This is a genomic window from Nocardia grenadensis NBRC 108939, from assembly GCF_001613445.1.
GTDB lineage: Bacteria > Actinomycetota > Actinomycetes > Mycobacteriales > Mycobacteriaceae > Nocardia > Nocardia grenadensis.
In genome coordinates this window covers 1-56,429 of the sequence record NZ_BDCJ01000024.1, presented here as the reverse complement: position 1 = coordinate 56,429, position 56,429 = coordinate 1, and the positions used below count along the sequence as shown (strand labels likewise).

Below are 56,429 nucleotides of genomic sequence, written 5' to 3'. Positions count from 1 at the left end.
TGCGCCAGCGGGTGGTCATCGCCATGGCGATCGCCAACGATCCGGCGCTCATCATCTGCGACGAACCGACCACCGCACTCGATGTGACAGTGCAGAAGCAGATCTTGAACCTGCTGCGCAAAGCCCGCGATATCACCGGCGCGGGCGTCGTCATGATCACCCACGATATGGGTATCGCGGCCACCCTCGCCGATCGTGTGGCCGTGATGTACGCGGGCCGGATCGTGGAAACCGCGACCACCGCGCAGGTTTTCCGGAGCCCCCGGATGCCCTACACCGTAGGTCTGCTCGGCTCGATCCCGCGTATGGACGGACCGCCGCGCGCACCGCTGATCCCCATCGTCGGCGCGCCTCCGGCCATGCACGCACTGCCGCACGGGTGTTCGTTCGCGCCACGCTGCCCGGTCGCGATCGAGAGATGCCGCGCCGCGGAACCACCGCTGGCCGAGGCCGCTCCGGGCCATCGCGCGGCGTGCATCCGGACGGACGAGGTCGATTCGCCGGCGCTGTTCGACGCCTACCGCCGCGAGATCGGGGAACCGGCGGTGCCCCCCGCGACCGATCCGCAGCCGGTGCTGAAGGTGACGGATCTGGTCAAAACCTTCCCCATCACCTCCGGGGTGATCCTGCGTCGCCGCAAGGGCGAGGTTCGCGCCGTGGACGGGATCGGTTTCGAGGTCCGCGCCGGACGCACTCTGGCCCTGGTCGGTGAATCCGGGTCGGGTAAATCCACCACGCTCACCCAGATCCTGGACATGGTGAAACCGCAGGCCGGAACCATCGAGATCATGGGCCGCGATACCGCCACCCTCAACTCCGCGCAGCGTCGTGAACTGCGACGCAAACTGCAGATCGTCTTCCAGGACCCCACGGCCTCGCTGGATCCGCGACTACCGGTTTCCGATATCGTCTCCCAGCCGATGCGCATCGCGAAGCGGCCGAAATCCGAGATCGCCCAGCGCGTACCGGACCTCCTGCGGCAGGTGGGCCTGCGGCCCGAACATGCCGACCGCTATCCGGGCGATTTCTCCGGCGGCCAGAAGCAGCGCATCTGTATCGCCCGGGCGCTGGCCCTGGACCCCGAATTGCTGGTGCTCGACGAGCCGGTGTCGTCCCTGGATGTCTCGATCCAGGCGGGTGTACTCAATCTGCTGCGCGACCTGCAGGCCGAACGGGGTCTCTCCTATCTTTTCGTCTCCCACGACCTCTCGGTGGTGCGCAATCTGGCCCACGATATCGCGGTGATGTACCGGGGCAAGATCGTCGAAGCGGGACCGGCGGAACAGATCTTCGGCGATCCGGGACACGAATACACACGATCACTGATCGAGGCCGTGCCCGTACCCGTGGTAGAGGGTTGACGGACGTGTTCTCCGGACCCACCGGCAGGAAGGAAGAACGGCCATGAGGATTCGATCAATGCGGAGGCTGGCGGTACCGCTGTGCACCGTAGCCCTGCTCGCGGCCGGTTGTGGGGCCAGCGATTCGGGAGCACCCGAGGGCGCGGTCGCCGAACTGGGCACAGTCAACGACATCAACCCGCATGATGTGAGCGAACTGCGCGACGGCGGGAATCTGCGCTTGGCCGCCACGTCCTATCCGGAGCAGTGGAACCCGATGCAGATCGATTCCGACGGTGAGTCGGCGAGCATCATGCGCCCGATGATGCCGCGTGCGTTCGCCACCGACGCGGCCGGGAACATCTCGGTCAACACCGATTTCTTCACCAGCGTCGAACTCACGAACTCCGAACCGCAACAGGTGACGTACACCATCAACCCCAAGGCGGTGTGGTCGGACGGCTCCCCCATCACCTGGGAGGACATCGCTTCCCAGGCGCATGCCATGAGCGGCCGGGATCCGAAGTTCCTCATCGGGAACACCAATGGATTCGACCGGATAGAGAAGGTCGAACGCGGCACCGATGACCGCCAGGCGATCCTCACTTTCGAAAACCATTACGCGGATTGGGCCGGTCAGTTCTCCGGTAACTCCATGCTGCTGCCGAAGGAGGCCACGGCGACGCCGGAGGCGTTCAACGAGGCCTGGCGCAACGCACCCGGCAAGACCTCGGGCCCGTTCGTCATCCAGTCCACCGATCGCGGTCAGGGCCGGATCGTGCTCGGCCGCAATCCGAAATGGTGGGGCGCGACCCCGAAACTCGACACCATCACTTTCAGTGTGCTGTCGAGCGAAGCCATGGTGCCGGCACTGGCCAACAACGAGATCGACGCCATCGGCCTGGCCACCCGCGACGATATGCAGACCGCCCGCAATACCCCCGGGGTGGCGATCCGGCGCGCTCCTGGTAACAGCTGGTCGCATCTGACCTTCAACGGCGCCCCGGGGTCGCTGCTGGAGGATCCGAAACTGCGGGTCGCCATCATCAAGGCGATCGATCGCGCCGGTATCGCCAAGGCAATGCAGAACGGCCTGGTCAACGACCCGAAGCCGCTGAACAACCACATCTTCATCCAGGGCCAGAAAGGCTACCAGGACAACAGCCTGCCCTTCGACCCCGAGGCCGCGAAGCAGGAACTCGACGCCCTGGGCTGGACGCTGAACGGGGAGGTCCGGGAGAAGGACGGCCGCAAACTGATGATCCGCGATGTCATGTACAACGACAAGACCTGGGTGCAGGTCGCGCAGATCATCCAGCAGAACCTTCGACAGGTGGGGATCGAACTCGCCATCGAGACCAAACCCGGCAGTGGCTTCTTCACCGACAACATCCAGCCCGGCAATTTCGATGTGGGCCAGTGGGTGTGGTCCGGCGATGCCTTCCCGCTGAGCAGCATCCCGCAGATCTGGGGCTACTACCCCGATAATCTGCAGGGCAACTACGGCCGCATCGGTTCGCCCGAACTGAACGACCTCATCGAGAAGACACTGACCGAGCTGGACCCGCAGAAGGCCATCGAACTGGCCAATCAGGTCGACCAGGCGGTCTGGGCCGAGGGTCATTCGATCCCGCTGGTGCAGTCGGCCGGCAACGTCGGTGTCCGCGACAACCTCGCCAACTACGGCGCCGCGGGACTGGCTTCCCTGGACTACACGAAAATCGGTTTCCTGAAGTGAGCTCCCGGATAGGCCATCCGCTGGCCTATCCGCTGTGCGTGACCATCGGCGCCCTCGCGGTACTCACCGCGTGGGCGCCGTTCGCCGATCCGGACCAGCTCAGCGGGCTGGCGGTGGTCGGCGTGGGGGTTGTGGGGTACAGCGGGTACCGGTTCGCGGTGGCGCTGGGGGTGGTCGGCTACCGAGCCGAGGGCGCCACGACAGTGGCGGTGCGGCGGGTGAGACAGGAATATCAGCTGGTCAGCCGTTCCTGGCTGGAGTTGCGTGGCGGCGGTGACGAGCGTTGGCTGCCCGTGTACTTCACGCCGGAGCTGATCGGTTTCACCGGTGGTACGGCCTTGCTGAGCGGACGGCAGATCGTGCTGCGGCCAGAGTTCGGCAGTACCGGGCCGCCCGGTGGACCGCGGCGCGAGTTCCGGGTGCTCCCGGCCGGCCGGGCCCGGGAGACCGAACCGCCCGGCCGCCTGGTCGACAATCCGACGCGGGTGGACCCGGAATCGCAGACCCGGGCGGCCACCACCGCCAAGACCACCCGCCGCTTGCTGCTGGACGCCCAGTCGGCGGTCGCCGCCCCATTCGTCGCCCTGTTGTGGCTGTATGTGATGGGTGGCGGGACCGGGGCGTTCATTGCCGCCCTGTGTGTGGCGGCCGCGACCGGGACCTGGCTCGGCGCCATCCGCGGGTCGGACCCGAGCTGACCCCTGCGCAATCGCCGAAACTCCGACTAGTTGACTATATTTCTCATTTGGTCATATGGTCATAGTCATGTCCCCCGGAGGCCGCGCCCACACCGAGGAGGCCCGCCGGCGGCGGGCGGATCAGCTGTTGGATATTGCGTCGGAGCTATTGCTCCGCGCCGGTTACCGCCGAGTGACCGTGGACGACATCGCTGGTCGGGCCGGCGTGGGGAAAGGCACCGTCTATCTGCACTGGAAATCCAGAGACGAGCTGTTGCTCGCGGTGCTGCAACGCGAGGTCGTACATTCGATCGACCAACTCGTGAGCGTGCTGCGCGACGATGCGACGACTATCGTGCTCCATCGAATGACCGAGGTCCACTTCCTCGAAGTGATGCGCCGGCCGCTGCTGCGGGCGCTGTACACGACCGACCCCGAAGTTCTCGGGAGACTGGCCGCCGAACTGCATACCGGCCAGGGCCTCGACCATCACCGCGCATTCGACGACTACCTGAGACTGCTGGCCGATCATGGGTTGCTGCGTAACGACCTGTCGATCGAGGAGATCTCCTACGGCTACCACGCAGTCCTGCACGGCTATCTGAGCGAAGACTCCTACGACCGGGGCGCACCGGAACTTTCGCAGGAACGCAAGGCGCGGTTGCTGGCCACCACCGTGCAACACGCCTTCGAACCCCCGCAATCGGCCTTCGAGGCTGTCAGAGACATTCACGAGCGAGCAATCTCCCTGTTCGCAGAGACCGCCGACCGTGCTCGCGCGCTGCTCTACCCGACCACGAACTGAAGGAACTGGAATGCGTATCGGAACCCTGATCTCCCCTGGACCGAACGCCACGGTGAACGATCTGGTGAATCACGCTCGCCAGGCAGCCGAGTCGGGGCGGCACAGCGTCTGGCTCGGCCAGGACTCCGGCTGGGATGCGCTCACCGCGGCTGCGGTCATCGGCACAGAGGTCCCCGCGATCGAGGTGGGAACGGCGGTGATCCCCACCTATCCACACCACCCGCTGGTACTGGCCGGCCAGGCTCTGACAGCCCAATCCGCCACCGGATCCCGCTTGACACTCGGCATCGGTGTCAGCCATCCACACATCATCGAGGGGAGATTCGGTTATTCGTTCCATCGTCCCGCGCGGCACCTGCGGGAGTACCTGCGAGTGCTGATGCCCTTGCTGCGCGGCGAGAGTGTGTCTACCACCGGGGATCACCTGACGGCTGTGGGACGGATCGATGTCCCGCGGCTACCGCCCCCCTCGGTTCTCGTCGGCGCCCTGGGACCCGCGATGCTGCGGGCCGCCGGCGAGTTGGCGGATGGCACGGTGACCACATGGATCGGGCCGACGGCGTTGGACAACCATATCGTTCCGATCCTCACCCGCGCTGCGGCAGCTGCGGGAAGGCCGGCACCGCGAGTGGTGGTATGTCTGTTCGTCGGTGTGACAGATGACGCGGACAGCCTCCGAGCTGCACTCGCCGACCGCTTCGGCGCAGCGGGCCGGATCGCCAGCTACCGCACCGCGCTGGACCGAGAAGGCGTCAGCGGACCCGAACATACCGCGATAGTCGGTGACGAGAAAGCCGTCGAACGCGGGATTCGCAGCTTGTTCGACGCCGGAGCGACAGAACTGGTGGCAATGCCCATCGGCACCGAAACCGAACAGACACGGACAGCAGACATGCTGAGCGCCCTCGCAAGCGCTGCGGGCAGGCCGCCCGGTCGACCTTGAAAGGCTCGATACCGGACACTCGATCCGACTGCCCGATGCCTTTCGTGAGCGGCCGATCGCCCGAGCCGAGCGCGACAGCAGCGCAGAGCGATGTCATCCGGCGTGCTGTCGCCGAATACCCGGACCGGCACCCCAGCTCGATCCGTCACATTCCCTATGTGAGGTCGAGGGACCCATAACGCAAAAATGCCAGGCCTGGCAGCAGCTGTGCCCGAGGCGTCGCAGCCCCACGCGGCCGGTGAACGTCGCCGAGCGTCTCGGGCGAACTCAGTGCGGGATGGAATCGATGATCGCCCGGGCGCCCTGGCGCAGCAGATCGGAGCCGACGAAGAATCCGAGGGCCTGCGGATCCTCCGGGACACCCCAGTGCTGTGAATCCAGCCACCGGGTGCCCTCGAGATCGAACACCTTGCCGCGCAACGAGAGCCGGCCGGTGGGTTCGATCACGCAGACCCCGGCGATCGGGGAATTGCAGTGCCCCTGCAGGGCGTGCAACATGGCGCGTTCGGCGTCGGCGACGCGGCGGGTCTCGGCATGGTCGAGACGACCGGTGAGTTCGCGGACCTCGTCGTCGTCGGCGCGGCAGGCGAGCGTCAGCACGCCCGCGCCGATCGGCGGGCACATGACCTCGAGCGGCAGGATTTCGGTGATCCGATCCTCGCGGCCGATGCGATGCATCCCGGCGACGGCGGCGATCAGCACATCGCAGTAGCCGTCCTCTAGCCGCTCCAGCCGGGTGTTCATATTCCCGCGCAGCGGTTTCATCACCAGCCCCGGATAGTGCAGGCGCAACTGCGCGGACCGGCGCACCGAACTGGTCCCGACAACCGTCCCCGGCGGCTGCTCGGACAGGGGTCGGCCGTCCTTGGTGATGATCGCGTCGCGCACGTCGTCGCGCTCCGGGAAACCGGCGAACGCGATACCTTCCGGAATCGGGATATCGCCGGGAATATCCTTCAGGCAGTGCACGGCGAGATCGGCCTGGTCCTCCAGCAGCGCGTCGTCGATCTCCTTGACGAAAGCCCCCTTACCGCCGAGCTTCGCCAGATCACCCATCCAGCGGTCACCGGCGGAGGTCACTTTCACCAGTTCGGTTTCGACACCGAACTCGGACAGACCGGCCGCGACCTGCTCGGCTTGGGCTACTGCCATAGGACTGGCCCGGGTCGCGACCCGGATAATGCGCGAGGCCATGGCGTGACTCTACCGTCGCCGGAATCCGCCCCGAGGGGCGGTGGTACGCGCTTCGGACGGGAGTGACCCTGGTTACGGCCGGATGAAGGTCAGTAGTGGTAGCGAGCCTGGGCAATAAGGATGTTGTCTCCGGAGACGGCATAGACGAGACGGTGCTCGTCGTTGATCCGGCGAGACCAGTACCCGGACTTATCGCCCTTCAACGGCTCAGGTTTGCCCAGCCCGGTGAACGGGTCACGATCGATATCGTCGATCAAACGCATGACCCGCAACGCCATTTTTCGATCGGTGGAGATCCAGTGGCCGAGGTCTTCGAATGCGACCTTCGCGAAGGTGACTTTCATTCGAGCTCTTCGGCGAGCTTCGCCAAGTCCACTTCAACAGAATCACCGGCCTCCAGTTGGGCGATACCCTGGGCCAAGCGCGCGGCATTGACGGGCGAACGCATCAGGTAGAGGGTCTCGCGAAGGGAGTTGTACTCGTCCTCGGAGATCAGGACGGCGTTGCCTTTGCGGCTGGTGATATGCACGGCGACGGCGTCGTCGTTCACCTGCTCGATGAGCGGGTACAGGTTGGCCCGCGCTTCGCTGGCGGACATGCTGGTCATCGGCCGGTTCCCTTCCCGGTGTCGCCACTGAATGGTACCGGTTTATGGTACAGGTCGTCGAACAATCCAGGTAGGCACAACCTTGCCGGCCGCAGAACCGCAGGCAAGTATCCCACCTACGACGTGACATACCGCAGCCCAGGAATCTGTCGAGAGGTAGAGGACGATGGTGAGCGATTATCGACGACTGGGTCTACGAACGAAAGCCGGGCCCGACGAACCCGCAGCCAAGCCATCTCCAGCGCCGCGTCGAGCAGACCCCGGCCCGTGCCGCACCGTCGGCTCGACGCCGACCGCACCGCGCTACCCGGCCGGTTCGGACACCTTCCGGGAGCGCAGCTCATGTCCCTTGGAGGTCTTGCAGCGGCCCGACTCCAGATCCCACTGCCAGCCGTGCAGGTTGCAGGTCAGCGTGTTGCCTTCCACCACACCGAATTTCGACAGGTCCGCCTTCAGATGCGGGCAACGGCGCTGGATCTCCCAGCCGGCCACCTCCACCGAGGCCGAATCGTCGTGCGCTTCGGAGAACCAGCCGTCCGCGTAGGCGATCCGTTCGTCGGTGAGGCATTTGAAGAAGGTGTACAGGTATTCGTTGTAGCCACCGATCCGCCACGCCTGGAAACGGGTGGACAGGAAAATGGTGTTCACCCAGTCGGGTTCGTTATCGCGCAGCACGGTGCGCACCAGTTCGGGGGCGATCCGGAAGCCGTAACGGTATTTGCCCTCGCCTTCCAGCGGCGCGCGGACGGCCCGCTTCGGGAAGTCCAGAACCACGGTCTCCTCGCCGATCACGAGGCCGACCGGGTAGCCGATACCGTCGCAGATCAGATCGCTCTGCGCCATGATCGGCTCGAACAGCGCCTGCAGCGGTTCCAGGAGGGATTCGCCTTCGGCGGGCGCCCAGGTCTTCTTCTCCGCCACCAGCACCGGCGCCAGCCGCTGCGCCATCTTTTCGATGTAGGCGGCCTTGTCGTGCCAGATGGTCTCGGGATCGTAGGGATGATCCAGTTCCAGTTCGGCGCCGTGCACCTCGACCACCGAACCCGGCACCATCAGCACCCCGCGATCGTGGCCGTGCTCACGCATCTGCTCGAGGAAGACCATCTGGTCGGGGAAGATATTGCCCTCGTCGCCGTGGTCGTCGTTGAGATAGCGCAGTTCGTCGTCGAGGAAGACCGGCGGTCCGGCGGACGGAACCACCCAGGTGGCGCCGACCTGTTCGATATAGCTGCGGGCCCGGTCCATTCCGCGCCGGCGCTTCTGTTTACCGAAATTCGATTTCGTCCGGGCCGGGATGTCGTAGACCATCGGGTACCAGATGGCGCCCGAGTACTGCAGCAGGTGAATATCGATCGTGCCGAAGGCTTCGTGCAGCACATCCATATCGACCGGCCGTGCATCGTTCATATTGAAACAGGTGGTTTCGCCGTCGGAGACGATCAGCCCGGAGTCACCGATCGGACCGTCCGCGGGTGCGCGCAGCGCGACGATCATGATGTCCAGTTCGGCGGCCGGATCACCACCGCCGATCCCCATCGACCCGTTGATCTTGTGTTTGACCGAATCCTCGGTTTCGAAGAATTTGTGGAAACCCAGTTTCTCCAGCTCACGGCGCAGATCCGGGACCGGGTAGTCGGGCAGCAGAACGGTCGCGTCCTTGTTCACGTACTCGGCCAGATGCGCGGCGTCGAAATGGTCGCGGTGCAGATGCGACACATAGAGGAAATCGCAGTTACCCAGTTCCTCCCAGTCGAGCTGGGTGTTGTCCGGAAAAGGGAACCAGGATCCGAAGTACGCGGGGTTCACCCAGGGGTCGCATAGGATCGAGCCGGCCGCTGTCCGGATATGGAATCCCGCATGTCCGACGCTGGTGATCTGCACGAGCTCGCTCCTCCTGACCGTTTACGGCCCTCCAGGGTAGTGCTTCACGACGAGATGTCGCCGATGCAGTAGCCGTCATCACCCTGTTCGAGTAGAAATGTCCGGTTCTGCGTGATTCCGGACGCATTCGTCACCGGCACCGCGACGGCCATATATCCGGTCGTGAGCGGCTGGGAACTGATCTGCTGATCGGTGAATCCGGTGATCGTGCCGAGCGTACCGGGATTCTCGGCGAGCGGCGCGGCCACGGGCGCGCCGCTGCCCTCGGGATCCCAGGTGGCCGGGCTCGCCGCGCACACCAGCGGGTACTGCTCCTCCAGGTCGGCGGGGTCCAGCGGCTGCCCGGTCGAGCGGGACAGATAGCGGCGCACGGTGTGCCGGGCATCGGCGGCGTCGTAGACCGGTTCCGCACCCGCCACGGACACCCGGCCGCAGGCATATCCGGCGGCCACCCGGTGCTCGTCCACAGTGACCGTGGTGACTCCATCGGTCCAGGTGAGCGTGCCGTCCGCCGCGGTACCCGGTTGAGCGAGCGCGCTGAGCACGGCATCGCGGTCGGTATACATGGTTTGCACGGTGAGCGGCGGAATGGTCCAGCAGGTGCTCTGTAGCGTCGCGATATCCGCCGAGCGCAGGTCGGCGGCGAACCGTTGCAGCGCGGGGGCGGCATCGGGTACGCCGGGGACCGCACCGACCGCGGGCGCGTCGGCGGGGACCGGCGGCAGCGTGGGAACCGGCGGCGCTCCCGCGGATGTGTCCTGCTGCTCGGTGCTCGGCGCGTCGCCCGCGGATGCCTGCGCCGGCGGACTGCCGGCGTCGTCGCCCGGGATTCCGGATACCGAGTCGCATCCGGTGCCCAGCAGCACCCCGGACACCGCGAGCCCCACGGCGAGGCCACGGACGCGGGCGCGGCGCGCGGTCTCGCGGCCGATTCGGCGCAACGGTACGGGACGGGCGCGTTCCACTTCGACGATCACCTTTCCTGCGGTACATACCGGTTCGGTCGAGACAGCGTGGTTTCGACCGCGCCACGCCGAACCCGGGATCCGGCGGACGGGGCGCGCGCGGCGGGCCGGACGCTGCCGGTCATCATGGCAGCGACTACGCTAGCGGACTTGTGGAACCCGTCTACCGGACGATCATCGGGCTGGCCCGGACCGTCTTCTTCCTCGAGGGCCTGAAGTTCACCGTCACCGGCGATGAGAACATTCCCGCCGCAGGGGGCGCTGTACTCGCGGTCAATCACACCGGGTATATGGATTTCACCTATGCGGGTCTGCCCGCGCGCACCCCCAAACGCTATATCCGCTTCATGGCCAAGAGCGAGGTCTTCGACAACAAGATCGCCGGGCCGATCATGCGAGCTCTCAAACATATTCCGGTGGACCGGGCCGCGGGGGCCGACTCGTACCAGGCCGCCGTGGAATATCTGCGGCGCGGCGAACTGGTCGGCGTATACCCCGAAGCCACCATCAGCCGCAGTTTCGAGATCAAGGACCTGAAATCCGGTGCCGCCCGGATGGCGATCGAAGCCGGCGTGCCGATCATCCCGATCACCATCTGGGGCGCCCAGCGGGTCTGGACGAAAGGTCATCCGAAACGGCTGGGCCGCACCAACACACCCATCTCCATCGCCGTCGGCACACCGATCCAGCCCTATGAACCGGCATCCGACCTGACCGCCGAGCTGAAGACCGCCATGCAGGAACTACTGCGCGGCCTGCAGGAGAACTACTCCCACGAACCCGGCGCGTACTGGGTTCCGGCCCGGCTCGGGGGCAGTGCGCCTACCCTGGAAGAAGCCGATGCGATGGACGCCGCCGAGGTCGCGGAACGGATTGCCCGGAGACGGGCCGAACTCACCGACCAGGACGACACCGGCGCGTAACGTATATCCACCACGGGCGGGTAGGTGCCGAGCAGCGGGTAACCCGCAGGTAGTGAGCAGGAGTTGCGATGGCGCGGGAGCCGGTTTTCGATGTGCTGGCCGGGCTGGCGCACACCGTCCTCTTCGCGCAGGGGGTACGGCTCGATATCCGCGGCCAGGAGAATGTGCCGCGCACCGGAGGGGCGGTGCTGGCGGTGAACCACACCTCCTACCTGGACTTCATGGAGGTCGGGGTCGTGGGACGCCGGTCGCGCCGCAATGTGCGATTCATGATGAAAGCCGAGCTCGACCACGGGATCGTCGGATTTCTCATGAAGCATTGCAAAGCGATCGGTGTCGACCGGACCGCCGGCGCGAAATCGTTCGGCCGGGCGGTCGAGGCGCTGCGCGACGGTGAGCTGGTCGTGGTCTATCCGGAGGCCACCATCAGCCGCAGCTTCGAGTTGAAGGAATTCAAATCCGGCGCGGCGCGCATGGCGCTGGAGTCCGGGGCCCCGATCGTTCCACTCACCATCTGGGGAGCCCACCGGATCTGGACCAAAGGTTTCCCGAAACAGTTGGGCCGCCACAATTTCCCGGTCCACATCCGCATCGGCGAACCGCTGGTCGCCGCGGGTTCGGTAGACGAGGCGACCACCGCGCTACGCGGCCGGATGAACGAACTCCTGACGGCGGCGCAGGAGGGCTACCCGATGCCGGCCGGGCAGCCGTGGGTCCCGGCCCGGTTGGGGGGCAGCGCTCCGACGCTGGAGCAGGCCGCGGTCCTGGAAGCCGAGGAGTACGCCCGGCGGCGGATCCGGCGGCCGTAGGTTCCGGCGCCCGTAGGTTACGGGGCGCTCCCGGAACGGGGTCGGGGACCACCGGGCCGTTCGGGCACCCCACCCGGATCCGACCCGGGTCAAGACTGTCCCGGCACGTCTTGGTCCGCATTCGGACTCGGGACATCGATTGCCGACGATCGGGTCGCATACCGGCTCGCAGGCATCGTGCATCGCTTTCGGCTTCGACTTTTCGGTGGTGACCTTTCACGAGCTGGCCTTCACCTGCTCTGTTGACAAAATACCCTAGGGGGGTACCGTAACCTTTAGAGAGCGGGAGGGCGGAGAACCGCCGGAGCCTCCACGGAAACGGAGCATCGAATGAATACGCCGACAAAGTTCGCCGGGTTCGCGCTCGGACTCGTCGCGTTGTTCGGGGTCGCATTGGGCGTCGGCGCCCTGGCCGGCACCGGGGACAGCGAGCCGGAAACCCACGACGCCGCGGCCCGTGAGCCCGGCGTGGAACTCACCCCCGGCGGGCTGACCAGCAGCGACGGGGGCTACACCCTGGTCCTGGACGAGCCGATCACCACTGCCACCCGGGCGGCGACCCTGCGGTTCCGGATCGAGGACAGCTCCGGCCGGCCGGTGACGCGATACACCCCGAACCACGAGAAGGATCTGCATCTGATCCTGGTGCGTCGTGATACCGCCGGCTACCAGCATCTGCACCCGGCGCTCGGGCCGGACGGCACCTGGAGCACCCCGGTCGATCTCACCCGCGCCGGCGATCACCGGGTCTTCGCCGATTTCGTCACCGCCGACGGGCAACCCTTCACGCTGGGGGCCGACCTGCGAGTTGCCGGGCAGTACACGCCACGCCCGCTGCCGGCGCCGGACACCACCGTCACCGTGGACGGCTACACCGTCGCTCTGAACGGCACCGTCGCCCCCGGGCGCGCCACCGATGTGACCTTCACCGTGACCCGCGACAGCGAGCCGGTGACGGATCTGCAGCCCTATCTGGGGGCGTACGGTCATCTCGTGGCGCTGCGGACCGCCGACCTCGGCTATCTCCACGTTCATCCCGCCGGTCACCCGGGCGACGGGAGCACCCCGGCCGGACCGGGCGTAACCTTCGCGGTGACGGCGCCCGGCACGGGCGACTACCGACTGTTCTTCGAGTTCCGCCACGGCGCGGGCGTGCACCGCACCGAGTTCACCGTGCCCGTCGCGGAAACCGCCGGCGCCCCGGCCGGGAACACCCCGGCCGACGCGCAGACCGCCCCCGAACCCACCGGACACGGCCATGGGCACTGACCCCCGGCCAACGGAGCCAACGATGAACACACAGACTGCACCGGACACCGCGCGAATCGATAACCGGACCGCGCAGGTCGAGTTGGCGATCGGTGGTATGACCTGCGCATCCTGCGCCAATCGCATCGAGAAGAAACTGAACAGGCTCGACGGAGTGACCGCGACGGTCAACTACGCCACCGAGAAGGCCCGGGTCCACTACCCGGACACCGTGGTACCCGCCGACCTGGTGGCGGTGGTGGAACAGGCCGGCTATACCGCGAGCCTGCCGCAGTCGCCCGCCGCGGAAACCGGCACCACCGAACCGGCCGACCCCGTCGACCGGCTACGCACCCGACTACTGATCTCGCTGGTGCTGACCGTCCCGGTGATCGCCATGGCGATGATCCCGGCATTGCAGTTCACCAACTGGCAGTGGCTGTCGCTGACCCTGGCGGCTCCGGTGGTGGTGTGGGGCGCCCTGCCCTTCCACCGGGCGGCCTGGACCAACCTGCGGCACGCCACCGCGACCATGGACACCCTGGTCTCGCTCGGCACCCTGGCCGCTTTCGGCTGGTCGATCTTCGCCCTGTTCTGGGGCACCGCCGGAACACCGGGGATGACGCATCCCTTCGAGTTCACGATCGCCCGGATGGACGGCACCGGCAGCATCTACCTGGAGGCCGCGGCCGGGGTCACCACCTTCATCTTGGCGGGCCGGTACTTCGAGGCGCGGTCCAAGCGACAGGCCGGCGCGGCGCTGCGGGCGCTGCTCGAACTCGGCGCCAAAGAAGTCTCGGTACTGCGCCGGACCGGGCAGGACGCCTGGACCGAACAGCGGATACCGGTCGAACAACTGTCGGTCGGCGAGCGTTTCGTGGTGCGGCCCGGCGAGAAGATCGCGACCGACGGCGTGATCACCGACGGCGCCTCGGCGGTCGATGTCTCCATATTGACCGGCGAATCGGTGCCGCTGGAGGTCGGGCCCGAGGACACGGTCACCGGCGCCACCGTGAACGTGGGCGGCCGGATCACCGTGCGCGCCACCCGGGTCGGCTCGGACACCCAGCTCGCGCAGATGGCGAAACTAGTCGAGGACGCGCAGACCGGGAAGGCGCAGGCCCAGCGGCTGGCCGACCGAATCTCCGGGGTCTTCGTACCGATCGTCATCGCGCTCGCGGTCGCGACGCTCGGATTCTGGCTCGGCACCGGCGGTTCGGTGGCCGCGGCGTTCACGGCGGCGGTGGCGGTCCTGATCATCGCCTGCCCGTGTGCGCTGGGCCTGGCCACGCCGACCGCGCTCATGGTCGGCACCGGACGCGGCGCCCAGCTCGGGATCCTCATCAAGGGACCCGAAGTGCTGGAGTCCACCCGCCAGGTGGATACGGTGGTCCTGGACAAGACCGGCACCGTGACCACCGGCCGGATGTCCCTGGTCGACGTGGTGGCCGCCGCCGGCGAAGACACCGACGAGGTATTGCGGCTGGCCGGGTCGCTGGAGGACTCCTCCGAACATCCGATCGCCCGGGCCATCGCCGACGGTGCCCGGGAACGGACAACCGGCCTGTCACCGGTCGAAAGCTTCCGCAACAGCGCCGGACTGGGTGTGGCGGGCGTGGTGGACGGCCACGCGGTGGTCGTCGGCCGGCCGGGACTGCTCGCCGACTACGCACTGCACCTGGACGAATCACTGCGGCAGGCGATGCGGGACGCCGAGAGCCAGGGCTGTACCGCGGTGGCGGTCGGCTGGGACGGCCGGGCCCGCGGGGTGCTCGTGGTCGCCGATACGGTGAAACCGACCTCTGCCGAGGCGGTTTCCCGCCTGCGGGCGCTCGGCCTGACCCCGATCATGCTCACCGGCGACAATGCCACCGCGGCGGAATCCATCGCCCGGCAGGTCGGTATCGACGAGGTGATCGCGGAGGTGCTGCCACCGGACAAGGTCGTGGTGATCGAACGCCTCCAAGGGGAGGGCAAACGCGTCGCCATGGTCGGTGACGGCGTGAACGATGCCGCCGCCCTGGCCCGGGCCGATCTGGGCCTGGCCATCGGCACCGGCACCGATATCGCCATCGAGGCCGCCGACCTCACCCTCGTCCGGGGCGACCTCACCGCCGCTCCCGACGCCATCCGGCTCGCCCGCCGCACCCTCGGCACGATCAAGGGCAATCTGTTCTGGGCCTTCGGTTACAACGTCGCGATGATTCCGCTGGCCATGGCCGGTCTGCTCAATCCGATGCTGGCCGGCGCCGCCATGGCGTTCTCCTCGGTATTCGTGGTCGGTAACAGTCTGCGGTTGCGGAATTTCCGCCCCACCCACTGACCGAGCACGACCGCGCCGGGCCCCGGATGTCCCACTTCCGGGGCCCGGCGCATGATCAGCGCACGGGTTCGCGATCCCCCGGTACCGGTGCTTTCGCCGCGACAACCACCGCGGTCAGGGTCAGGACACAACCGAGCAGTTTCACCAGGGACAGCTCGGCGCCCGTGGGCAGCGCCCAGTCGAGAACGAGCGATGCCGTCAACTGGCCGGCCACCGTGCTCAGCCCCATCAGCAGTACCCCGACCCACCGCACCACCAGCACCCCGGCGGCGATGAACAGCACCCCGATCACACCGCCCAGGTACAGCCACGGTTCGCGGGGGAACTCGGCCGGTGCACCGGCCCGGGCCACCACCAGCGCTTCCACGATCAGCAGACCCAGCAGCCCGACAGCGAAATTGATCACCGTGGCGGCGAACGGGCTCCCCGTCGCCCCGATCCGGCCGTTCCACGCCTGCTGCCAGGCCAGCCCGATGCCGGCCGCCGCGGGTAGCAGCAGGAGCAGTGGTCCGGGCACACCTTCGAGCCACGACGAGGTGCGCAGCGAGACCGGCGCCGAGCCCCCGGAGCCGGCCAGTAGTACCGCGCCCACCGCCAGCACCGCGCCGCCGAGCCGCGCCGCGGTGACCGGGGTGCGGCCGCCCGGGCCCACCCCGAGCCGATCCACGATCAGACTGCTCAGCAGCTGACCGGATACTGCCGCGACCGTGAACGCCGTGACCCCGAGCGCGGCGACGGTCAGCGACTGACTCGCCACGAACAACCCGCCGAACAACCCGCCCAGCAACTGCCAGGGCCGCAGTTCGCCCGCGGCGAGCGAGCGGCGGACCGCCCGCAGCCCCGCCCGGAGCCGGGGACCGAACAGCACTGCCACCGCCAGCACCAGGAACCCGCTACCGAAGCTCACCACCGCCGCCGCGACCCCATCCTGCAGCCGCGCCCCCAGCTCACCGTTGATCCGTCCCTGAACCGCGACCCCGGCTCCGATCAACAGCCCGGAACCCAGACCCCACCGCCGCGAAACCATGACCGCACCCTACGACGCCAACGGCCGCCGCGCCCGGGCCGTCCACCCGCGGCTCAGGCCTCCGCCGCGGTCGCCGATTCCGGCCGGGGCGGCAGCCAGAACGGCGTCAATCCGCCCAGCGCCAGGATGGCGATGCCCAGCAGCGCGATCGTCGAGGAGACCGAAAGCCACAGTGTGGCCGCCGCGACGAACCCGAAAACCGCCAGCGACAGCAGTTCCTCCAGCAGTCCGGACACCGACATCACCGTGGCCCGCGCGGGACCGCTGATGGCGTCCTGGAGCCGGGCTTCGGCGACGATCGCCGCGTTGTACACCACCCCGTAGGCGGCGGCGATCGACGCGAAACCGAGCCCGGTGCAGAGATAGACCGCGCCCGGCCAGCGCACCGCGAGCCCGGCCACCACCGCGCCCGCACCGAACAGCGCACCGGCCGCCCCCAGCGCCCACGCCAGGGTGCGCGCGGGAAGCGCTTCGGTCCGCCCGGCCAGCAGCGAACCGAGCAGCGAACCGAGCACGGTCACGCCGACCAGTACGGGAACGAATGAAGTGGCCACGCCCGCTTCGCCGGCGACCAGCCCGAAGTACTCGTCGAACGCGGTGATCCCGTAGAGCAGTGCCCCGAGCACCACCCCGTGCCGGACCACCCGGATCCGGCCCGCCTCGGCGACACCGGTCCGCAGCATCAGCACATACCGCCCCAGCGTTCCCGGTCCGGGCACGGCCGGAGCCCCCGGACCCGAGATCACCGGCCGCGGACTCGGAGTGATCACCGCCGGGGTCGCGCCCTCCGCACTCACCTCCGCCAGCTCGCCCACGTCGGCGGCCGAGACGAATTTCGGGGCCGCGGGCAGGCTCGTGGCCAGCGCGGTGTGCAGTACAGCGCAGCCCACACTGACCCAGCCCACGAGCGCGTACCCGCCCCACAGGTACAGCGGGGTCGCGGCGAGGATCGCGAGCACCGCGCTCGATTCGCTCCCCATCCGGGTGTAACCGATCACCCGGGCATAGGCACGGGCCGCACCGTGGGCGGCGAGCTCGTCGTAGAGCAGCGCCTCGAAGGTTCCGGAGCGCAGCGAACCGGCCACGCCCCACAGCACGAACCCGAGCGCGAAGCCGATAAAGGACGGCGCCACCGTCCACACCACGAAACCGGCCGTCATCAGCAAGCCGTTCAGGATCAGCAGCCCACGCCGGGACACCGTATCCGCCCACGCGCCGGAGGGGACCTCGAACAGAAAGGCCGTCACCGACCAGCAGGCCAGCAGGAGCGAGATCTGTCCCGGACCGAAGTCGTGGTCGGCGAAGAGGAGCGCGTACAGCGCGTAGTAGGGGACCAGGTCCCCGGTCGCAGCGAACAGGGTCGCTCGCAGGGCGAGCGCGCGTCGTCCGGCCCTACGGCCGGAACCCGTGGTTCCGGCTCAACAGTGGTAGAAGACCAGTCGCATAGCGATCAGCATCCGCGAGGCGTGTGCGCGGGTCAAGCGGTTTTCTCGGGTTCGCACCGCGGACGTCGGGAACGCGAGCGGCTACCGGCCGGACTTCACAGCGGGACCCAGCCGTTCTCGTCGGCCGTGGCATCGCCCAGCGCGCGAGCGCTCAGCGCACCGAGGCGGCCGCTGTTCATATCGCCGATCAATTCGGCCACCGGATGCGAATCGCTGTAGTGGTAACCCTGCGCCAGCGCGAAACCCAGTTCGGTCAGTACGGCCGCCTGGTGCTCGGTCTCCACGCCTTCGGCGATGACCTGCAGATCCAGGGATTTGCTCAGGGCCGCGATCACACCGAGCAGCGGCGGGGCCGGCGAATCGGAGCGGATGGCGGCCACGAACGACTGGTCCACCTTGATGATGTCGCTGGGCAGGGTCGCCAACCGGCTCAGCGAGGAGTACCCGGTACCGAAATCGTCGATGGCGATCCGCACGCCGCGGTCGCGCAGCGTATGCAGATTCGCGATGGCGGTATCGGATTCGGCGGCCAGTTCGGTCTCGGTCACCTCCAGCACCAACTGCTCCGCCGGCCAGCCGGTGGTCTCGAGGATCGCGGCCACCTTGTCCGCGTATCCCGACTCCGCCAATTCCAGACCGCTCACGTTCACATTCAGGGTCAGCTCCAGCGCGGCGAACGTCTCCTGTAACTGGGCGGCATCGGCGCAGGCCCGGCGCAGAACCAGTTCGTCCAGGTCGGCGATGAGGTCGTATTCCTCGGCGACCCGGATCAGTCCTTCGGTGGTGACATCGGGCTGGGCGCTGGACGACCAGCGCAGCAGCGCTTCCACCCCCACCGCTTTCTCACCGCCGTCGCTGAGGCTGACAATCGGCTGGTAGTGCACGTCCAGGCTGCCGTTGTCGATGGCTTCGCGCAGCTCCACAGCCAGCGGAGTGCGATGCCCCGACTCCAGTACCGTGCGGTTGCGGCCCGCCTGCTTGGCCCGGTACAGCCCCACATCGGCCCGGCTGACCAGCAACGACGCCGATTCCCCCGGCTGCCAGGAGGTGACACCCGCCGAACATCCGGTGCTCACCGCGGCACGCAGCTCCTCGGTGAGCAGGATGGCAGCCTGCTCGGTGGTGCCCGGCAGCAGCGCCGCGAACACGTCACCGCCGTAGCGGGCCAGGCGCTGCTCGGGCCCGAGCAGCGCGGCCCAGGTATCGGCTACCTTCTGCAGCACGGCGTCACCGGCACGGTGCCCCAGATGATCGTTGACCTTCTGGAAACGGTCCAGGTCCACCAGGACCAGCGCGAGCGCCTGGCCGGAACGGTCGGCCTGTTCCAGCGCGGTATTGAGCGCGCGATCGAAACCCCGGCGGTTCAGCAACCCGGTGAGGGTGTCGATATCGGCCTCCGACGCCATCCGGGTCAGGATGCCCACCACGACCCCGACGCCGAAGGTGATACCCGCCGGGATGAGCCCGGACCACCACGGCAGACCGGCGCGGGTCGGCAGCACCCACAGGCACAGGGCCATACACAGCGCGATATGGGCCGCGGCCTGTGTCCAGGCGAAGAACAGCGCGGCGTCGCAGGCCACGAACACGTAGAACGAGGCGAGTGTGATCGCGGCGACGGTATTGGGGAACGAGTGCACGGCGATGGTCACCAGAACCGTCGCCAGCACGACGTACACGTGGTGCAGCCAGTGCGGCATCCGCCGGCCCCACCCGAGCAGGCTGATCCCCAGCAACAGAGCGACCGCCGCGGCCGAACCGACCAGCATCCGGTTGCCCTCGTCGCCCGGGTACAGCACCTGGGTGGGCGCGATCACGGTCACCAGCAGACCGAGGACCCCGCCCATGACATAGAAGGCCCCGGTGGTCCGGGACATGACCATGGCCGTTGCCACACCAGACGCGGCCCGTACCCGCGTTCGGGTATCGCCGCGAGACCCGCTTCCTCGCACGATGAACAGCCTAAACAACTGATCAGCTCACCGGCGACCCAACCGGGTATATGAAGTACCCGATTTCTCGCCGCGCAACCACATCAGTTCGGTGGAGCGAGCAGGTCGGTCCCGACAAAAGGCACCAGAGCTGCGGGAACCCGCACCGAACCGTCGGCCTGCTGATGGTTCTCCAGCAGCGCGACCAGCCACCGGGTGGTGGCGAGCGTGCCGTTGAGCGTCGCGGCGGTCTGCGGCTTACCGTTCTCGTCGCGATAACGGACCGACAGCCGGCGTGCCTGGAAGGTCGTGCAGTTCGACGTCGAGGTCAGCTCGCGATAGGTACCCTGGCTGGGCACCCAGGCCTCGCAGTCGAATTTCCGCGCGGCCGAACTGCCCAGGTCACCGGCGGCGACATCGATGATCCGATAGGGCACGTCGAGGGCGGCGAGCATATCCCGCTCCCAGGACAGCAACCGCCGGTGTTCGGCGTCGGCGTCCTCGGGACGGCAGTAGACGAACATCTCGACCTTGTCGAACTGGTGCACCCGGATGATGCCGCGGGTGTCCTTGCCGTAGCTACCGGCCTCCCGCCGGAAACACGACGACCAGCCCGCGTAGCGCTTCGGCCCGGCGGCGAGGTCCAGGATCTCGTCGGCGTGATAGCCGGCCAGCGGCACCTCGGAGGTACCGACCAGGTACAGATCGTCTTCTTCCAGGTGGTACACCTCGGCCGAGTGCTGCCCCAGGAAACCGGTGCCCGCCATGATCTCGGGCCGGACCAGTACCGGCGGGATCATCATGGTGAAACCGTTGGCCACCGCCCGCTGGGCCGCCAGTTGCAGCAGACCCAGCTGCAGGAGCGCGCCGTATCCGGTGAGGAAATAGAACCGCGACCCCGAGACCTTCGCGCCGCGCTCCATATCCATCAGCCCCAGCGCCTCACCCAGTTCCAGGTGATCACGCGGAGTGAAATCGAATTCGGGTACTTCGCCGACGGTCTCGAGCAGGACGTAATCGTCCTCGCCGCCCGCGGGCGCCCCCTCCTGGACGACATTCGATATCGCCCGGTGCGCCTCCTGCAGTTCGGCCTCGGCGGCATGCTGGGCGGTCTCGGCCTCCTTGACCCGCACCGACATCTCCTGGGCCTGTGCGAGCAACGCCGGGCGCTCCTCCTTGCTCGCCTTGCCGACCTGCTTGCCCATGGCCTTGTGCTCGGCACGCAATTTATCGGCGGTCGCGATCGCGGACCGGCGCGCGTGGTCGGCGGTGAGCAGCGCGTCGACGAGGGCCGGGTTCTCGCCCCGGGCTCGCTGCGAGGCGCGGACCAGCTCGGGATCATCGCGCAGGAGGCGGAGGTCGATCATGGCTGACCAGCGTAATGGTCGCGGAATTCTCGCCTCAACCGAGTATCGCCCCGACCCGCCGCAGACCCTCTTCGGACAACACTCGCGCGATCCCGATCGGCCGGGTTCGTGGCACGTTCGGGTGCGGCGCTGCCATGATGGACCGCGATGTCCTCCGAAACTGAGCCCACCAGCCGGCGCGGCCCTCGCGGCGCCCAATCGTTGCGCTCGCGTGCCGCCCGCCCGGGCCGCGGTCGCAGGACCGATGCGGCGCGTCCGCGGTCCGATGGGCCGGCAGCATCGGAGTCCCCGGACCGGAGCGCGGCGGCCGGGCAGCGCCGGAACCGCTCCGGTGCCGGTGCGCCGGGCGGTTCCCGCCGGACCGGGGGAAACCCGCGCCGGATACCGGCGCCCAGGTTGCGCTGGGGCCTGCTCGCGGTCGCCATGGGCGCGGTGGTCGCGGCACTGGGCACCATGCTCGTCAGTGGGTTCGACAACGATTCCAATCTGCAGGCCCGCAGCCCGGGTGGTTCGGTGGCCAAGGCCGACAAGGTATTCGCCTCCGTCGGCACCGGCGACTGTCTCACCTGGACCAAACCCGACCATTCCGATCTGGTCGAACTCGGCTGCGCCGATGATCATCTCTTCGAGGTCACCGACACCATCGACCTGAGCGTCTATCCCGGCTCCGAGTTCGGGCCCGCGGCGCCGTGGCCGGATTCCCTGCGGCTTACCGAGCTCCGCGAGGAACACTGCGTGCCCGCCGCCCAGCGGTACCTGAACGGACGGCTCGATCCGCGCGGCCGCTACGCCGTCGGACTCATGTATCCGAGCAACGACGGCTGGATCAACTCCGGCGACCGGATCCTGCGTTGCGGGCTGCAGGTCCCGGGCCTCAGCGGTAATCCGATCGCCACCACGGGCCGGGTATCCGACGGTGACCAGTCGAAGGTCTACGAAACCGGCGTCTGCCTCGGTATCAACCAGAACCTCCCGACCGATCCGATCGATTGCGGTCAGGAACACGCCGTCGAGATCGCGGCCACCGTGGATCTGTCCCAGCGCTTCCCGGGCGGGCCGCCGGCCAAGGAGGACCAGGACCGGTACCTGGAAGAGGAATGCGGCCGGCTCACCAACGACTATCTCGGCGGCCCCCATGTGCTGCGGGACAAGACCCTCACGGTGTTCTTCGACTTCATCGACGTACGCAGCTGGCTGGCGGGTAGCCGAAAACTCGACTGCATGATCGGAAAGGGTGCCGACCAGGAGGGTTTCGCGCCGATCGTGGGTCCGGCGCGGGGCCGGTTGCTCATCAACGGCCAGGAACCCGTACCGCCGCCCAACTCCGGCCGTTCGACGCCCAAGCCGCTGCCCGGCGCCGCACCGCTGCCCCCGCAGCCGGAACCGCGTCCCGCGCCCCGATAGCCGGAGCGTGATGATGCCGGTCCGTATGTCCGAGGCACGATTCGAGGAGCTGGTCGGCGATGCGCTCGACCAGATCCCGGCCGAGCTGACCCGCGCCATCGACAATGTGGTGATCCTGATCGAACCGCGCAATCCCGACGACCCGCATCTGCTGGGTCTCTATCACGGGATCGCGCTGACCGAACGCGACAGCCACTACGGCGGCTCGCTGCCCGATACCGTCACCATCTACCGAGACGCGCTGCTGGACGTGTGCTCCGACGAGTCCGAGGTGATCGAGGAAGTACGGATCACCGTGATCCACGAAATCGCACACTATTTCGGGATTGACGAAGACCGTCTCCATCAGCTGGGATGGGGTTAAGCTCAGTCCGGTCCACGCAACGAGCCGGCAGGGGATGCACGGGCGGGGGCTGGGCCGACGGAGAAAATTTCGGAATCGATGGAACCGCCGGCGGGGGTATCGCGTCCGATCTACTCGTAGGGGGAATTCTCGTGGTTCCGCCCAAGAGCCGCCACCAGAAGGAGTCGAGGACATGATTGGCAACGTCGACGTCACACCGGAGCTCATCCTCGCCGCCGCGGTCGAGCTGGATCTGCTCGCCGACAGGCTGGCCGGGGTGGCCGCGGCCACCGTACCGGCCACCTATGTCGTGCCGTCCGGCGCGGACGAGGCCTCGATCCACGGTGCGATGCATATGAACAAGGCCGCCGCCACCCATCAGACCTCGCTCGCCCAGGCCGTCCTCGAACTGCACCATACGGCCGCGATCCTGCGCACCCAGCTGGCCCAGTACCTGGTCCAGGACGCGGCCTCGGCGGGTGTGCTGGCGCTGACCGGGGCACCGTTCGGGTCGATCGCTGCCTAGTGGTGCTGCCGGGCGGCGCCCGTCCGCGTTCATACGCCGAAGCGGATGCGGCGGTACGGCCGGCCCACACCGAGACCAGGACCGAGAAGCAGAGCACGGTGACCACGCATATGCGGCGAGACCGCCGATTCACCATCGATAGTTCACAAGGGGAGAAACAAGCATGACCGCAGGTATCACCGGGGTGTTCTGGCTGCCCAGACTCGCCGAGGGGAATTCGATCGCGCTGAACGCGGGCTCGCACGCCATTCCGATGAGCGCGGCCGCCGGAGCCTGGGGTGGGCTCACCGGTGCGTGGGTCGACGCGACCGCCACCGTCGTCCGGGTCATGGCCGAGCTCGGCGTCGGTATGCAGAGCGTCAACGGTATCGGTGCCCTGGCCCGGCTCGTCGGCTTCACCGGATGGGCCGAGCAGCAGGGCGCCATGGCCGCCACCCTCGGCACCAAGGCCGCCTCGCAGGCCACCGCCTACACCGTCGCCTCGATCGCCATGCCGAGCCTGCCCGAGATCGCCGCGGTCAATGCCGCTCGCGTAGCGGCGCATTCCACCGGCGGCGTCCTGAACGGCACCTCCGAGGTGGCCGAGGCCGCCAAGGCCGCGCTGGATCTGCGGGCCGCGCTCACCATGGAGACCTACGAGGCGGCCATCTCCGCCACGGTGCTCACCCCCGGTGAGTTCTTCAATCCACCGCCGATCGCCAACGGCGCCGGTCAGGTCGATTCCTCCTCCGCCGAGGAGGCCATGAAGGAGGCCAACGGCGACCCGGTGAAGATGCTGGCCGCCGCCGGCACCGCGCTGGCGCAGAATCCCGGATTGGCCAGCGCGGCAACGCAGGCGGCGCATGTCGCCGGCTCGGTGGCGAGCACCGGTGTCACCACGGTCGGCAATCTGGGGGCCAACGCGCTCGTCGCGGCCACCACCTCCGCCCCGGCCCCGGCTGCCGTGGCGCCGTTGGCGCCCTCGATGGTCACCGGAGCCGTAGCGGCCACCGCGGCGGCGGCCACCCGGGCCGGCGGTATGCCCGGCGGTTCGGCACTCGGCCTCAACAACGGCGGCCTGAAGGTGCCCGAGGGGTGGGGCGCCCCGGCGACGAATGCCACGGCCCCGGCCACGGAGACCGTCGCGCTCACGCGCGGGGAGGCGGCACCGGTGCGTCCGGCCGGCCCCGGCTCGTCCACCAGTCCCCTGCTGGGCAATTCGCGCGGCGCCGCCGGCGAGGACGAGCAGGAACACGACGGCGCCGAGTACCTGCGCGGTGATCACTTCACCGACGGTCGCTACATCGCCGACGGTGTGATCGGCGCCGAACCGCCACGAGCGGACAAGTGACAGTGCTCGGAGCAGGGCGCGGACCGTCGACACTGGCGGCGGTCACGCTGTCCCTCGACGAAATGCAGTACCTCCTGGAGGCACTGGAGATCGACGAGGTACCCGTCGTGCTCGACGCACGGGGTCGCTATGACAACCAGGTCGACCACGACGCCGCGATGGACGCCGCGGCCCGGTCGCTCACCGACCGGGATCTGTTGGACGGTGAACGAATTCATCCGGAACTCGCGGAACGCCTGCGCGGCCTGTACCGGCCGCACTGGGTGGTCGCGCTGCGCCTCATCGTCGCGGGGCAGGTGAGCCGGATGTGTCTGGCGAAGGGTGACGACCTGGTGACCGTCGCCCTCCGCGGCCCGCAGACCTATGTGATCGACGAGGCGACCGAGGATCTGCCCGCCCCCGTCATCATGGCGCTCGGCCCGGCCGAACCGCTGGAACTCACCGGGATGAACGCTCCCACCGAACGACTGGTACCCATCTTCGACGATGCGGGAGATCCGACGGCCACCGCGGCCCGGCTGGCGGAGGTCGGCAACCCCCCTCGGGACGCACAGGTGATCGCCTCGGCGATGGCACATTGCGACTCGCACGCGGAGATCGTCGGGGTGGTGTACGGCGATGCGAGCCGCGATATCGCGGAGAACCATATCGCCGTGTTCGATACCCGGGCGGGCCGGTTCATCGCGACGGCCAGCCTGGCCGACGACGGCACCAAATGGACTTCGTTCAGCAGTGGTACCGATGCCCGGCTCCGGATCGCACTCCAGGATCTGATCAACTCGCTACCCGAACGCGCCGAGTTCCCCCGTAACCCGCACCTCGCCTGAGCCGGACTCAGCCCATCGGGTCATCGGCGCCGGCCTCCGCCTTCGCCCCGAACGGCGGCGTGAAGCGACCCCAGCGTGCGCATTCCCAGCCGCCGTCCGGGCGCGGGACGAGTTCGATCGTCTCGGTGTTGTCCAAGTGGTTGTTGGTGGTGAACGGTGGCGCGACCCCGGCGAGGAACCTGCCGACCAAGCGCATGGCGGCGCCGTGGGTGACGACCAGAACGTCGCCGCTGTCGCTACCGTCGAGGAACTCGGTCCGCAGCCCGGTCACCGCCGGAACGAACCGATCCAGCACCTCCTGCGCGGTTTCGCCGCCCGCGATGCGCTCGTCCAACCGGCCCTCGTGCCACAACCGGTACACGGCCTGGAACCGGTCGTGGGCCTCCCTGGTGCTCTGTCCGTCCAGAGCGCCCAGCTGCACCTCGTGTACGCCGTCGCGCTCTACCGCGGTCACCCCGGTAGCGGCCTCGATATAGCCGGCTGTCTGGCGGGCGCGCAGCGCCCGCGAGTGGAACAGCGCGCGCGGCGGGACTGTCAGGGCCGCACCGAATGCCTTGGCCTGCGCCACGCCACGCTCGGTCAGCGGGAGCCCGGGGAGCTTGGTGTCCAGCATTTTGGCGACATTGCCTTCGGTTTCCCCGTGTCGCACCAATATCAGTTTCGCAGTCATATCGCCTCCTCCGGAGCGGATATATCTGGTCCGCGGTGAAGGCGGGAGGATCGCATCACAGGTCGGCCACCCCTTTGCGTAGCTGTGTCAACCAGATGGCGGCGTCCTCGTCCGACGGCGGCGGAGTTCCGGTCGCCGAGGTGGCCGGCCAGGATCCGAGGAACCGGATCCGCGCGGTGCGGTGCAGCGCTTTGAGCGCTTCGGCCACCGCCGCGTCTTCGATATGACCGACACAATCCAGGTAGAATCGGTAGGTTCCCATACCGGTGCGGGTGGGCCGGGATTCGATCCGGGTGAGGTCTACGCCGCGGGTCGCGAATTCGGCGAAAGCCCGCATCAGCGAGCCGGGCATATTCGGCAGTTCCTCGAGCACGATGGAGGTCCGGTCGGTGCCGGTGGGGGCGGGCGCCACCCGCGGCGCGGTGACCAGCACGAACCGGGTGATTGCCTGTTCGTGGTCGGCGACGCCCGAGGCCAGCGCGATCAGCCCGAGTCGGTCCCCGGCGAGCATGGTGGAGACCCCGGCGTCGGCCAGCCCGGCCCGCACGTCTTCGGCGGCGCCGGCATTGGAGCTCGACGTGTGCAGCGCCACCTCCCCCAGGCTGTCCTGGACCCACTGCCTGACCTGCGCGAGCGCGACCGGATATGCCGCCAGCGTGCGCACCGCGCCGATCTCGGTGCCCGGACGCGCGACGATCGTGAAGGTCACCTCCAATTCGACCTCGGCGATGATCTGCAGGCGGGGCCCGATCGCCAGCGAATCGAGGGTCGCCGAGATGGAGCCCTCGACCGAACTCTCGATCGGTACCACCGCAGCGGTCACCTCGCCTGCCCGGACCAGGTCCAGGGCGGCGGACTGACTGGGCGCGGCGACCCGCTCGACCGGCCCGTCGAAGGACCCCGAGCTCTCGAATTCGGCGAGGGCCATCTCGGTAAAAGTTCCGGACGGACCGAAATACGCGATACGCGGCACGTCTACGAGACTACTGGTGTGGGCGCCGGGCCCGCCGACCACGGGATCCGGACGATCACAGAACCGAGCCGATGACGTGGGCGCGCCCGGATCAGCTCACTATCGACGGCCCCGCGGAGCCGGGGTTCGAGCGCGGGCGAGATACCGGACGCCGCAGCCGGGGCCACTCCGGTCAGCGCAGTGCCGCCCGCAACGCCTGCTCCAGGTCGGCGGGTTCCTCGCTCTCGATCCCGAGCAGCACCTCGCGGACCGCCTCGACCGCGCCACCGGAGAGGCCGGCCAGGAAGGCGGTGTTCGGGCTGCGCAGGGCTGTGCGGATATCGTCGCCGCACAGTGCGGCGGCGGTGGCGGCGACGATGGCGAGCGCACGGGTGGCGGTATCGGCGCGAGCCGCGAAACCGTCCGGGCTGTGCGCGACCTCGGCCAGCAGATCGGCGACAGCTTCGTCGGAGATGGCCGACTCGACCAGCCGAACCCCGGCGAATGTTCCGGTCGGGACCACCAGACCGTCGACTAGTCCGCGTTCGGTCGTGCGCTTCGGGACGGTCAGTTCGACGAGTACCGGCTGCGATTCACCAGCTACCACCCCCAGATCGTATGCCCGGGGGTCCCGCGGCCGCGTAGCGCGTACCCGTCGAACGGCGCCAGCGGATCGCGCTCTCCGATGCCGGCAGCCATCGGGCCCTTGCGCTGCACCCTTCTTTAACTTAGCTTAGGTTTACCTAAATCAGAGCTTGTGAAGTCGGGCACGCCCGCAATGGAGGTACCGATGGCGCCGACCGCCGCCGCATCCGCCCCGTCCACCGCCGAACGTGTCCGCAGCGCCTGCGCACATGCCGAACAGGCAGTGCTCGCCCTCCCCGGTGCCGATCCCACCCCGGTATCGGTGCATTTCCTGCGCCGGTGCGGTGACGTGGTGATCGCGGTACCCAACGACAGCGCGGCCGTTTTCGTGGCGAACACCGCCATCGCCGGCGCACCCGCCGTCCTCGAACTCACCGACCACGCACCACTGCCTCTGCGCGAACCGGTCCGGGCCCTGGTCTGGTTGCGCGGTTGGATCCGTGGTGTACCGGCCCGCGCCCAACGGACGCTGGTCAGCGCCGTCGCCGAGGAACACCCGCACCCCGGCCTACTGGATATCGGCCATACCACCACCCTGCTGCGCCTGGTCCTGAACTCGGCCGTGGTGGCGGACTCCGCCGGAGCCGAATCCGTCTGCGTGGACGAACTGCGGCTGGCCGCACCCGACCCCTTCTGTGGGCTGGAATCGGCCTGGCTCCAGCATCTCGACGCCGACCACGCCGATGTGGTCGCCCAGCTGGCCCGGCACCTACCGGCGAAGCTCCGCCACGGCCGCATCCATCCCCTGGCCATCGACCGCTACGGCCTCACCCTGCGCATCGAAGGTATCGACGGCGACCACGACTTCCGCCTCCCCTTCGCGACTCCGGCCGAAGACGTCGAAGCCCTGGGGCGCGCCGTCCGCATCCTGGCCGGCTGCCCCTTCCTCAACGGCCTACGCCGCGGCTGAATCCCTCGGCACCGCCTACGGCGTCGGGGCCGGGCACCGCGAGACGTAGATTCTGGATATGCGCGAGAGCAACTCGGTCGACGACCGGACCCGGGAGCAGCGGGGGATCCGGCTCGAGATCCTGGTCGTCCTCGCTGTGACCTTCGGGCTCAGCGGCATGAACGCGGCGCTGTCACTGCTGGAGAGCGCGCTCGCACCGGGCGGCGTCGGCGGGCAGACGGTCGCCCTGAACTCGTCGCGGGCCACCCAGTCCGTCATCGATCTGCTCTTCCAGCTGCTCGGCGTGCTGCGCTTGGCGGCGTGGGCGGGCCTGGCGCTCTACCTGCTGTGGCGTAGCGGTATCGGCCCCCGGGCGGTCGGACTCGCACGGGCCCGTTTCCGGCCCGACGGGTGGTACGGCCTGGCACTGGCCGCCGTCATCGGACTGCCGGGTCTGGGGTTGTATCTGATCGCGCAGTCGCTCGGCGTGAATGTGACGATCGTGCCCGACGCGTTGAGCGACCACTGGTGGCGCATTCCCGCCCTCGTGCTCTCGGCATACGCGAATTCGGCGGCCGAGGAGATCGTCGTGGTGGCCTTTCTGCTGACCAGGCTGCGCGCACTGGGCTGGTCGGACAATTCTGCGCTGGCCGCGTCCGCATTGCTGCGTGGGAGCTATCACCTGTACCAGGGGCTGGGTGGTGGGCTCGGCAATGTGGTGATGGGGGTGATCTTCGGCCGGTTCTGGCAGCGCACCGGCCGGTTGTGGCCGCTGATCATCGCGCACGCCCTCATCGACATCGTGGCCTATGTGGGCTACGGGTTGCTGCAGGGCCGGGTGTCCTGGCTGCCTTAGCGGGGTAAGCCGTCTATACCGGCGCAGCGCGCTCACCTGCGGGTCGAACCGACGCCACCGCCGCTGACAGAACAGGCCCCGATCGATAAGTACAGTTTGATGATGATGAACGGCGACGACCCACGTATGCGCCGGGTGCCGCCGCACAGCGGGGGACCCGGACGAGCCGGCGCGCGCCGGCCACCACCGCCGCCGGGTGGGCGTCCGCCGGTCGAACCGCCGCAGGTCATGCGCCGTAATCCCGGGCCGGCGCAGCCCGGCCGCCCCACCGAACGCTACGAACCACCACGGGCCTGGTCACAGACGCCGCAGGGTCGTAACGCTCCCCCGGCCCGGCCCCCCGCACCGGGCCGCGGCGGCAAACCGCAGCCACCCACTCACGCGCCGCCGCAACGCCCGGTGCCGTACCGCGAAGGTGGCCACGCCCCCACCCAACGGCCGGTCCCGTACCGTGACGGTCGCCGCCGCCCGCCCCCGACCGGAAATCCACCGGGCCGCCGCCCGGCGGCGCCGCCGTCCCGGCGTCCGCGCCGTAAACGCCATATCGGCCGCTGGTTCCTGGCGATCCTGCTGGCGCTACTGGCCCTGTTCGTCTACGCGGTCGTGAAACTCGACGGTTCGCTCACCCGTATCGACGCGCTCAGCGATTACGAGGACCGGCTCGGTAACACCGCCGGCACCAACTGGCTGCTGGTCGGCTCGGACAGCCGGGCCGGACTCTCCGAGGAGCAGACCAGCGGTCTGGCCACCGGCGGCGAGGTCGGCGATCCGCGCACCGACACGATCATCCTGGTGCACGTCCCCCCGTCGGGCCGCACCACACTGGTGAGCCTGCCCCGCGACTCCTACGTCGATATTCCGGGGTACGGCCAGGACAAATTGAACGCCTCGTTCGCATTCGGCGGCGCGCCGCTGCTGACGCAAACGGTGGAGATCGCGACCGGACTGCACATCGACCACTACGCGGAGATCGGTTTCGCCGGTTTCGCCGGCGTCGTGGACGCGCTGGGCGGTATCGATATCTGTGTACCGCAGCCCATCAACGACCCCCTGGCCGGTATCGACCTCCCGGCCGGCTGTCAGGAACTGAACGGGCCGGAGGCTCTCGGTTTCGTCCGCAGCCGCGCCACCGCCCTGGCCGATATCGACCGGATGAACAACCAGCGCCTGTTCCTGTCGGCTCTGCTGGAGAAGGCGACCAGCCCCGCCACCCTGGTCAACCCCTTCGCTCTGTGGCCGATGGCCAGCGATACCGCCGGTTCCCTGACCGTGGACAAGAACGACCACATCTGGGATCTGGCCCGCCTTGCCTGGGCGCTGCGCGGCGACACCCTCGCCACCACGGTCCCGGTCGGCGGCTTCGCCGACACCGACAGCGGAAATGTGCTCCTCTGGGCCGATCCCGACGCAAGCCGCTTCTTCCAAGCCCTCGCGGACGGCGACCCGATCCCCGCGGACCTGACAGGCGAATAGGCACCTGCGCACCGAGAATCGTCTCGACGGCGCGAACGGTCGTTCGCCCTCGCCCGTATCCACCCGGGTGCGCGGCCGCCCGCACGAGTGGGGCAGGGCCGTCCTCGCCGCCCGTCTCACCGGTGTCGCGGGCGGGGCTCCGCCGTTCGTTGTGTTCAGACTCGGAGACGAAAACGTAAGGCAGGGCGAATTCCGGCGATGCTCTGTGGTGCGTACCGGTCCACATACCGACTACGACGTCCCACACCGACGGGACCCCATGTGTCGATTTTCGCGAGACACCTCAAAGGGTTGAGGCGCAGGCGGCGCCAAAAATGCCGTAACGTCGATCATATGCACGACAGCGATCTGGCTCAGCCGTTCATCGCCCAGTTGCGCGCGCAGGTCCGGCACGGACTCACCGCTTCCCAGCAGTATCTGTCGGCCGCGGTGTACTTCGAGATCCAACGGTTACCGCAATTGGCCGGTCATAGTTATGTGCGTTCGGGACAGCACCGGGAACATGCGCTGCGAATTGTGCAGTATCTGATCGATCGAGATCTGGAGATCACCATCGGGGGCTTGGGGGAGGTACGGCAGACTTTCGAATCGCCGCGCGCGGCAATAGCTTTCCTGCTGGCCAGGGAGGAGACAGCGACAGATCAGGTGACCGAGCTGGCGCATTTGGCGCGGGAATGGTCCGACTATCCGGGGGAGCAATTCATGAGTTGGTTGCTCGAATGCCGGCAACAGGAGGTGGCCGGTATGTCTACACTATTGGCTGTGACGGATCGCGCGGCCGGAAACCTCCTGAACGTGGAGGAGTTCGTGGCCCGGGAGTTGCGTTCGACAGTTCCCGTGGCGAATCAATCCGTGCCGAAAATTGCTGGAGCGGGCCACAATCGATAAGGCAACACTACCCTTGTTTCCATAAGGCAACACTATCCTCAATAAGGTTGCACTTGGATGACAGTCCTACTTTTCGGCGTTAATGTCGAGGTATGTCGAATCATCCGGAGAGTCCCCGCAGCAAATTCCACGCCCTACTACACGACCAAATTCGGCAGGAGTTCAATGCCGAGCACCAGTACATCGCCATCGCGGTGTGGTACGACAATGCCGATCTTCCGCAGCTCGCCAAGCATTTCTACGCGCAGGCCGTGGAGGAACGCAATCACGCGATGATGATCGTCCAGTACTTCTTGGATCGGGACATCAGCGTCGATCTCACGGGCATCGATGCGGCGAAATCGCATTTCGAGAATGCCCGGGAGCCGATCGCCATGGCGCTCGATCAGGAGAAGACCGTCACGGATCAGATCGTCCAGCTGGCCAGTTCGGCCCGCGAGGAGGGCGACTACCTGGGCGAGCAGTTCATGCAGTGGTTCCTCAAGGAGCAGGTGGAGGAAGTGGCGAAGATGACCACCCTGCTCACCGTCGCCGACCGGGCGGGTTCGAACCTGTTCGATCTGGAGGAGTTCATCGCGCGTGAGATGAGCGGTGACCCGTCGAAGGTTTCGGGTGCGCCGTCGGCCGCCGGTGGCAGCGTCTGATCGGTAACGGTCCGTGTGTGCCCGCCGATGAGCTCCGTGAGTCGGAACCGGGGCGGGCTGATGCGGGCCCGGGTGATGATTGGAGCATCGGCCGTCCCGGCCCACTGCGCCGAGGTCGGGCGGCCGATGCTCCGTTACGTCAGCCGGCGCCGGGTCGTTGTGTCGGCTGACGTTGCGTCGCCGGGGGGTTCCAGAAACGGCGACCTCTGAAACTTAGCCGAGATCGCCGCCGGAAAGAAGAGTTTTTCTAAAAATACTCCGGTTTATTCAGCGGAGGGTGACCTGCCGCGACCGCAGCCCATCCCGCGAGCGCCGTTGCTCCGAGGTCAGGGGGGTGTCCACCGCCAGTGCGTCGGCCAGCCGGGCCCCGAACTCCACTGCCGGGGAACGCCATTCGCTCACATGCCGATCCGGGTCGAGATCGAACACCGGCACCAGTAGGCCATGGGTGCGGAAGGAGCCCGCGAACCGCGAACCTTCCCCGAGATGTAATCCGCCGGCGGCGTGCAAACGCGCGAGCGCCAGCATCAGGTCGTCTTCGGATTCCGGTCGGACCCAGCGCAGGTGGGCTTTGTCCCCGGCGTCGACCCACCAGGGGGCCCCGATCGCTTCCGCTCCGAGATCCAGCCGATCCGAAGGCATGATGGCCTGTTTCGCCTGTTCGATGGTCGCGGCGATCTGCGGATCGGGCTGCACACCCTCAGGCACCCACCAGTCGAAGTCCTGGTGCACAGTCAGTTCGAGCGCGGCGTCGGCCACCAGCACATCGGCCAGCGTGGGGCCGCCGGGCGCGGCGTGTGCGACGGCCAGCGAATCGCCCGGGTCCGCCGACTGGGTCCACAGGATGGAGGCGGCGATATCGGCGCCCGGATCCGAACTCGGCGTCTGCACCTGCACGCCGACGTAACCGGTCGGCGAATCCCCGGCCCGCACCAGCGCGGAGACCGCGCCCGGGAGCACAGTGGCCAGCACCACGGCACGTTCGGCGGCGACACCGTCGGCCAGCTTCAGCTCGGCAGTCGCCGACGGCACGAACTCCCGCAGCGCGACCAGATCGCATTCGGCGGCCAGGCCCTCGAACGGCCGGACCACGGCCTGTTCGTTCTCCTGCAACGCCGCCCGGCGTTCGGCCAGACGCTGGGCCCGGTTGCCGCCGGGTTTCGGACTATTGCGTTTGCTCTTACCCACGGCTGGTCAAACTACACGGCACCACACCGGATCAGCCGCAGGCCACACCCTTCAACTGTTGGCCAGCACGGCTTTCGCGCGGCCGGGATGATTGGTCGCCACCCAGCTCACGCCGAGGTCAGCGCACAACTGCATATCGTCGGGTTCATCGACCGTCCAGCAGTAGGTGGCCCGGCCCGCCGCGGCCGCCTTGTCGACCAGATCCGGGTGTTCGCGCAGAGTTTTCACCGACGGGCCCACCGCGGTCGCCCCGACGGTCGTCGCCGCACTGCCACCCAGATAGCGCGACGATTCCCCCAGCAACACGGTGGGCAGCAGCGGCGCCGCGCGGCGGATCCGCCAGACCGCGGTGGCGGCGAACGACATCACCACCGCACGGGAATGGGCCGCCGAGGCCGGGGTGGCGATCCCGAAGCGCTGCAGTTCCGCCAGCACCTTGTTCTCCACCAGGGAGCCGTACCGAACCGGGTGTTTGGTCTCGATGAACAGTTTCGTCGGCCGGCTGCGCCAATCCAGTACCAACTCGATCAGTTCGCCGAGGGTGAGAACCCCGGTCGTGGCGCCGTCACCGAAGTCGAGATCCTTCAGTTCGGCCAGCGTCAGTTCGCTGACCAGGCCGCTGCCGGTGGAGGTACGGTCCACCGTTCGATCGTGCACGCACACCAGATGTCCGTCGCGGGTGAGCCGGACGTCGCATTCCACCCCGTCGGCGCCCTCCTCCAGAGCCAGTTCGTAGGCCGCCAGGGTGTGCTCGGGGCGCGCCGCCGAGGCACCTCGGTGCGCGACCACGAACGGCGCACGGCCGTTCTGGACCGACTGGTCAGTGCCCTCGCTCACTTGGCCACAACCTCCTGTGGTGCTCGATCGGCGCCGTCGGGGGAATCGGCGCTGTCGGCGTCCGCCGCGGTGCTCACCGTAGCGGTCGTCCCCGGGTGCACCGGTTCGATCAACGGTGGGGCCGGGTCGACGGCGACCACCCAGCGCTGAGCGAGCCGGCTGCGACCGCGCAGGTCGCGGCCCTCCAACGTGCGTACGACCCATAACGTCAGCACCGCGACGGCGGCGGCCACCGCGTCGGTGAATGCGGTGAAGAGCACACCGTCGGCCTTCGCCTGTAGCGAGTCCGCGGTCCGCCAGTACAGCGCCGCGACGGTGACCAGCCCGCCGAACACCCACGCCGCCCACCAGATGCGGACAACGATCCGGGCCCGCGGGTCGGTACGGCCGGCCACCACCTCGGTGAGGAACACCCCGGGCCAGACCAGGTTGACCACCGGGATCAGGCAGCCCAGCGCGAGTATGCGTGGCGAGCGGGGGTCGCGGCGACCGGCCGAGGCGAAAGCGGCGCGCCGGACCTCGATCAGCCACCCGAGCGTCGCCACCGCGGCGACGAGGGCCATGATCAGCGCGAACAGCGCCGCCGTGTTGACCAGGGCATCGGAGAACCACAGCAGCGGCGGTTCGATGAGGCGGGTGCGGTTGCGCAACAGGAGCAGGTAGCGCACCGTTTCGGCCACGGCGGATACCGCGAACAGTACGGCCGTGGCGAAGAGGGCGGCGTGCGTCCAGCGGGTCAGCGTGCCGAGCGGACGGTGCCGGTCCGCTTCGCGGTCCGGGGCGGGCCGATCCCGCAGACCCCAGCGCGGGACCTCCGAGTAGTGCGGGGTCTCGGTGTTCGGACCACCGGTGGCCGCACCCCGGGACGGGCGGCCGGCCCGGCCGGGACGGCGTGCGACCCAGCGGTAGTTACGGCGTTCCGGCGGGGCATCGATCGGCCCCGGCGAGAGCAGTACCCCGCGGCAACGCGGGCACCAGTGCATCGGCGGACCCTGCACCGCCCAGCGTGTACCGCAGCGGGCACATGGCTGCACCACCGTACTCACCGCGCACCTCGCTTTTCGTCAGTAGATCTTCGCGGGCTCGTCACCCTCGGTGGCCAGTGGACGACCGGTGTGCTGCCAGGCCACCATCCCGCCTGCCACGTTCACCGCTTCATAACCCACGCTCGCGAGAAACTTCACGGCCTCCAGCGAACGGCCACCCTGGCGGCAGACAACGTACAGATCGGCGTCGGGGTCCAGTTCGCCGTAGCGTGCCGGAACGTCCACAAGCGGAATATGCACGGCGCCGGGTGCGTGGCCCAACTGCCATTCGTCGTCTTCGCGCACATCGAGCAGGATGGCGGCGGCAGCCGCCTCCCCGTGCGGATGGTCCAATTCAGTGGGTACGGCTTCCACCGGTACCGACGGGACTCCGAAGCTCGTCACCCCTTTGATCCTGCCATAACCACCTCGGCGGCTGCCCGGCTCTCATGGGAGCGGATTCTCGGGCCGGGCCCGCACGCCCGGAGCCGGTCGGCCGGGCGTCGCCGACGCCGACACGCCGGACGATGCGACATATTCGCGGACCGTGATCGACCCCCTCGTTACCAACCGGAGCCGACGCCGCGCCGGCAATTTTTTCATGAGTTATGTGCATAAGTCATCACGAAATCCACTGGTATCAGCTATCATTCAGCGCACCAATATCCCAGGTACCTCAAGAAGTACCCACTGACCTGCAGTAACGGCACAACCGTACGGCCGATCCGGTACTCCCCTCCAAAAATCCCGGAGCGGCCGCCCGGCCACTCGATCGGGTCACGCGCCGTTGCGTGACCCGATATCGAGTTGGACGCGGAGGACCCCGGATCGGTTCCACCGGAACCGGAAATCGACGAAATCCCCTGTTCCCGGCCATAACATCGGTAACCTGGCGCCATGACATCCACCAGGGGGTTACTCGACGAATTGGACGCGGCCGGCCTCGACAAGGCGCTGTCGGAGGCCGGATGTCTGGGATTGGAAATCGATTCCGAGGCCGGACGACTGGAGCTCGATCTGGAGATACTGAGCCTACCGGAGCAAATTTCCGGCATATCGGAAGAACATCCGGAATCCGGAACCGGTTGCCGGCGGGTTCGGCTGGTGTTCCAGGGAGTCACCAGGATTGCCGCATCGTTGCGGATACAGCGGTGGGACGATCTGGAGCCGCGGGTCCTGCCGCTGGAGCTGCCGGGACTACCCGCTGCCGTCGCGAGTTTCGGCGGTAGCCGCCTGCACGGCTGGGAGTTCGTCGATCTGGACGACAGCGGCTGGACCCTGTGGAGTGAGCTGCTCAGTTTCGACACCACCATCGACACCCGGATCGCCCGGCACGTGCTGGAGTTCTCCCAGGAGGAGGGCGTCGATCCCCGGGCCCTCGATATCCGGGTGTGGTTCGATACCGTCACCGCACAGACCACCGGGGGCCGGAAAGTTCCACTGCCGGAGCTGGTCGCCGGGTCCGAACGCTGGTGGGATGCCCATGCCAAAGGCGATCCCCGGGCCACCCATCCCGGTATCGCGCCCCCGCTGTAGCGCTCGCGCGCGGACACTCCCGAGCTGTGTATCGACCGGATCCGGATGGGCGGCGACGGAGTCGGCTGGTGACGGGCGCGACGCCGCACCCCGCGGCTCGGCGCAGGGGTGCGGCGTCGACTTCGTACCGCTCCGAAGCAGGTTTCACCGAGCCGCGTGGGAGGCGCCGGTCGATCTCGAATGGTCGGTTCCGACCCGATGTGGAATGGTGGGGCGTCGGGGCGAGTTGGACCGATCGGGTGTACGAATGGTCGGGAGCATCCCGTACAGGACGCACTCGACCCGACAAGGAAGGGACATTCGTGGCTGAGTACACGCTGCCAGATCTGGATTACGACTACGGCGCCCTGGAGCCGCATATCTCCGGGCAGATCAACGAGATTCACCACTCCAAGCACCACGCGACCTATGTCGCCGGAGTGAACACCGCGCTGGAGAAGCTCGAAGCCGCGCGTGAAGCCGATGATCACGGCGCCATCTTCTTGCACGAGAAGAACCTCGCCTTCCACCTCGGTGGCCATGTCAACCACTCCATCTGGTGGAAGAATCTCTCCCCCAACGGTGGCGACAAGCCGACCGGTGAACTGGCCGCCGCCATCGACGATCAGTTCGGCTCCTTCGACAAGTTCCGGGCGCAGTTCACCGCTGCCGCCAACGGACTGCAGGGTTCGGGCTGGGCGGTGCTCGGTTACGATACCCTGGGCCGGAAGCTGCTGACCTTCCAGCTCTACGACCAGCAGGCCAATGTGCCGCTCGGCATCATCCCGCTGCTGCAGGTCGATATGTGGGAGCACGCCTTCTACCTGCAGTACAAGAACGTCAAGGCCGACTATGTGAAGGCCTTCTGGAACGTGGTCAACTGGGCCGACGTCCAGGAGCGTTTCGCCAAGGCCACCAGCCAGGCGCAGGGCCTCATCTTCGGCTGAGCGACCGAATTCACGCAGGACCCGCGGGCCGTCGAGCCCGCGGGTCTTTTGCCTCTTCTGCCCGAATTGGCACTCTCTAATACTTGTGTGCCAGATGCCTTATGCGCGATCCTCTTCTTCCACGACAGTTCGAGGACGGGCAAAGCCGCCCCCGGTTACGCACGGGAGGCCTCATGCGCAGCAACGGACCGATCGGCGTCACGCCGTTCCACGCCGGCGGCACGCTACGCGGATTCGTCATCTCCGGACGCTGGCCCGCCACCACCAAAGAGTGGTCGCAGCTGCTGGTGCTCGCCGTACGGGTGGCATCCATGCCCGGCCTGCTGACCACCTCCACCGTTTTCGGGGTCCGCGAGGAACTACCCGACGAGCCGGAGCCGGATACCGTCGGCCTGGTGATCGCCGAGGGGCCGGTTCTCGGCGAGGACGGGGTGCGGCCCGGCCGGTTCGCCGAGCACATTCCGCCCGCCCTGTTCATGTTGCACCCGCCGGCGGAGACCAATCCGTCCCTGCCCGAGTGCACCGGCGCTGCCTCCGGGTGCGTACTGCTGCCGGGCCTGCCTCACCTGGGCCTCGAACACCGCGCGGCCTGGGCCGAGGCGGAAGCGGACGGTACCGTGACCTCGCTGGTGAGCCGGGTCGGGCTGAACCCGATCAGCGACCCCGATACCGCCGTGCTGGCCATGCTGCTGAGCGCCTGAGCAGAGTACCGGGCCCGGCAGGCGCCGGGCTCGCGTCGATGCCGCCACCGCCCGCTCCCGGGCGAGACGATCCGCTCGTTACTGCAGTTTCGCCAAGATCTCCGCAAGGCTGTCCATGACGGCTTGCTGGCCGCTGCGTAGCTCGCGGACCTCGCCGCGCAGCTCCTGGACATTCCCACGCAACTCCTGGACATTCCCACGCAACTCCTGGACACCACCACGCAACTCCTGGACACCACCACGCAACTCCTGGACATCGCCACGCAGCTTCGTCTGCCCGGCCTCGAGCCGGGCCTGGCCGGTCCGAAGATCTTGGACATCCGCGTGCAGACTGCCGAGTTCGCCCAGGACCGCATTGTGATTGCTGTCGATCCGAGCTCGCAGGGCCCGGACCGATTCCGGCTCCCGATCCCGCTCGTTGATGATCTGCACGACCTGGGCCTCCAGGACAGCAAGGCGGTTCTCGATCGACATCTGGAGTGGTCCTCTCGTTGGTCGGTAGTCTACTGATCGATCGGCCCCGTCAGGCTTCCGTCCGGGCTCACGACACCGTTTCTTTCGGCGATCCGGCCGTTCGTCGGCCGGTGGCACTTCATGACTCATAAGGACGCTTCCCCCTTGCGATAGTCGCGGCCTCCCACGCCGGGCTCAGGGCTCGCGATCTATTTGCTGTAGCGATGCCATAAATCTGTTCCGGACGACCGGACAACAGTTATCAGGCCCCCCTAACTATGCCGCTACCTTAACCAAACTTATTGTCAGAAGCCATTTTTCGCCGTTGCGTAATTGCGACACCGGCATGGGTGCGGTATGGTTGCCAGCAGCGAAGGGGAGTAGCCCCCAATCACGCGGTCGACATACTGACCCGCCGCACATCGGTGGGTCCGGTCGTGTGAACCGGTCCTTCCGGTGGGCGAGACCTTCGGCCGTACAGCAATTTCGTTGTCGGCCGGAGGCGAGTCCGTTTCCGGCCGGCGGATCGGGAGCATTCGTCAGATGATCGCCACCGTCGGACTCGCCATCGGCATCGTTTTCCTGGCCGAATTGGGTGACAAGTCCCAGCTCATGGCCCTGACGTTCGCCCTGCGCTACCGCTGGTGGGTGGTGCTTGGCGGAATTGCCACCGCCACCGCGGCGGTGCACGTCATTTCGGTCGCCATCGGGCATTTCCTGGGCGCGGCCCTGCCCACCACCGCCATCGCGGCGGTGGCATCGATCACATTCCTCGCCGTAGGTCTGTGGACACTGCGCGAGCTGATCGGCGGTGCGGACGACGACGCGGAACCGGCCCCGTCACGGTTCGCCACCACGGCGCCCTTCCTGGTCGTGCTCTCGGCCTTCCTGCTGGCCGAACTCGGTGACCGCACCATGTTCGCCACCGCGGCGCTGGCCACCGACAACAACTGGGCGGCGGTCTGGCTGGGTTCGACGATCGGCATGGTCGCCGCCGATGCCCTGGCCATCGCCGCGGGCATCCTGGTGGGCAAGCACCTGCCCGAACGCGCCATCGGCTTCGGGTCGGGGTTGCTCTTCCTGTTCATCGGGGCGCTCACCGGCATAAACACCACATTCCCGGAACTCGCGCTCGCCGGCGCGGCCGGTATCGCTCTGCTCGTACCGGCTGTGGCAGCCCTGGCGCTCTGGCTGCTACGGACGCGCCGTGTGGCCGCGGACCGGCTCTCCGCCGAGGCCGCCGCCACCGAGATCTCGCCGCGCCGGGCCTAGGTTCTTTACTGAGTACGATTTGGCCGATCAGCGCAAGGGGACCGTCCACGAACTCTCCGCACGCACCGGTTAGGGTGCAATTGACGTTAGGCCAACTGGCTTGTCACGAACGAGAGGACCATCGTGGAGATTTCGGGTTCCGCCGCCATCGTTACCGGGGGCGCGTCCGGTCTGGGCGCCGCCACTGCCAAGCGTTTCGCCGATCTGGGCGCCACCGTCTTCGGGCTCGATGTCCCGCAGTCGATCGAGCGCGCCGGCGACAATGTCCCCGACGGGGTCACCCTGCTCGCCGCCGATGTCACCAGCCACGACGAGGTCGCCGCCGCTGTCGCCCAGGTGGTCGAATCGGGTACGCCGCTGCGTATCGTGGTCAACTGCGCCGGGGTCGGCTGGGCCGGGCGCATCCTGTCCAAGAACGGTCCGCACGATCTGGAGCTGTTCCGCACGGTCATCACCGTCAACCTGCTCGGCACCTTCAACGTGATGCGCCTGGCCGCCGACGCGATCGCCAAGACCGACGCCGTGGACGAGGCCGGACAGCGCGGTGTCGTCATCAACACCGCGTCGGTGGCGGCGTTCGAGGGACAGATCGGCCAGATCGCGTACTCGGCGTCCAAGGGCGGCGTGCACGGTATGACCGTGCCGGCCGCGCGTGACCTCGCGCAGTTCGGTATCCGGGTCAACACCATCGCCCCCGGCATCATCGACACCCCGATGCTGGCCGGTGTGACCGAGGAATACCGGCAGGGCCTCGAGGCCGGTGTGCCCTTCCCGTCCCGCCTGGGCCGGCCGGACGAGTACGCGCAGCTCTCGCAGTACATCGTCGAACACGACTACCTCAACGGCGAGACCATCCGCATGGACGGCGCGCTGCGCATGGCGCCGCGGTAGTCTTCGGGCCGTACTACGACGCCCGCTGTCCCGGAAGTCCGGGGCGGCGGGCGTGCGTGTGCCGGGCGCGGCGTACCGAATGCGGGTCAGCCGGCGCTGCCGGTCGGCGGTCGCTGCCGGTCGGCCAGACGCGCCCGCCACGCATCACAGACCGCACGGTCTGCCGACTCCCGGTCGTTGCCGTCGACACGGCAGCCCGCGCGCGTGTAGCCCTCACGATCGAAACCGCGGCGATCGTAACCCCACCGGTCGTAGCCGTGGCGGTCGTAGCCGCCACGATCGCGCCCGAAACTGTCGAGCCCGTCCTCGTCGTAGCCGCCACGATCGCGCCCGAAAAAGTCGAGCCCGTCCTCGTCGTAGCCGTCGCGGTCGTAGCCGAAATGGTCGAGCCCGTCCTTGTCGTAGCCGCTGCGGTCGCGACCGAACCGGTCGTAGCCGTCCTTGTCGTAGCCGAATGTGTCGTCGCCGGAGACGGGAGCGAAATGCGTCGTGATCGGGCCGGCACCCGGTCCCGCCGACGCCGGTACGGCCACCAGGGCGGGTGCGGCGATCAGTGCGCCGAGCACTGCGATCCGAAGCGAGGTATGGCGCAATCCGCGGCGGGCCGCACGAGTGGTCGACATGATCGATCTCCTATCCGGAATACGATTCGCGTATCCCGAATGATGCATCGCCCACACCCCTTGACGTGTTACCTCAGGCCAGCGCCTCACGAAACCGGTTGTGCCCGAACGGTTTCGGATAACGCACCCGATATGGCGCGCCGCCCGACCGACCCGCGCCATACGCCCCAGCGGCGCATAACCGCTACCGGTAGCCGACTCCGAGATATGCGGTGGTGGTCAGCGGGCTACCCGGCCGGTAATGCTCGGTCAGATAGGAGTGCATAGCCGCGATACGCTCGGCCATCGCCCGGTCGCCGATACTGCGCCGCATCAACTCCAGTCGCGCGTTACCGCGGGTGAGCCGGGCGAGCAGTGCGTCGGCATCGGCGAAGACCGTCTCCACGGTATGTGGCACCACGGATACTCGTTCGAACCCCGCCGCGCACATCTCACGCTCGAATACCTCGGAGTTCTCCAAGCTTTCGAGGTTCGGTGCCGGTGGGCGGATATCCGGATCGGCGGAGCCCAGTGCACGCTACGACATCTGCATCCAGGTCGACCGGTCGGCCGGCGCCCAGCTCGACACCACCGCGACCCCACCGGGCCGCAGCACCCGGAACAGTTCGGCGAACCCGCGCGCACGATCGGGGAAGAACATCAGCCCGAACATGGAGAACGCCGCGTCGAATTCGGCATCGGCGAACGGCAATTCCTGTCCGTCACCGACCCGCGCCACCACATTGTCCGCACCGGCCGCTGTCACCGCGCGCTCGAGCTGCTCGATCATCGGCGCGGAGAAATCGACCGCGTCCACCCGCTCGGCGTGCTCCGCGGCCAGTAGGCTCAGCGTGCCCGGTCCGGCGGCGACATCGACCACGCGGGCGGGCCGCGTATGCCCGGCGAGGCCGGCCAGCCGCACGGCCGCGGCGGCGAACGGGCGCATCACCGAAATGGTGGACACCGCATAGTCCTCGGCTATCCGATCCCACGGATCCACGGCGGCGAGTGGGTTTTCGGGCACGGTCGTATCCGATCTGGTCGATACCTCAGCGCGTACCGGGAGACCGCGGCGCGGCCACGGTCTCCCCTACGGCCGGGCGCCCGCCGTCCGCGCTCGCCTACTGCCGTAGCCGATTCACGGACGAAAGGAACCCGGCTGTGCCCTCAGAGCGTACGCGTCAGCCGGTCGGCGAGGATCTGCGCGAATTTGGCCGGATCCTTCAATTCCCCACCTTCGGCCAGCACTGCCGTGCCGTACAGGAGTTCGGCGGTCTCGGTGAGCTCGGGAACCTTACCCGCGTCGGCGTCGTCCTTGCGGGTGTCGTAGGCGTCGCGCAGACCGGTCACCAGCGGGTGGGTGGGGTTGAGTTCGAGGATTCGCTTGAACTGCGGCAGCTCCTGGCCCGAAGCCCGGTACATCCGTTCCAGCATCGGGGTCATATCGAACACATCACCCACCAGGCAGACCGGTGAACTGGTCAGGCGCGAGCTGAGGCGGACCTCCTTGACGCTGTCCTCGAGGGTTTTACCCAGCCAGGTCAGCACCTCGGCGAAATCCTTGTCCTGCTGTTCGCGCAGGGCCTCGGATTCCTTCTTCTCCTCCTCGGTCTCCAGATCGACCTCACCCTTGGCGATCGACTGGAAGGGCTTACCGTCGAAATCGGTGACCGACCCGACCCACATCTCGTCCACCGGATCGGTGAGGATCAGCACCTCACGGTCCTTGGCGCGGAACGCCTCCAGATGCGGCGACTTCTCCACCTGCTCACGGGATTCGCCGGTCATGTAGTAGATGGCGTCCTGCCCCTCGGGCATCCGTGCCACGTACTGCGCCAGCGTGGTCGCCTCGGTGTCGGAATGGGTGGAGGCGAAGGACGACACCTCCAGGATGGTCTCCCGGTTGTCGAAATCGGAGAGCAGGCCCTCCTTGAGCACCCGGCCGAATTCCTGCCAGAAGGTCCGGTATTTCGCCTGGTCCTCGGCGCCCTGCAGATCCTTGACGCTGCTCAGCACCTTCTTGACCAGACGTTTGCGGATCATCTGGATCTGCCGGTCCTGCTGCAGGATCTCCCGGGACACATTGAGCGAGAGATCCTGCGCGTCGACCACGCCCTTGACGAAGCGCAGGTACTCCGGCATCAGCTCTTCGCAATTGTCCATGATGAACACGCGCTTCACATAGAGCTGGACACCGCGTTTGTGTTCGCGGGTGAACAGATCGAACGGCGCCTGCGAGGGCAGGAACAGCAGCGCCTGGTATTCGAACGTACCCTCGGCCTTGAGCGGGATGATCTCCAGCGGCTCGTCCCAGGCGTGGCTGACGTGCCGGTAGAACTCCTGGTATTCCTCCTCGGAGACCTCGCTGCGCGGGCGGGTCCAGAGGGCCTTCATCGAGTTGAGCGTCTGCTCCTCGACGACGGTCTTCTCCTCCTTCTCCTCACCTTCGCCCTCGGTGACCGTGCGCTCGACCTGCGTCCGGATCGGCCAGGCGATGAAATCGGAGTATTTCTTGACGATCTCGCGGAGCTTGTGTTCCTGGGTGTAGTCGAAGAGGTGGTCTTCGGGGTCCGCCGGCTTCAGGTGCAGCGTGACGGCGGTCCCCTGGGGGGCCTCGTCGAGGGTTTCGATGGTGTAGGTGCCGGATCCGGCGGTCGATTCCCAGCGGGTGCCGGTGGTCTCCCCCGCGCGGCGGCTGGTGAGCACCACCTTGTCGGCGACCATGAAGGTCGAGTAGAAGCCGATACCGAATTGGCCGATCAGCTCACCGGCCGCGGCCTCGGATTTCGCCTCGTTCAGTTTCCGGCGCACCTCGGCGGTTCCGGATTTCGCGAGGGTGCCGATCAGGTCCACCACCTCGGCACGGGACATGCCGATTCCGTTGTCCCGGACGGTGAGGATCCGCTGATCCTTGTCGACCTCCAGCTCGATGTGTAGGTCGTCGGTGTCTACGTGCAGATCCTTGTCCCGGTAGGACTCCAGTCGCAGCTTGTCCAGCGCGTCGGAAGCGTTCGAGATCAGCTCCCGCAGGAACGTGTCTTTGTTGGAGTAGACCGAGTGGATCATCAGCTCGAGCAGCTGATGGGTCTCGGCCTGGAACTCGAGTTGTTCGACGTGCTCTGTCACGCTGGCCAATGGTAATCAAGCCTGCGCGGAACTCGTCGACAGGTCCGGTGGTGTTCCGGGCGGCGCGGCGAAGTCGCTCAGCGCGGGCACCTCACATTCGGCGCTGTGCTCCCGCGGTACCCGGGGGTTCATCCACTCGCGCAGGACCGCGGTGGCCCGGACATCGTCCTCGTTGTACTCCAGCAGCCGGGTGCGCTGGGTGAGGTCGGGCTCGGCGTCGTAACCGACGGCACGCCGATACCAGCTCATCGACGCCTCCCCACCCGCCTCGGGATCGCGCCAGGCGAAACCGGCCACGGGGGCGATCTTCTTGAGCCCCTTACCGCTCGGGCAGATGAACTGATCGGTGACCGCCTGGAACATATCGACCCATTGGATCGAATCGACGAACTCGGTGACCTGCGCTTCGGTCGGCACGCCGGGACGCCCGGCGAATCGCCGCGCCGACTCGTAGAGCCATTTGTCCTCGGCACTGCGTGAATAGCAGTAGGCGGCGAAGGTCTTCCCGGCGGTCAGGGCCTGCGCCCGTATCTCCATCAGCCAGGTCCAGAACTCGCCGAAAGAGCGGCCCTCGTCCTCGGTGGGGAGCGGATCCCAGGTGACGAACGCCCGGTACCGCCCGTCGAGCAGGGTCCCCCACAGGTAGGCGCCCTCCTCCTGATAGCTCTCCAGATCGACATCCACCTCGACATCGGCCCGGCGCACCCAGACCCGGTCGAACCGGCGCACCAGCGGCGCCTGCACCAGCCATGCCCGGGCGGTGACCACGGTTTCCTCGAACGGCCCGTGCTGCCAGTCCTCGGGTTCGGGCCCGGACCAGGCGGCCAGTTCGTCGATGGTCCGCACCCCGTGCCCACGCAATACCTCCGCGCGCGAACCCGGCGCCACCACACTCACATCACGATGATCGTTCAACCACGCCTGGCAGCCGCCTTCGGCGCCCCGGCTCCACCAGATGCACTGCCGGCATTCGGGGACCTTCGACGGCACGGTTTCCAGCTGCCCGCGCACCACCGCGATCCGATCGGCGAACCGACCGTCGTAGTCCGGGAGGACCGCGGTCAGGTCGTGGACGAGGATCCGGTCGAAATGGAAACCGATGACCCCGCCGACCCGGGCGGCCGGCGCCAGCCCGTGCCGCTCCAGCATTCGGTACACATGGGCCAGCCGCTGCTGGTCGCGCGGTTGCTGGCGGAGTTTGCGGGCGCGGTCGGGAACGGGGTTCCAGGAGAACAGATCCGAGGTCAGCGGGTGGAACTCGGCCGGGTCCGGTCGGCGCGGGTCGGTCACCTTGTGATTGACCACGATGACCGGGATATAGCCGCCGTTGCGCTCGTCGCGCAGCAGGATCTCGGCGCCGCCGCGACGCCCGGTATCGGGCTCCTGCGGCAGCAGCCCACCCCAGATCCGGGGCGTGGCCGCCGCGCAGGCGCGCAGCGTGGCCTCGGCACGCGCGCTCGCCGGTAGCGCCGGGTCGATGATCACCCAGCCACCGGGGTCGGCCTCGACCAGGGTGTCGCGGACCCGTTCGCGATGGGCCTGCGCCGCCGCTCGCCGCTGCTGTACCCCGGTGTCCTCGCGTACCTCGGCGAGCTGTTCCGGATGCGCGGCATCCATCCCGAGCCGATGCCGGCAGCCGATCAGACCCCGGGCATCGAGGAACGCCGGCCGGCCCGCGCCGGCGGTAACCGGCCCGGCGGACCCGGCGGGCTCCCGCCGCTCGTGATCGGCGTGGGGGGGTTCTTCGCTGTCGACACTGCCCGGTTGCACGCAAGCAGTATGGTCCCTGTCCCCGACAGACCACCCAATCGAGCATCCGGGAGCAGCGCCGCCGCACCGCCGCGGGCAGCGTCTCTCGCCGCCGCGGGCGGTAACCCGATAGGGTGTCGGCGAACCGTGTGACACGGGTGGACGGTGCGGTTTTCCGTGTCGTATCGCCGTAGCGAACCAGCATTACGGAGGGCCTTCGATGGGGTTGTTCACCAAGCGCAAACGGCGGCCGAGTCGGCGGGCCGAGGCCAAGGCTCTCAAGCACAAGGCCGCCATGGAGGCCAAACTCGGCGCCAAGAACGATCGGAAACGCCAACGGGCGGAAGCCCGTTCCCAGCGCAAGGTCGCCCAGGCGCAGGTCGCCACGCTGCAGGCCGAGGAGAAGGCGGCCCTCAAAGCGGCCGCGCGGGCCGAACGTGACCCGTTCAGCCCGGCCCAGATCAAGAAGTACATCGGGGTGGCACGGGTGCTGGTTCCGGTGGTCGCCCCGCTGGCCTACCGCGGCGCGACCTATCTACGCGGGGAGCTCGACGCCCGCCGCGCCAAACAACTCGGCGTCGGGGTCACCCAGCTCGCCGACTACGCCGGGCACGGCGGCCGGTTGCAGGCCCGGATCGGCAATACCGAGGCCGCGCTGGACAAGATCGCGGACGGACGGTCCGGCAACGAGAAGGACACCCAGCAGTTCGTCGCCGACGCCCGTAGCCGGCTCGACGCGCTCGCCGCCGCCGTCCGCACCGCCGACCAGATGCCCGCCGGACGGCGGCGCGCGGTGTACGCGTCCATCACCACCGAGTTGTCCCGGATCGAGGCGGACGTCCTGGCTCGCCTCGGCGTCGCCTGACCCCGGCCGGCCGCCGAATGGCGTCCCGGTCCGATCTGCGGGCCGAGTGCGCGGGCCCGGGGCCGGTCGGCGACCATGGACACTGCCCTGCCCACTCCCCGACCAGCCGGGCCCGGTCAGGTCGGCCGAATCCGAAAGTCCGCGATGCCCACGTACCCGTCTCCCGCACCGCTGCGGGGCTGCGTGGTGGGCGCGACCACCGGAATCCTGGCCGTAGCCGCCCACGGCATCGCGGGTGGCGAATATCCGACGTCCGCCGGAACGGCGTTACTCCTGCTGACGGCTCTGATGACCGGGGCGGCCGCCGGTTCGGTCATCGGCGTATCGGGGCGGTCGCGGGCCGGACCGGGCCGGAACACGCTGATCGCTCTCGCGGCCGGGCAGTTCGCCGGGCACTGGGCGCTGACCGGCCGCACCGGCCATCACGGCACCTCCGTCGAGACGGCCCCCGCGACTGTGTCGGGGGTGGGGATGGCCGCCTTCCACCTGTTCGCCGTCGCGCTCTGCGCACTGGCCATCACCGCGGCCGAGCGGCTCTACCGGTGCGCATCCTCGGTCCTGCGCGCGCTGCTCGAACCACCATGCCCCACCCCGGGCCCGCCGCGGGTCCGTATCACCGCGACCACCACGGTCACGGCCCATCGCTCTCCGAAAGGAGCGCCGGGTCCACGCGCACCGCCCGCGCGAACCGACCCCGCCACCCCTTCCCTCGGAGAGAAAGCTTCCAACACATGTCCCACGGGATCTCCCCTGTCCTGCGCCGCGGTCTGACCGCGACCTTCGCCGCAGGCTTTGTACTGGCCGCGGCCGGTACCGCCGCCGCGCACGTGAGCGTTTCCGCACCGGACGCCGCACCCGGTCACGGCGCGGTCGCCACCTTCAGCGTCCCGACCGAGTCGGATACCGCCGCCACCACATCGGTGCGGATCACCGTGCCCGGGTTCTCCACCGCGCGCACCGAACCGGTGCCCGGCTGGGCCGCGAAAATCGACCGTAACGACAAAGACCAGGTCACCGCCGTCACCTGGACGGCGAATCCGGGATCCCCCGGTATCCGGCCGGACGAATTCCAGCGCTTCGCGGTATCGCTCGGACCGTTCCCGGACTCGGAGTCGGTCGCCTTCCCGGCGGAACAGACCTACAGCGACGGCACCGTCGTGCGCTGGAACGAGACCGGCGACCACGATTCGGTCGAACACCCCTCGCCTGTCCTGACCCTGACCGGCGCCGAAGCCGGCGATCACGGTGACGAGGCAGCCGCCGCGCCCGCCGACGACAGTGGCGACACCACCGCCCGCTGGCTGGGCGGTCTGGGACTGGCACTGGGCGCACTGGCGCTGGGCGCCGGAGTCGGCGCGGTGGTCCGGAGCCGGCGATGAACCACCGCACGACCCGGTGGGGCCGGCGCTTCGCAGTGGTCGCCACCCTGCTCATGGTGACTCTGGGCGCGCTGGCCGGCCCGGCCGCAGCCCATTCCGCGGTGGTGGGCAGCGACCCCGCGGACGGCGCGACCGTCGAGGTGGGGCCCCAGCGCGCCACCATCACCTTCAACGAACCACTGCAGCCCGACTTCCCGGCCATGACCGTCGTGGGGCCGGACGGCAACCTGTGGTCCAAGGGCGAGCCCGTCGTCGACGGCCGGGATCTCAGCGTCGAGGTCGGTGAGCTCGGTCCGGCAGGCGTTTACCGGATGGCCTTCCGGGTCACGTCGGCCGACGGTCACGTGGTCAACGGAGAGCGCGCCTTCACCCTGAGCAAGCCGGGTAACGGCACCCCGGGCCCGGCCGCGAACGCCGGCGGTGCGAGTGACGGCGCGGGCGGTGGCATTCCGGTCTGGGTGTACATCGTGGGTGTGATCGTCCTGTTCGGTGGCGGTCTCGCCTTCGCGCTGTTCGGCTCGAACCTGGGCAAGGGCAAGAACCAGCGGTGAGAAACGGTGTTCCGAGCGGGACCGACGACCGGTTCGCGCTCGGACTCGTGATACCGGCGGGTCTGCTCGGCGTGCTGCTGGCCTGGGCACTCGGCGGGGTTCCGGCGGCATCGGCCGTACGATTCGGCGCCGATATCGCGGGTGCGACGGTGCTCGGCCTGGCCGTGCTGCCCCGGCTGGCTGACCGGCTCGACCTGCCTTGGCGGATGGTGGCGGTATTGGCCGGTCTGTGGTGCTGCCTGGAGTTCGCCACCCTGGTTTTCGCCGCGGGCGAGGTGGCCGGCTCCGGGGTGACGGCGCTGAGCCCGGCCGATTTCGGCACCTATCTGGCACGGATCAGCGCCGGTCAGATCGGCCTGGCCATCCTGCTGGCCACCGCGGCGATCGCGGTGTACGCCGCGATCGTCTTCCGGCGCCCCGGGCAGGGTTCGCCGGACCTGGTGCTGGTGTTCGCCGCCGTCAGCGTGACGCTCCGGCCGATCACGGGACATATGTCGCAGCAACCGGCCGGGTCGGTACTGGCCGGGGTACACGCCCTGGCGGCCTCGACCTGGCTGGGCCTGCTGCTGGCACTGGCCCTGGTGGTGCGTGGACGCCGCGGGTGGGCCGACGCGCTGCCGAGGTACTCGGCGGTCGCGTTGCCCATGATCGCCGCGGTGGCGCTGACCGGTGTGATCAACGGTCTGGTGCGCGTCGGGGGTATCGCGCCGTTCTTCACCACCGGCTACGGGCGGATCATGCTCGCCAAGACCGTGCTGCTGGCGGTCCTGTTGGCGCTGGGCTGGTGGTGGCGGCGGAGTTGGGTGGTCGCAGCGGCCCGGCATCAGATACCGGCGGCGGGCTCGCTGCGGCGCGCGGTGCTGGAGGTTTCGGTGATGGCGGTGGTGTTCGGGCTGGCGGCGTCCCTGGCCATCACGGGATAGCCTGGCAGCATGGCTGCCGGTGTCCCGACTCCGAATCTCATCCAGCGGATCGGGTACATCTGCGGTCGCACTCTGCCCGCCGAATACGCCGACTGGGTGCTGAACGATCTCACCGGCCCGGGCGCGACCCGCCGCTACCTGGTGCGGATGCTGGTGCCGCTGGGGCTGGTGCTGCTGCTGTTCCTGCTGGTCCCCGGCCCGCTGTGGATCGGCGCGTCGATGATGCTGCTGCTCTTGCTACCGCTGATCTATTTCACCGTGGCGCTGACCTATGTCTTCCGGCGCAATCGGCTGGTCAAGCACGGACTGGACCCGGCGCTTGCCGACGCCGACGTCCGCCGCCGGGCGGAGATCGAACGCGCAGCCTACGAGCAACGGCACGGCCGGGGCTGAGCGAAGCCCGAATTACCCCTGGTGAGCGATTTCACACAAGCATAGCCTGGAGCTATGGACAAGCCGACCTTCAAGCAACGGATCGCCTACGATCTGGGCGGCGAACTGCCCGCGGAGCTGCACCCGTGGGTGGTTCAGGACGTCGTCGGCCATGGCGCCATGGAGCGCTACCTGGTCCGATTCGTCGGCCCGATCGTCCCTTTCTTCGTGCTGATCCTGCTGTTCCCGGGACCCATGACCCTCAAGCTGGGCCTGATCGTCATGATGATCGTTCCGCTGATCATCTTCACGATCGCCCTGACCTATGTCTGGCGGCGGTTCCGATTGGTCCAGCACGGGTTGGACCCGGACCTGGTCGACCACGAGAAATGCAAGGACTGCGATCGTGAGATCTACAACCTGCGTTATCGCCGTCAGCACCGCGAGGCCGCGGACGACGAGGTTCGGGCACGGGGGTTGATGGGCGCCGCCGGGACACACCCGGCACAATCGGGACCGTGACCGAATCAGAGCAGCAGGTGGCCACCGCGGATCTCGCCGACGAGATCGGGCCCGATATCCGCAGTTGTGACACCCAGTTCATCCAGTTCGGCGGCCACCAGGTCTTCTCCGGCCGGATCACCACGATCCGCTGCTTCCAGGACAATCTGCTGGTCAAACAGACTCTCGGGGAGCCCGGTGCCGGGCAGGTCCTGGTCGTCGACGGCGGCGCGAGCATCCACACCGCCCTGGTCGGCGATATCATCGCCGGCCGCGGGGTCGACAACGGCTGGGCCGGGGTGGTGGTGAACGGCGCGGTCCGCGATTCCGCGATTCTGCGCACCCTGGGTATCGGCGTGAAGGCCCTGGGCACCAACCCGCGCAAGAGTACCCAGACCGGTAGCGGCGAGAAGAACGTCCCGGTGGAGTTCGGCGGCGTCACCTTCAATCCCGGCGAGATGCTCTACAGCGACCACGACGGCATCGTGGTCCGCGCCGAGTCCTGATCGTCGCGGACCGGTTCCGGCGAGGGCCGGGGCCGGGTGTTATCCGCCGCTCACCCTGGCGGCGTGACCGGCGATGGCGACCACGTCACCGACCTGCAGCTGCCGTCCGCGGCGCAATTCGACCTCGTCGTTCACGCGTACCAGACCGGCCGCGATAACGGTTTTGGCCTCCGACCCGGATTCGATCAAGTTGGCCAGCTTCAGGAATTGCCCGAGTCGTATGGCGCCGTCGTCGATCGGCACATCGATGGGATCCGACATAGGTTCATGCTTACTCTCCCGGTCACGACGCTTTCCTACCGGCCCCGGACACTCGGCTCGCGGACCGCTCCGGGCGCGTAACAATAAGACATTTCCGGCATTTCACGGCGCCTTCGCGCGCCACGCCCGGGACCCGATTTCCCATATCGGCCAACCGTGCCCCCGCACAGGGAAATACATGCGTTTCCGGCCCGACATACCACAAACACGCCGGACCACAGCCATGATTCAGTGATTCCGGGCGGCAGACTGGACCCGTGATATCCACGCAGGAACAGCGACACCCCGCACCACCCGGCCCATCCGGCACGCCCGGACGGTTCGCGGAGATACCGCGTGTCACCACGCTGGTGTCGGGTGTTCTCACGGCTGCCTGCCTGCTGTGGAGCCTTTCCCCGGCACTGTCGGGGGCGCTCACCGCCGCCCGCCACTACCTGGACCGCTACTACCTGTACGCACCCGATACGAACCTGCTGTGGGCCGGGCTGCTCGGCTTGCTGACGCTCGGACTGGCCGGGCGCAAACGGGTGGCCTGGTGGGTACTGGTGCTCTACCTGGCGAGCCGGGTCCCGGCGAATCTGGTCGATATCGCGCGCGCACACGACCGGCATGCCGCGGTGGCCGCGCTCATCCACGTGGCCACGCTGGCGGTACTGGTCCTGATCCGCGCGGAGTTCGGCGCCCGGATCCGCCGCTGCGCGCTGCGCCCGGCCGCGCTGACCCTGGCCGCCGGCCTGCTGATGGCGGCCGTCACCGGTTGGGCTGTGGTCCAGACCCTTCCCGGGTCGCTGCCGTCCATCGCGCAGCGTGCGCTCTGGGTGGTCACCGAACTCACCGCGCATCTGATACCCGGCGCACCGGAAACCTCCGGCGTACCGCCTTTCCCGGCCCAGTTCCTGGTCGGGCTCTTCGGCGCCCTGGCGGTCGCGGCGAGCGCCCTGGTCCTGCACCGCACCCAACGCACGGAGTACGCGCTCACCGATGCCGACGAGTCGGCGCTGCGCGAACTGCTGGCGGGCACGGACCCCTCCGGCTCGATCGACTACTTCGCGACCCGGCGGGACCGGGCCCTGATCTTCACCCCCAACGGTAGGGCGGCCATCGGATATCGAGTGGAGTACGGGGTCTGCCTGGCCCTGGGCGATCCGATCGGCACACGTGACTCCTGGCCCCAGGCGATCGAGACCTGGCGACGCCACGCTCGCGATTTCGGCTGGCGGGTCGCGGTGATCGGAGCGAGCGAATCCGCTGTACCGGTCTACCAGCGTGCCGGGCTCACCGCGGTGACCGCCGGCGCGGAGGCCGTACTCGACACCCGCAGCTTCTCTCTGGCCGCCCCGGAACTCGCGCCGGTCCGGCAGTCGGTCACCCGGCTCCGCAAAGCGGGTGTGACAGTTCGGATCCGCCGGCATCGCGATATCGGTACCGCCGAACTCGCCCGGCTCACGGTACGCGCCGAGGAGTGGCGGCACAGCGAGACCGAACGAGGGTACCCGCTCCCCCTGGGCCGCCTCGGCGACCGCCGCGACGGCGACTGCCTGCTGGTGGAGGCCGTCGACGCCGACGACCGGGTGCTGGGGATGCTGTCCCTGGTGCCCTGGGGAAAGACCGGCGCCACACTGGAATTACTGCGCCGGGCACCCGGCAGCACCACGGAGACGACCGACCTGCTGATCGCGGAATTCGCGCTGCGCGCCGAACAGCACGGCATCCACCAGATTTCGCTGAGTTTCACCCTGTTCCGGTCGGTGTTCGAGGCGGCGGCACGCGAATACATTCCGGCGACCTACCGGAGACCATCGGCCGCCCTGCACACCGCGGCCGGTTTCGTGCGCGGTGCCCGCGCCCTGCCGCTGGCGTTCTCGCGCTGGTGGCAGTTGGCCCAGTTGCATCGCGCGAGTATGCGGTACCAGCCGCGCTGGGATCCCCGCTATGTCCTGTGCGACTCCGCGCGCGACCTGGCACTGATCGCCGTCGCCGCGGCGCGGGCCGAAGGCCTGCTGCCACGGGCGGACGGACGATCCACGACCTTCACCCATACCGGGCGACACCGTGCCGCGCCGGAATATCCGGCCCCTGCCGGCGCCGGCGCGAATACCGGGCCGGCGGAAATCGAACCGGAGCCGATCACCGCGCACCGCCCCGAACAGGTCCGGGTACGGATCGAGAAGCTGGACCGGCTCGCCGCCGCGAACGTCGATCCCTATCCCCTGCCGTTCCCGCCGACGCATACGATCGCGGCCGCCCGCCGGACACCGCGTGGGACGACGGTCCGCATCTCGGGGCGTCTGCTGCGCCGGCGCGACTACGGCGGCGTGATCTTCGGGGTGGTCCGGGACTGGACCAGCGATATCCAACTGCTGCTCGACCGCGACCGGCTCGGCCGGCAACGCCTCGACGAATTCGGTGAACTCGTCGATCTGGGCGATCTGGTGTCGGTCAGCGGTCAGCTGGGGTACAGCCGGCGCGGGGAACTGTCCCTGCTGGTGGCGGATTGGCGGCTGCTCGGCAAATGCCTGCATCCGCTCCCCGACAAATGGCGTGGCCTCAGCGATCCAGAGGTCCGGCTGCGGCGCGGTTACCTGGATCTGATGATCGACCGGGAAGCGCGCGAACTGCTGGCCCGGCGCAGTGCGGTGCTGCGGACCCTGCGCGATGCCCTGCACGACTGCGGGTTCCTGGAGGTCACCACACCGGTACTGCAGCACAGCCCCGGCGGCGCGGCCGCCCGCAGTCTGCGCACCCATATCGATGCCGACAACACCGATCTGCATCTGCGGGCCGCTCCGGAGCCGGCGCTGAAACGGTTGTGTGTCGGCGGCGTCGAGAAACTGTTCGAACTGGGTGCGGGTTTCCGCAACACTCGCGCCGATGCCCGCCACCTGCCCGAATACACTGTGCTGGAAGCTTACGAAGCGCACAGTGATCATCGGCGCATGATGACACTGTGCCGGCAGCTGGTGCAGCAGGCGGCGCTGGCCGCCAATGATTCGGTGATCGCCATGCGGCCGACCCCGGACGGCTCGCTGCACGCGGTGGACATCTCCGGTGAATGGCGGGTGCGGTCGATATACGAGGCACTGTCGGCGGAGGTCGGTGTCGATATCACGCCCCGCACCGCTCTGCCGGACCTGCGGGAACTGTGCGAGAAGGCCGATATCGTCGCGCAACCCGGCTGGGACGAGGGCCGGACGGTTTACGCCCTCTACGAGCGGCTGGTGGTGGAGGCCACCCGAGAACCGACCTTCTACACCGACTTTCCGAGTTCGGTGTCGCCGTTGGCTCGCCCGGCCCGCCGCGACCCGGCACTGGCCGAACGCTGGGACCTGGTGGCGTGGGGTATCGAACTGGCATCCGGGTGCAGCGAACTCACCGATCCGGTGGAGCAGCGGCGGCGGCTCGCCGCCCAGTCCCGCATCGCCGCCGACGGCGGGCAGGCGGCCATGGAGCTCGACGAGGAGTTCCTGTGCGCGTTGGAACACGCCATGCCACCGACAGGCGGTCTGGGTCTCGGTGTGGACCGAGTGATCATGATGCTGACCGGGCGCGCGCTCCGGGAGACCCAGCCTTTCCCGTTGGTCCGGCCGCGATGATCAGGCACTTCCCCGCACTGATCGGGCCGGAATGTTTCCGGCCCGTCACCCGGGGAAGTACGGTGTAGTGGACTTCGGCCCTGGGAGGAGGGGCCTACCTTCTGAACGGGGTTCGATTTGAGTTACGTGGACCTGCTCACCCACGCCGGCCAGCTGGACTATTCGGCTTGGGCCGACACCGATACGCTGAGGTCCGCGGTCGAGCTGAGCGCCCGCAAGCGGAGCAAGGGCAAGGGCGGCGGCTTCGGTCTGTTCGGCCTGATCTGCTGTGTACTCGTGGTGGCGATCATCGTCGGCGTCATTCTGCTGGCCCGTAAGAAGAAGAACGACAACAACCCCTCGGGCCAGTTCCCCCAGCCCGGCCGGCCCCCGCAGGGATACCCCCAGCAGGGGGGCTATCCGCAGCAGGGTGGTTACCCGGCCGACCCGAACTACCCCAATCCCCCGCAGGGCGGCCAGCCACCGTACCCGCCCACCGGGCAGTAATCCGCTCGCAGCGGGG

The 56,429-nt window shown here is 68.1% G+C and carries 57 protein-coding genes (1 of these 57 running past the window's edge); 34 read left to right on the top strand and 23 right to left on the bottom strand.

Annotated elements, in window-relative coordinates:
* The 5 genes from NGR01S_RS24015 to NGR01S_RS23995 all read left to right on the top strand — a co-directional run.
* A protein-coding gene (locus tag NGR01S_RS24015) for an ABC transporter ATP-binding protein (RefSeq protein ID WP_084481652.1) crosses the window boundary here: on the top strand, positions 1-1,361 show its 3' portion. Its footprint begins 547 nt before the window's first position; the window shows 1,361 of its 1,908 coding nt (coding positions 548-1,908); its start codon lies beyond the left edge, outside the window; it ends in the stop codon at positions 1,359-1,361.
* Positions 1,362-1,404: 43 nt separating this feature from the next.
* On the top strand, positions 1,405-3,078 hold the full coding sequence (locus NGR01S_RS24010) for an ABC transporter family substrate-binding protein (RefSeq protein WP_063040572.1): 1,674 nt from the start codon (positions 1,405-1,407) through the stop codon (positions 3,076-3,078).
* Positions 3,075-3,776, top strand: coding sequence for a hypothetical protein (locus NGR01S_RS24005; protein WP_063040570.1), 702 nt, complete (start codon positions 3,075-3,077; stop codon positions 3,774-3,776). The genes NGR01S_RS24010 and NGR01S_RS24005 overlap by 4 nt, the downstream gene beginning before the upstream one ends.
* A 67-nt stretch (positions 3,777-3,843) precedes the next feature.
* Positions 3,844-4,560 carry a TetR/AcrR family transcriptional regulator gene (locus NGR01S_RS24000; RefSeq protein WP_157107410.1) on the top strand — a complete coding sequence of 239 codons (717 nt, stop codon included), beginning with the start codon at positions 3,844-3,846 and terminating at the stop codon, positions 4,558-4,560.
* A gap of 10 nt (positions 4,561-4,570) precedes the next feature.
* Positions 4,571-5,503 carry a TIGR03564 family F420-dependent LLM class oxidoreductase gene (locus NGR01S_RS23995; protein WP_063040565.1) on the top strand — a complete coding sequence of 311 codons (933 nt, stop codon included), beginning with the start codon at positions 4,571-4,573 and terminating at the stop codon, positions 5,501-5,503.
* A gap of 267 nt (positions 5,504-5,770) precedes the next feature.
* On the opposite strand, the gene hemC is transcribed toward NGR01S_RS23995, so the two are convergent.
* The 5 genes from hemC to NGR01S_RS23970 all read right to left on the bottom strand — a co-directional run bounded on the left by hemC (position 5,771) and on the right by NGR01S_RS23970 (position 10,162).
* Entirely contained in the window at positions 5,771-6,697 is a 927-nt protein-coding gene (hemC, locus tag NGR01S_RS23990; RefSeq protein WP_063040563.1) for a hydroxymethylbilane synthase, read from the bottom strand.
* Positions 6,698-6,786: 89 nt separating this feature from the next.
* On the bottom strand, positions 6,787-7,041 hold the full coding sequence (locus tag NGR01S_RS23985) for a Txe/YoeB family addiction module toxin (RefSeq protein ID WP_030524358.1): 255 nt from the start codon (positions 7,039-7,041) through the stop codon (positions 6,787-6,789).
* Positions 7,038-7,304 carry a type II toxin-antitoxin system Phd/YefM family antitoxin gene (locus NGR01S_RS23980; protein WP_030524359.1) on the bottom strand — a complete coding sequence of 89 codons (267 nt, stop codon included), beginning with the start codon at positions 7,302-7,304 and terminating at the stop codon, positions 7,038-7,040. The genes NGR01S_RS23985 and NGR01S_RS23980 overlap by 4 nt, the downstream gene beginning before the upstream one ends.
* A gap of 303 nt (positions 7,305-7,607) precedes the next feature.
* Entirely contained in the window at positions 7,608-9,185 is a 1,578-nt protein-coding gene (locus NGR01S_RS23975) for a Rieske 2Fe-2S domain-containing protein (protein ID WP_063040561.1), read from the bottom strand.
* A gap of 44 nt (positions 9,186-9,229) precedes the next feature.
* The gene (locus NGR01S_RS23970; RefSeq protein ID WP_245664738.1) at positions 9,230-10,162 is read right to left on the bottom strand and encodes a hypothetical protein; all 933 of its coding nucleotides are present in this window, start codon (positions 10,160-10,162) and stop codon (positions 9,230-9,232) included.
* Positions 10,163-10,302: 140 nt separating this feature from the next.
* Here NGR01S_RS23970 and NGR01S_RS23965 point away from each other — a divergent pair, with 140 nt between their 5' ends.
* The 4 genes from NGR01S_RS23965 (at position 10,303) to NGR01S_RS23950 (ending at position 15,453) form a co-directional block, all read left to right on the top strand.
* Positions 10,303-11,073 carry a lysophospholipid acyltransferase family protein gene (locus NGR01S_RS23965; protein WP_063040559.1) on the top strand — a complete coding sequence of 257 codons (771 nt, stop codon included), beginning with the start codon at positions 10,303-10,305 and terminating at the stop codon, positions 11,071-11,073.
* Between the two features lie 68 nt (positions 11,074-11,141).
* A complete protein-coding gene (locus NGR01S_RS23960; RefSeq protein ID WP_063040552.1) occupies positions 11,142-11,882 on the top strand; it encodes a lysophospholipid acyltransferase family protein in 741 nt (246 codons plus the stop codon).
* Between the two features lie 330 nt (positions 11,883-12,212).
* Positions 12,213-13,151, top strand: coding sequence for a DUF8832 domain-containing protein (locus tag NGR01S_RS23955; protein ID WP_063040550.1), 939 nt, complete (start codon positions 12,213-12,215; stop codon positions 13,149-13,151).
* Between the two features lie 22 nt (positions 13,152-13,173).
* On the top strand, positions 13,174-15,453 hold the full coding sequence (locus tag NGR01S_RS23950; RefSeq protein ID WP_063040548.1) for a heavy metal translocating P-type ATPase: 2,280 nt from the start codon (positions 13,174-13,176) through the stop codon (positions 15,451-15,453).
* Positions 15,454-15,508: 55 nt separating this feature from the next.
* Here the strand turns inward: NGR01S_RS23950 and NGR01S_RS23945 are convergent, their stop codons facing one another.
* The 4 genes from NGR01S_RS23945 to serS form a co-directional block, all read right to left on the bottom strand.
* Complete coding sequence (locus NGR01S_RS23945; RefSeq protein ID WP_063040546.1) at positions 15,509-16,480, bottom strand: DMT family transporter; 972 nt, start codon at positions 16,478-16,480, stop codon at positions 15,509-15,511.
* 53 nt (positions 16,481-16,533) lie between these two features.
* Positions 16,534-17,727 (bottom strand): MFS transporter, encoded by a 1,194-nt coding sequence (locus tag NGR01S_RS23940; protein WP_307718779.1) that lies wholly within the window; start codon positions 17,725-17,727, stop codon positions 16,534-16,536.
* 293 nt (positions 17,728-18,020) lie between these two features.
* A complete protein-coding gene (locus NGR01S_RS23935) occupies positions 18,021-19,808 on the bottom strand; it encodes a putative bifunctional diguanylate cyclase/phosphodiesterase (protein ID WP_063040542.1) in 1,788 nt (595 codons plus the stop codon).
* A gap of 152 nt (positions 19,809-19,960) precedes the next feature.
* Positions 19,961-21,223 (bottom strand): serine--tRNA ligase, encoded by a 1,263-nt coding sequence (serS, locus tag NGR01S_RS23930; protein WP_063040540.1) that lies wholly within the window; start codon positions 21,221-21,223, stop codon positions 19,961-19,963.
* 396 nt (positions 21,224-21,619) lie between these two features.
* Here serS and NGR01S_RS23925 point away from each other — a divergent pair, with 396 nt between their 5' ends.
* The 5 genes from NGR01S_RS23925 to NGR01S_RS23905 all read left to right on the top strand — a co-directional run bounded on the left by NGR01S_RS23925 (position 21,620) and on the right by NGR01S_RS23905 (position 25,653).
* On the top strand, positions 21,620-22,627 hold the full coding sequence (locus NGR01S_RS23925) for a septum formation family protein (protein ID WP_245664737.1): 1,008 nt from the start codon (positions 21,620-21,622) through the stop codon (positions 22,625-22,627).
* A 13-nt stretch (positions 22,628-22,640) separates the two neighbouring features.
* Positions 22,641-22,991: a metallopeptidase family protein gene (locus NGR01S_RS23920; RefSeq protein WP_063040687.1), complete on the top strand. Its 351-nt coding sequence runs from the start codon at positions 22,641-22,643 to the stop codon at positions 22,989-22,991.
* Between the two features lie 172 nt (positions 22,992-23,163).
* Complete coding sequence (locus NGR01S_RS23915; protein ID WP_063040537.1) at positions 23,164-23,496, top strand: PE family protein; 333 nt, start codon at positions 23,164-23,166, stop codon at positions 23,494-23,496.
* Positions 23,497-23,659: 163 nt separating this feature from the next.
* Positions 23,660-24,826: a PPE domain-containing protein gene (locus NGR01S_RS23910; protein WP_063040535.1), complete on the top strand. Its 1,167-nt coding sequence runs from the start codon at positions 23,660-23,662 to the stop codon at positions 24,824-24,826.
* Positions 24,823-25,653: an ESX secretion-associated protein EspG gene (locus NGR01S_RS23905; protein ID WP_063040533.1), complete on the top strand. Its 831-nt coding sequence runs from the start codon at positions 24,823-24,825 to the stop codon at positions 25,651-25,653. The genes NGR01S_RS23910 and NGR01S_RS23905 overlap by 4 nt, the downstream gene beginning before the upstream one ends.
* Before the next feature lie 7 nt (positions 25,654-25,660).
* Here the strand turns inward: NGR01S_RS23905 and NGR01S_RS23900 are convergent, their stop codons facing one another.
* From NGR01S_RS23900 to NGR01S_RS23890, 3 genes are all read right to left on the bottom strand, one after another.
* Positions 25,661-26,323, bottom strand: a complete 663-nt coding sequence (locus NGR01S_RS23900) for a histidine phosphatase family protein (protein ID WP_063040531.1) — start codon at positions 26,321-26,323, stop codon at positions 25,661-25,663.
* Positions 26,324-26,378: 55 nt separating this feature from the next.
* Entirely contained in the window at positions 26,379-27,296 is a 918-nt protein-coding gene (pheA, locus tag NGR01S_RS23895) for a prephenate dehydratase (RefSeq protein WP_063040529.1), read from the bottom strand.
* Between the two features lie 172 nt (positions 27,297-27,468).
* Positions 27,469-27,882, bottom strand: a complete 414-nt coding sequence (locus NGR01S_RS23890) for a hypothetical protein (RefSeq protein WP_063040527.1) — start codon at positions 27,880-27,882, stop codon at positions 27,469-27,471.
* Between the two features lie 183 nt (positions 27,883-28,065).
* Between NGR01S_RS23890 and NGR01S_RS23885 the strand changes: the two genes are divergently transcribed.
* From NGR01S_RS23885 to NGR01S_RS23865, 5 genes are all read left to right on the top strand, one after another.
* Complete coding sequence (locus NGR01S_RS23885) at positions 28,066-28,830, top strand: DUF2470 domain-containing protein (RefSeq protein WP_063040685.1); 765 nt, start codon at positions 28,066-28,068, stop codon at positions 28,828-28,830.
* A 58-nt stretch (positions 28,831-28,888) separates the two neighbouring features.
* On the top strand, positions 28,889-29,665 hold the full coding sequence (locus NGR01S_RS23880) for a CPBP family intramembrane glutamic endopeptidase (protein ID WP_063040525.1): 777 nt from the start codon (positions 28,889-28,891) through the stop codon (positions 29,663-29,665).
* A 105-nt stretch (positions 29,666-29,770) separates the two neighbouring features.
* Positions 29,771-31,138 (top strand): LCP family protein, encoded by a 1,368-nt coding sequence (locus NGR01S_RS23875; RefSeq protein ID WP_084481666.1) that lies wholly within the window; start codon positions 29,771-29,773, stop codon positions 31,136-31,138.
* A gap of 333 nt (positions 31,139-31,471) precedes the next feature.
* On the top strand, positions 31,472-32,026 hold the full coding sequence (locus NGR01S_RS23870; RefSeq protein ID WP_063040523.1) for a ferritin: 555 nt from the start codon (positions 31,472-31,474) through the stop codon (positions 32,024-32,026).
* A 92-nt stretch (positions 32,027-32,118) separates the two neighbouring features.
* Positions 32,119-32,670 (top strand): ferritin, encoded by a 552-nt coding sequence (locus NGR01S_RS23865; protein WP_063040521.1) that lies wholly within the window; start codon positions 32,119-32,121, stop codon positions 32,668-32,670.
* 267 nt (positions 32,671-32,937) lie between these two features.
* On the opposite strand, the gene NGR01S_RS23855 is transcribed toward NGR01S_RS23865, so the two are convergent.
* The 4 genes from NGR01S_RS23855 to NGR01S_RS23840 all read right to left on the bottom strand — a co-directional run bounded on the left by NGR01S_RS23855 (position 32,938) and on the right by NGR01S_RS23840 (position 36,125).
* Positions 32,938-33,858: a DUF5926 family protein gene (locus NGR01S_RS23855; RefSeq protein ID WP_063040517.1), complete on the bottom strand. Its 921-nt coding sequence runs from the start codon at positions 33,856-33,858 to the stop codon at positions 32,938-32,940.
* Positions 33,859-33,909: 51 nt separating this feature from the next.
* A complete protein-coding gene (locus tag NGR01S_RS23850) occupies positions 33,910-34,695 on the bottom strand; it encodes a glycerophosphodiester phosphodiesterase (RefSeq protein ID WP_063040516.1) in 786 nt (261 codons plus the stop codon).
* Entirely contained in the window at positions 34,692-35,678 is a 987-nt protein-coding gene (locus NGR01S_RS23845; RefSeq protein WP_084481649.1) for a DUF4328 domain-containing protein, read from the bottom strand. Before NGR01S_RS23845 ends, NGR01S_RS23850 begins: the two co-directional genes overlap by 4 nt.
* An 81-nt stretch (positions 35,679-35,759) precedes the next feature.
* A complete protein-coding gene (locus NGR01S_RS23840; protein WP_084481648.1) occupies positions 35,760-36,125 on the bottom strand; it encodes a rhodanese-like domain-containing protein in 366 nt (121 codons plus the stop codon).
* A 492-nt stretch (positions 36,126-36,617) separates the two neighbouring features.
* On the opposite strand from NGR01S_RS23840, the gene NGR01S_RS23835 reads away from it, so the two are divergent.
* The 3 genes from NGR01S_RS23835 (at position 36,618) to NGR01S_RS23825 (ending at position 38,883) form a co-directional block, all read left to right on the top strand.
* A complete protein-coding gene (locus NGR01S_RS23835; RefSeq protein ID WP_063040512.1) occupies positions 36,618-37,256 on the top strand; it encodes a hypothetical protein in 639 nt (212 codons plus the stop codon).
* Positions 37,257-37,558: 302 nt separating this feature from the next.
* Positions 37,559-38,182: a superoxide dismutase gene (locus tag NGR01S_RS23830; RefSeq protein WP_063040510.1), complete on the top strand. Its 624-nt coding sequence runs from the start codon at positions 37,559-37,561 to the stop codon at positions 38,180-38,182.
* Between the two features lie 173 nt (positions 38,183-38,355).
* Positions 38,356-38,883 (top strand): hypothetical protein, encoded by a 528-nt coding sequence (locus NGR01S_RS23825; protein ID WP_063040508.1) that lies wholly within the window; start codon positions 38,356-38,358, stop codon positions 38,881-38,883.
* A gap of 78 nt (positions 38,884-38,961) precedes the next feature.
* On the opposite strand, the gene NGR01S_RS23820 is transcribed toward NGR01S_RS23825, so the two are convergent.
* Entirely contained in the window at positions 38,962-39,357 is a 396-nt protein-coding gene (locus tag NGR01S_RS23820; RefSeq protein WP_063040506.1) for a hypothetical protein, read from the bottom strand.
* A gap of 522 nt (positions 39,358-39,879) precedes the next feature.
* Here NGR01S_RS23820 and NGR01S_RS23815 point away from each other — a divergent pair.
* Entirely contained in the window at positions 39,880-40,608 is a 729-nt protein-coding gene (locus NGR01S_RS23815; protein ID WP_063040504.1) for a TMEM165/GDT1 family protein, read from the top strand.
* 123 nt (positions 40,609-40,731) lie between these two features.
* A complete protein-coding gene (locus NGR01S_RS23810) occupies positions 40,732-41,499 on the top strand; it encodes an SDR family NAD(P)-dependent oxidoreductase (protein WP_063040502.1) in 768 nt (255 codons plus the stop codon).
* Positions 41,500-41,585: 86 nt separating this feature from the next.
* Here the strand turns inward: NGR01S_RS23810 and NGR01S_RS23805 are convergent, their stop codons facing one another.
* The 5 genes from NGR01S_RS23805 to NGR01S_RS23790 form a co-directional block, all read right to left on the bottom strand.
* Positions 41,586-42,122, bottom strand: coding sequence for a hypothetical protein (locus tag NGR01S_RS23805; protein WP_063040500.1), 537 nt, complete (start codon positions 42,120-42,122; stop codon positions 41,586-41,588).
* Between the two features lie 184 nt (positions 42,123-42,306).
* Positions 42,307-42,582, bottom strand: coding sequence for a hypothetical protein (locus tag NGR01S_RS32680; protein WP_245664736.1), 276 nt, complete (start codon positions 42,580-42,582; stop codon positions 42,307-42,309).
* Between the two features lie 57 nt (positions 42,583-42,639).
* Positions 42,640-43,125 carry a class I SAM-dependent methyltransferase gene (locus NGR01S_RS32675; protein WP_245664735.1) on the bottom strand — a complete coding sequence of 162 codons (486 nt, stop codon included), beginning with the start codon at positions 43,123-43,125 and terminating at the stop codon, positions 42,640-42,642.
* 143 nt (positions 43,126-43,268) lie between these two features.
* A complete protein-coding gene (gene htpG / locus NGR01S_RS23795) occupies positions 43,269-45,227 on the bottom strand; it encodes a molecular chaperone HtpG (protein WP_063040679.1) in 1,959 nt (652 codons plus the stop codon).
* Positions 45,228-45,242: 15 nt separating this feature from the next.
* Positions 45,243-46,844 (bottom strand): TM0106 family RecB-like putative nuclease, encoded by a 1,602-nt coding sequence (locus NGR01S_RS23790; protein ID WP_245664750.1) that lies wholly within the window; start codon positions 46,842-46,844, stop codon positions 45,243-45,245.
* 352 nt (positions 46,845-47,196) lie between these two features.
* Here NGR01S_RS23790 and NGR01S_RS23785 point away from each other — a divergent pair, with 352 nt between their 5' ends.
* The 8 genes from NGR01S_RS23785 to rraA all read left to right on the top strand — a co-directional run bounded on the left by NGR01S_RS23785 (position 47,197) and on the right by rraA (position 52,073).
* Positions 47,197-47,841, top strand: a complete 645-nt coding sequence (locus NGR01S_RS23785) for a DUF6474 family protein (protein WP_063040498.1) — start codon at positions 47,197-47,199, stop codon at positions 47,839-47,841.
* Positions 47,842-47,985: 144 nt separating this feature from the next.
* On the top strand, positions 47,986-48,612 hold the full coding sequence (locus NGR01S_RS23780; protein WP_157107408.1) for a hypothetical protein: 627 nt from the start codon (positions 47,986-47,988) through the stop codon (positions 48,610-48,612).
* Positions 48,573-49,220: a YcnI family copper-binding membrane protein gene (locus tag NGR01S_RS23775; RefSeq protein WP_063040494.1), complete on the top strand. Its 648-nt coding sequence runs from the start codon at positions 48,573-48,575 to the stop codon at positions 49,218-49,220. The genes NGR01S_RS23780 and NGR01S_RS23775 overlap by 40 nt, the downstream gene beginning before the upstream one ends.
* On the top strand, positions 49,217-49,771 hold the full coding sequence (locus NGR01S_RS23770; protein ID WP_063040492.1) for a copper resistance CopC family protein: 555 nt from the start codon (positions 49,217-49,219) through the stop codon (positions 49,769-49,771). Before NGR01S_RS23775 ends, NGR01S_RS23770 begins: the two co-directional genes overlap by 4 nt.
* A complete protein-coding gene (locus tag NGR01S_RS23765; protein ID WP_063040490.1) occupies positions 49,768-50,694 on the top strand; it encodes a CopD family protein in 927 nt (308 codons plus the stop codon). Before NGR01S_RS23770 ends, NGR01S_RS23765 begins: the two co-directional genes overlap by 4 nt.
* A 9-nt stretch (positions 50,695-50,703) precedes the next feature.
* Positions 50,704-51,087: a DUF5313 family protein gene (locus NGR01S_RS23760; protein ID WP_063040488.1), complete on the top strand. Its 384-nt coding sequence runs from the start codon at positions 50,704-50,706 to the stop codon at positions 51,085-51,087.
* Between the two features lie 54 nt (positions 51,088-51,141).
* Positions 51,142-51,588, top strand: a complete 447-nt coding sequence (locus NGR01S_RS23755) for a DUF5313 family protein (RefSeq protein ID WP_169811957.1) — start codon at positions 51,142-51,144, stop codon at positions 51,586-51,588.
* A complete protein-coding gene (gene rraA, locus NGR01S_RS23750; RefSeq protein WP_063040487.1) occupies positions 51,585-52,073 on the top strand; it encodes a ribonuclease E activity regulator RraA in 489 nt (162 codons plus the stop codon). Before NGR01S_RS23755 ends, rraA begins: the two co-directional genes overlap by 4 nt.
* 39 nt (positions 52,074-52,112) lie before the next feature.
* Here the strand turns inward: rraA and NGR01S_RS23745 are convergent, their stop codons facing one another.
* Positions 52,113-52,334 carry an RNA-binding S4 domain-containing protein gene (locus NGR01S_RS23745; protein ID WP_063040485.1) on the bottom strand — a complete coding sequence of 74 codons (222 nt, stop codon included), beginning with the start codon at positions 52,332-52,334 and terminating at the stop codon, positions 52,113-52,115.
* Between the two features lie 257 nt (positions 52,335-52,591).
* Between NGR01S_RS23745 and lysX the strand changes: the two genes are divergently transcribed.
* Together lysX and NGR01S_RS23735 are read left to right on the top strand one after the other, a co-directional pair.
* Positions 52,592-55,927 (top strand): bifunctional lysylphosphatidylglycerol synthetase/lysine--tRNA ligase LysX, encoded by a 3,336-nt coding sequence (gene lysX, locus NGR01S_RS23740; RefSeq protein WP_063040483.1) that lies wholly within the window; start codon positions 52,592-52,594, stop codon positions 55,925-55,927.
* A 117-nt stretch (positions 55,928-56,044) separates the two neighbouring features.
* Entirely contained in the window at positions 56,045-56,413 is a 369-nt protein-coding gene (locus tag NGR01S_RS23735; protein ID WP_157107407.1) for a hypothetical protein, read from the top strand.
* Positions 56,414-56,429 lie beyond the last annotated feature (16 nt).

What these genes read in the sequence shown, in the direction of transcription:
- NGR01S_RS23825 (WP_063040508.1), top strand. Translation starts at nt 38,356, where the DNA reads ATGCGCAGCAACGGACCGATCGGCGTCACGCCGTTCCACGCCGGCGGC.
- NGR01S_RS23820 (WP_063040506.1), bottom strand. Translation starts at nt 39,357, where the DNA reads ATGTCGATCGAGAACCGCCTTGCTGTCCTGGAGGCCCAGGTCGTGCAG.
- NGR01S_RS23935 (WP_063040542.1), bottom strand. Translation starts at nt 19,808, where the DNA reads ATGGTCATGTCCCGGACCACCGGGGCCTTCTATGTCATGGGCGGGGTC.
- NGR01S_RS23835 (WP_063040512.1), top strand. Translation starts at nt 36,618, where the DNA reads ATGACATCCACCAGGGGGTTACTCGACGAATTGGACGCGGCCGGCCTC.
- NGR01S_RS23760 (WP_063040488.1), top strand. Translation starts at nt 50,704, where the DNA reads ATGGCTGCCGGTGTCCCGACTCCGAATCTCATCCAGCGGATCGGGTAC.
- NGR01S_RS23865 (WP_063040521.1), top strand. Translation starts at nt 32,119, where the DNA reads ATGTCGAATCATCCGGAGAGTCCCCGCAGCAAATTCCACGCCCTACTA.
- NGR01S_RS23910 (WP_063040535.1), top strand. Translation starts at nt 23,660, where the DNA reads ATGACCGCAGGTATCACCGGGGTGTTCTGGCTGCCCAGACTCGCCGAG.
- NGR01S_RS23915 (WP_063040537.1), top strand. Translation starts at nt 23,164, where the DNA reads ATGATTGGCAACGTCGACGTCACACCGGAGCTCATCCTCGCCGCCGCG.
- NGR01S_RS23805 (WP_063040500.1), bottom strand. Translation starts at nt 42,122, where the DNA reads ATGTCGACCACTCGTGCGGCCCGCCGCGGATTGCGCCATACCTCGCTT.
- NGR01S_RS23880 (WP_063040525.1), top strand. Translation starts at nt 28,889, where the DNA reads ATGCGCGAGAGCAACTCGGTCGACGACCGGACCCGGGAGCAGCGGGGG.
- NGR01S_RS23985 (WP_030524358.1), bottom strand. Translation starts at nt 7,041, where the DNA reads ATGAAAGTCACCTTCGCGAAGGTCGCATTCGAAGACCTCGGCCACTGG.
- hemC (WP_063040563.1), bottom strand. Translation starts at nt 6,697, where the DNA reads ATGGCCTCGCGCATTATCCGGGTCGCGACCCGGGCCAGTCCTATGGCA.
- NGR01S_RS23920 (WP_063040687.1), top strand. Translation starts at nt 22,641, where the DNA reads ATGCCGGTCCGTATGTCCGAGGCACGATTCGAGGAGCTGGTCGGCGAT.
- NGR01S_RS23775 (WP_063040494.1), top strand. Translation starts at nt 48,573, where the DNA reads ATGTCCCACGGGATCTCCCCTGTCCTGCGCCGCGGTCTGACCGCGACC.
- NGR01S_RS23900 (WP_063040531.1), bottom strand. Translation starts at nt 26,323, where the DNA reads ATGACTGCGAAACTGATATTGGTGCGACACGGGGAAACCGAAGGCAAT.
- NGR01S_RS23995 (WP_063040565.1), top strand. Translation starts at nt 4,571, where the DNA reads ATGCGTATCGGAACCCTGATCTCCCCTGGACCGAACGCCACGGTGAAC.
- NGR01S_RS23870 (WP_063040523.1), top strand. Translation starts at nt 31,472, where the DNA reads ATGCACGACAGCGATCTGGCTCAGCCGTTCATCGCCCAGTTGCGCGCG.
- NGR01S_RS24000 (WP_157107410.1), top strand. Translation starts at nt 3,844, where the DNA reads ATGTCCCCCGGAGGCCGCGCCCACACCGAGGAGGCCCGCCGGCGGCGG.
- serS (WP_063040540.1), bottom strand. Translation starts at nt 21,223, where the DNA reads ATGATCGACCTCCGCCTCCTGCGCGATGATCCCGAGCTGGTCCGCGCC.
- NGR01S_RS23960 (WP_063040552.1), top strand. Translation starts at nt 11,142, where the DNA reads ATGGCGCGGGAGCCGGTTTTCGATGTGCTGGCCGGGCTGGCGCACACC.
- NGR01S_RS23945 (WP_063040546.1), bottom strand. Translation starts at nt 16,480, where the DNA reads ATGGTTTCGCGGCGGTGGGGTCTGGGTTCCGGGCTGTTGATCGGAGCC.
- NGR01S_RS23950 (WP_063040548.1), top strand. Translation starts at nt 13,174, where the DNA reads ATGAACACACAGACTGCACCGGACACCGCGCGAATCGATAACCGGACC.
- NGR01S_RS23875 (WP_084481666.1), top strand. Translation starts at nt 29,771, where the DNA reads ATGAACGGCGACGACCCACGTATGCGCCGGGTGCCGCCGCACAGCGGG.
- NGR01S_RS23885 (WP_063040685.1), top strand. Translation starts at nt 28,066, where the DNA reads ATGGCGCCGACCGCCGCCGCATCCGCCCCGTCCACCGCCGAACGTGTC.
- NGR01S_RS23790 (WP_245664750.1), bottom strand. Translation starts at nt 46,844, where the DNA reads ATGGATGCCGCGCATCCGGAACAGCTCGCCGAGGTACGCGAGGACACC.
- NGR01S_RS23755 (WP_169811957.1), top strand. Translation starts at nt 51,142, where the DNA reads ATGGACAAGCCGACCTTCAAGCAACGGATCGCCTACGATCTGGGCGGC.
- NGR01S_RS23955 (WP_063040550.1), top strand. Translation starts at nt 12,213, where the DNA reads ATGAATACGCCGACAAAGTTCGCCGGGTTCGCGCTCGGACTCGTCGCG.
- NGR01S_RS23845 (WP_084481649.1), bottom strand. Translation starts at nt 35,678, where the DNA reads ATGCACTGGTGCCCGCGTTGCCGCGGGGTACTGCTCTCGCCGGGGCCG.
- NGR01S_RS24010 (WP_063040572.1), top strand. Translation starts at nt 1,405, where the DNA reads ATGAGGATTCGATCAATGCGGAGGCTGGCGGTACCGCTGTGCACCGTA.
- NGR01S_RS23980 (WP_030524359.1), bottom strand. Translation starts at nt 7,304, where the DNA reads ATGACCAGCATGTCCGCCAGCGAAGCGCGGGCCAACCTGTACCCGCTC.
- NGR01S_RS23780 (WP_157107408.1), top strand. Translation starts at nt 47,986, where the DNA reads ATGCCCACGTACCCGTCTCCCGCACCGCTGCGGGGCTGCGTGGTGGGC.
- NGR01S_RS23785 (WP_063040498.1), top strand. Translation starts at nt 47,197, where the DNA reads ATGGGGTTGTTCACCAAGCGCAAACGGCGGCCGAGTCGGCGGGCCGAG.
- NGR01S_RS23815 (WP_063040504.1), top strand. Translation starts at nt 39,880, where the DNA reads ATGATCGCCACCGTCGGACTCGCCATCGGCATCGTTTTCCTGGCCGAA.
- NGR01S_RS23770 (WP_063040492.1), top strand. Translation starts at nt 49,217, where the DNA reads ATGAACCACCGCACGACCCGGTGGGGCCGGCGCTTCGCAGTGGTCGCC.
- NGR01S_RS23745 (WP_063040485.1), bottom strand. Translation starts at nt 52,334, where the DNA reads ATGTCGGATCCCATCGATGTGCCGATCGACGACGGCGCCATACGACTC.